Source organism: Vibrio sp. ED002 (genome assembly GCF_023277445.1).
Taxonomy (GTDB): Bacteria; Pseudomonadota; Gammaproteobacteria; order Enterobacterales; family Vibrionaceae; genus Vibrio; species Vibrio jasicida.
Genome location: NZ_CP080239.1, coordinates 864,461 through 922,131, shown reverse-complemented (window position 1 = coordinate 922,131; position 57,671 = coordinate 864,461). Strand labels below are relative to the sequence as shown.

Annotated in this window: 34 protein-coding genes (2 of these 34 running past the window's edge); 21 read left to right on the top strand and 13 right to left on the bottom strand. The window is 44.4% G+C overall.

Going from position 1 to position 57,671, the window contains the following annotated elements:
* A protein-coding gene (locus ITG12_RS20830) for an OFA family MFS transporter (RefSeq protein ID WP_042602439.1) crosses the window boundary here: on the bottom strand, nucleotides 1-29 show its 5' end (the start). 1,204 nt of this gene lie to the left of the window's left edge; only the first 29 of its 1,233 coding nucleotides appear in the window; it begins with the start codon at nucleotides 27-29; its stop codon lies beyond the left edge, outside the window.
* A 576-nt stretch (nucleotides 30-605) separates the two neighbouring features.
* Here ITG12_RS20830 and ITG12_RS20825 point away from each other — a divergent pair.
* Complete coding sequence (locus tag ITG12_RS20825; protein ID WP_038867876.1) at nucleotides 606-968, top strand: hypothetical protein; 363 nt, start codon at nucleotides 606-608, stop codon at nucleotides 966-968.
* 56 nt (nucleotides 969-1,024) lie between these two features.
* Here the strand turns inward: ITG12_RS20825 and ITG12_RS20820 are convergent, their stop codons facing one another.
* The 4 genes from ITG12_RS20820 to ITG12_RS20805 all read right to left on the bottom strand — a co-directional run bounded on the left by ITG12_RS20820 (nucleotide 1,025) and on the right by ITG12_RS20805 (nucleotide 6,574).
* On the bottom strand, nucleotides 1,025-2,890 hold the full coding sequence (locus ITG12_RS20820) for a M48 family metallopeptidase (RefSeq protein ID WP_248874961.1): 1,866 nt from the start codon (nucleotides 2,888-2,890) through the stop codon (nucleotides 1,025-1,027).
* Nucleotides 2,890-3,480, bottom strand: coding sequence for a LemA family protein (locus tag ITG12_RS20815; protein ID WP_038867873.1), 591 nt, complete (start codon nucleotides 3,478-3,480; stop codon nucleotides 2,890-2,892). Before ITG12_RS20815 ends, ITG12_RS20820 begins: the two co-directional genes overlap by 1 nt.
* A gap of 226 nt (nucleotides 3,481-3,706) precedes the next feature.
* On the bottom strand, nucleotides 3,707-5,074 hold the full coding sequence (gene dcuC / locus ITG12_RS20810; protein WP_038878824.1) for an anaerobic C4-dicarboxylate transporter DcuC: 1,368 nt from the start codon (nucleotides 5,072-5,074) through the stop codon (nucleotides 3,707-3,709).
* Between the two features lie 375 nt (nucleotides 5,075-5,449).
* A complete protein-coding gene (locus ITG12_RS20805; protein ID WP_038878823.1) occupies nucleotides 5,450-6,574 on the bottom strand; it encodes a fatty acid desaturase in 1,125 nt (374 codons plus the stop codon).
* A gap of 297 nt (nucleotides 6,575-6,871) precedes the next feature.
* On the opposite strand from ITG12_RS20805, the gene ITG12_RS20800 reads away from it, so the two are divergent.
* Nucleotides 6,872-7,420, top strand: a complete 549-nt coding sequence (locus ITG12_RS20800) for a GNAT family N-acetyltransferase (protein ID WP_038867865.1) — start codon at nucleotides 6,872-6,874, stop codon at nucleotides 7,418-7,420.
* 75 nt (nucleotides 7,421-7,495) lie between these two features.
* On the opposite strand, the gene ITG12_RS20795 is transcribed toward ITG12_RS20800, so the two are convergent.
* Complete coding sequence (locus tag ITG12_RS20795) at nucleotides 7,496-8,113, bottom strand: HAD family phosphatase (protein ID WP_038878822.1); 618 nt, start codon at nucleotides 8,111-8,113, stop codon at nucleotides 7,496-7,498.
* Between the two features lie 309 nt (nucleotides 8,114-8,422).
* Here ITG12_RS20795 and ITG12_RS20790 point away from each other — a divergent pair, with 309 nt between their 5' ends.
* Nucleotides 8,423-10,468 (top strand): hybrid sensor histidine kinase/response regulator, encoded by a 2,046-nt coding sequence (locus tag ITG12_RS20790; RefSeq protein ID WP_248874959.1) that lies wholly within the window; start codon nucleotides 8,423-8,425, stop codon nucleotides 10,466-10,468.
* A gap of 99 nt (nucleotides 10,469-10,567) precedes the next feature.
* Here ITG12_RS20790 and cqsA read toward each other — a convergent pair whose 3' ends face one another.
* From cqsA to ITG12_RS20775, 3 genes are all read right to left on the bottom strand, one after another.
* Nucleotides 10,568-11,869, bottom strand: coding sequence for an alpha-hydroxyketone-type quorum-sensing autoinducer synthase (cqsA, locus tag ITG12_RS20785; protein ID WP_081634981.1), 1,302 nt, complete (start codon nucleotides 11,867-11,869; stop codon nucleotides 10,568-10,570).
* 296 nt (nucleotides 11,870-12,165) lie between these two features.
* Nucleotides 12,166-13,110, bottom strand: coding sequence for a ribosome biogenesis GTPase YlqF (gene ylqF, locus ITG12_RS20780; RefSeq protein WP_038867858.1), 945 nt, complete (start codon nucleotides 13,108-13,110; stop codon nucleotides 12,166-12,168).
* Nucleotides 13,111-13,431: 321 nt separating this feature from the next.
* The gene (locus ITG12_RS20775) at nucleotides 13,432-14,397 is read right to left on the bottom strand and encodes a peptidoglycan DD-metalloendopeptidase family protein (RefSeq protein WP_038878817.1); all 966 of its coding nucleotides are present in this window, start codon (nucleotides 14,395-14,397) and stop codon (nucleotides 13,432-13,434) included.
* A gap of 291 nt (nucleotides 14,398-14,688) precedes the next feature.
* On the opposite strand from ITG12_RS20775, the gene ITG12_RS20770 reads away from it, so the two are divergent.
* The 5 genes from ITG12_RS20770 to ITG12_RS20750 all read left to right on the top strand — a co-directional run bounded on the left by ITG12_RS20770 (nucleotide 14,689) and on the right by ITG12_RS20750 (nucleotide 34,824).
* Nucleotides 14,689-23,517, top strand: a complete 8,829-nt coding sequence (locus ITG12_RS20770) for a tandem large repeat (protein WP_248874957.1) — start codon at nucleotides 14,689-14,691, stop codon at nucleotides 23,515-23,517.
* Nucleotides 23,514-26,426: a tandem large repeat gene (locus tag ITG12_RS20765; RefSeq protein WP_248874956.1), complete on the top strand. Its 2,913-nt coding sequence runs from the start codon at nucleotides 23,514-23,516 to the stop codon at nucleotides 26,424-26,426. Before ITG12_RS20770 ends, ITG12_RS20765 begins: the two co-directional genes overlap by 4 nt.
* Before the next feature lie 758 nt (nucleotides 26,427-27,184).
* Nucleotides 27,185-28,903, top strand: coding sequence for a hypothetical protein (locus ITG12_RS20760; RefSeq protein ID WP_038878588.1), 1,719 nt, complete (start codon nucleotides 27,185-27,187; stop codon nucleotides 28,901-28,903).
* Nucleotide 28,904: 1 nt separating this feature from the next.
* Nucleotides 28,905-30,140: a hypothetical protein gene (locus ITG12_RS20755; protein WP_038878586.1), complete on the top strand. Its 1,236-nt coding sequence runs from the start codon at nucleotides 28,905-28,907 to the stop codon at nucleotides 30,138-30,140.
* The gene (locus tag ITG12_RS20750) at nucleotides 30,133-34,824 is read left to right on the top strand and encodes an OmpA family protein (RefSeq protein ID WP_248874954.1); all 4,692 of its coding nucleotides are present in this window, start codon (nucleotides 30,133-30,135) and stop codon (nucleotides 34,822-34,824) included. Before ITG12_RS20755 ends, ITG12_RS20750 begins: the two co-directional genes overlap by 8 nt.
* 63 nt (nucleotides 34,825-34,887) lie before the next feature.
* Here the strand turns inward: ITG12_RS20750 and ITG12_RS20745 are convergent, their stop codons facing one another.
* Complete coding sequence (locus tag ITG12_RS20745; RefSeq protein ID WP_061036004.1) at nucleotides 34,888-36,516, bottom strand: sigma-54-dependent Fis family transcriptional regulator; 1,629 nt, start codon at nucleotides 36,514-36,516, stop codon at nucleotides 34,888-34,890.
* Entirely contained in the window at nucleotides 36,503-39,181 is a 2,679-nt protein-coding gene (gene tssH, locus ITG12_RS20740; protein ID WP_248874952.1) for a type VI secretion system ATPase TssH, read from the bottom strand. The genes ITG12_RS20745 and tssH overlap by 14 nt, the downstream gene beginning before the upstream one ends.
* A gap of 455 nt (nucleotides 39,182-39,636) precedes the next feature.
* On the opposite strand from tssH, the gene ITG12_RS20735 reads away from it, so the two are divergent.
* The 13 genes from ITG12_RS20735 to tssG all read left to right on the top strand — a co-directional run bounded on the left by ITG12_RS20735 (nucleotide 39,637) and on the right by tssG (nucleotide 55,195).
* Nucleotides 39,637-40,155, top strand: a complete 519-nt coding sequence (locus ITG12_RS20735) for an Hcp family type VI secretion system effector (protein ID WP_038867845.1) — start codon at nucleotides 39,637-39,639, stop codon at nucleotides 40,153-40,155.
* Nucleotides 40,156-40,227: 72 nt separating this feature from the next.
* Nucleotides 40,228-42,306: a type VI secretion system tip protein VgrG gene (gene tssI / locus ITG12_RS20730; protein WP_039978275.1), complete on the top strand. Its 2,079-nt coding sequence runs from the start codon at nucleotides 40,228-40,230 to the stop codon at nucleotides 42,304-42,306.
* A complete protein-coding gene (locus ITG12_RS20725; RefSeq protein ID WP_045419566.1) occupies nucleotides 42,306-42,791 on the top strand; it encodes a hypothetical protein in 486 nt (161 codons plus the stop codon). Before tssI ends, ITG12_RS20725 begins: the two co-directional genes overlap by 1 nt.
* A 111-nt stretch (nucleotides 42,792-42,902) precedes the next feature.
* Nucleotides 42,903-44,222, top strand: a complete 1,320-nt coding sequence (locus ITG12_RS20720) for a hypothetical protein (RefSeq protein ID WP_248874950.1) — start codon at nucleotides 42,903-42,905, stop codon at nucleotides 44,220-44,222.
* Nucleotides 44,203-45,195, top strand: coding sequence for a DUF2169 domain-containing protein (locus ITG12_RS20715; protein ID WP_248874948.1), 993 nt, complete (start codon nucleotides 44,203-44,205; stop codon nucleotides 45,193-45,195). The genes ITG12_RS20720 and ITG12_RS20715 overlap by 20 nt, the downstream gene beginning before the upstream one ends.
* Nucleotides 45,188-46,132 (top strand): hypothetical protein, encoded by a 945-nt coding sequence (locus tag ITG12_RS20710; protein ID WP_042604981.1) that lies wholly within the window; start codon nucleotides 45,188-45,190, stop codon nucleotides 46,130-46,132. Before ITG12_RS20715 ends, ITG12_RS20710 begins: the two co-directional genes overlap by 8 nt.
* Before the next feature lie 233 nt (nucleotides 46,133-46,365).
* The gene (locus ITG12_RS20705; RefSeq protein ID WP_248874946.1) at nucleotides 46,366-48,372 is read left to right on the top strand and encodes a protein kinase; all 2,007 of its coding nucleotides are present in this window, start codon (nucleotides 46,366-46,368) and stop codon (nucleotides 48,370-48,372) included.
* Between the two features lie 2 nt (nucleotides 48,373-48,374).
* Nucleotides 48,375-49,952 (top strand): type VI secretion system protein TssA, encoded by a 1,578-nt coding sequence (gene tssA, locus ITG12_RS20700; RefSeq protein ID WP_248874944.1) that lies wholly within the window; start codon nucleotides 48,375-48,377, stop codon nucleotides 49,950-49,952.
* A gap of 26 nt (nucleotides 49,953-49,978) precedes the next feature.
* Nucleotides 49,979-50,485 (top strand): type VI secretion system contractile sheath small subunit, encoded by a 507-nt coding sequence (gene tssB, locus ITG12_RS20695; RefSeq protein WP_038867828.1) that lies wholly within the window; start codon nucleotides 49,979-49,981, stop codon nucleotides 50,483-50,485.
* A gap of 8 nt (nucleotides 50,486-50,493) precedes the next feature.
* Nucleotides 50,494-51,969 (top strand): type VI secretion system contractile sheath large subunit, encoded by a 1,476-nt coding sequence (gene tssC, locus ITG12_RS20690; RefSeq protein WP_038878565.1) that lies wholly within the window; start codon nucleotides 50,494-50,496, stop codon nucleotides 51,967-51,969.
* Nucleotides 51,970-52,030: 61 nt separating this feature from the next.
* Nucleotides 52,031-52,441, top strand: a complete 411-nt coding sequence (tssE, locus tag ITG12_RS20685; protein ID WP_038867824.1) for a type VI secretion system baseplate subunit TssE — start codon at nucleotides 52,031-52,033, stop codon at nucleotides 52,439-52,441.
* Nucleotides 52,442-52,451: 10 nt separating this feature from the next.
* The gene (gene tssF / locus ITG12_RS20680; RefSeq protein ID WP_042601595.1) at nucleotides 52,452-54,200 is read left to right on the top strand and encodes a type VI secretion system baseplate subunit TssF; all 1,749 of its coding nucleotides are present in this window, start codon (nucleotides 52,452-52,454) and stop codon (nucleotides 54,198-54,200) included.
* A complete protein-coding gene (gene tssG, locus ITG12_RS20675; protein ID WP_038867820.1) occupies nucleotides 54,197-55,195 on the top strand; it encodes a type VI secretion system baseplate subunit TssG in 999 nt (332 codons plus the stop codon). The genes tssF and tssG overlap by 4 nt, the downstream gene beginning before the upstream one ends.
* 67 nt (nucleotides 55,196-55,262) lie before the next feature.
* On the opposite strand, the gene ITG12_RS20670 is transcribed toward tssG, so the two are convergent.
* Nucleotides 55,263-55,715 carry an Lrp/AsnC family transcriptional regulator gene (locus tag ITG12_RS20670; protein WP_009705245.1) on the bottom strand — a complete coding sequence of 151 codons (453 nt, stop codon included), beginning with the start codon at nucleotides 55,713-55,715 and terminating at the stop codon, nucleotides 55,263-55,265.
* 32 nt (nucleotides 55,716-55,747) lie between these two features.
* Nucleotides 55,748-57,671 carry the 3' portion of a type VI secretion system membrane subunit TssM gene (gene tssM / locus ITG12_RS20665; protein ID WP_248874942.1) on the bottom strand. It continues 1,466 nt past the right edge of the window, so the window shows 1,924 of its 3,390 coding nt (coding positions 1,467-3,390); the start codon falls outside the window, past its right edge — the gene reads right to left on this strand; it ends in the stop codon at nucleotides 55,748-55,750.

The following is a 57,671-nucleotide window of genomic DNA, read 5'->3' as shown; positions in this document are numbered from 1 at the left end:
ATGCGCATAGCTTTATCAATCTTGCTCATTTTTGTTCTCAGTAATACCCCTAGGCAAATAGCAAAGAGGGGTCGGTTTAAAGATAAGGTTTGCTCAAAATAAGTTTGCGTTTTTCAACACATAACGTAATGAGCGCGGATTATAACCAATAAATGTGTGATTGGAATCTCTTTTTACCCCTGTCACTAAAAATAATTTGAAGCATTAAAAATGTTTGTAATGGGATGGTTTTATATATGAAGAAAATGTTGATCTAACGTAAAGAATCGCTGGTTTGGTAGTGAGATCCTAAGTGAAACAAGGTGGATAGCGTGAAGCTGAGTGTTTGGTTCACAGTTTAAGCAAAAAGTTTCAAAATATTTTAGTGTTAATGTTCTGTAACAAAAGTGGGCAAAATAGAGACTGTTTTCTGTAAGTGCAGGAACTAAAGGGTTTATAAATTAGAGAATGTTAACTGCTTGTAATAACTTAATTCGGAAGGATGGAGTGAACATAAATTGAACAAAAATTGTGCTTGTAATTGCTAAATAGATAAGCAAAATAGGGCGCAAAATGAGTTTTCATTAATGAAAGGATGCTTTTCTCTACTTGTAGTGAGGTGACTTATGAAATTGTTCCTATTACTTATGGCTTCTGTTTCTGCAGGTGTTGCATCAGCAGATCACATCCATTCATTCATGCTAGGTTTGTCTATTGCAACACTTGCCGTTGGCAGTTGCTACTTCTTCGCATTCCGTAGCTCCCGCTTCCCACAGCTTGCTTTGTTCTTATTGATCTGTGGCATGTTGTCTAAGCTGACGATTACCGTAGTTGGTGTAATGTGGGGGATGTCAGCTGAGTTGATTACTTCTCCAATCGTGTTTGCTTTGTCTTACTTGTTCTTCTCGTTAGCGGTAACCTACTTGTGGTTCAGCTACCGTCAAAGCATTACTAAGATTCCAGAGCGCTTTAGAGTCGCGACAGCGTAAAACCGTTTACGAATATAAAACGCCAGCATTCATTGCTGGCGTTTTACTTTGTGCAGTTAAAGCGTCACAGTCAGTGGCGGTTCTGGCACTTCTAAGAAGCATGCTATCACTCGATACAATTCGCCTTCTGCGACGGTAATCTTGCCGTCAGACTCAATAGCCAAACGACACGCCTTAACAAACTGGCGTCGTTGAAGTGGCTTAAGTTGCAGCAACAACTCCAGTGCTGCGCGACTTAAGCGCCAGTCGTTATTTGGTTCTACTAGCGTGGTTTCTGCAAACCCTAGCGATTTGAGCGAAGCGTTGAATGCTCGCTGCGCGCCTTCGTGCTCTGAATGGGTGACCCATGCCAATTCACGTAGTAACCAGTGAACGCTTTCTTTGAGCTGCTTAAAGGTTTTGTTCTGGCGAGTAGAACCAAATGGCGCAATAAGCTGCTTTTCTAACAAGTTAATGACGCACCATTCACCTAGTGAGTATTGATTATCGGTTTGAGACAATTCACGCAACACTTGGCAAAGTCTACTTTTCTGACCTTCACTTATCGATTTAAGCGCAGGGAGAGCGAGCTCTAGTAGAGGAAGCCTCAAATGTAGGGGCAAATCGTAATCCAGCCACGGTAACAGCTTTGCGTGCGAGACCAGTGGAATATGACCTTTAATCATCTCACGTTGCACATCACTACCATCAAAGATCAGAAGCAATGCAATAAAGCGCGAACTGTAGGGTTCACGCGCAATGTCTACCAAGCCTTGGGGCAATTGGCTGATAAGCAGTTTACCCGTTTCACTTAGCTCTGAAGTTTTTGTTTCAACTTGAGTTTCAAGGTGCGTAGAACCAAAGTCGGCATCGGACGAAAACCCACTGACTTGTTCATTTCCAAACGCTGAAGCGTGGTTCTGACTTCTGTGTAAAAAGCTGCCGTCCCAGTTAGGTTCGATGCGACGGATTCGCTCTTCCAGAGGTGGGTGAGTAGCGAAGAAGCCGGTGAAGCCAGACAAACTGCTTTGCCCAAACATCATGTGGCTCATTTGGCTGCTCGCTTGTGCATTTAAGCTAGATCCAGATGCGTGACCGCCAATCTTCTTTAGAGCACCTGAAATGCCTTGGTCATTACGAGTAAATTGAACCGCACTCGCGTCCGCTAAGAACTCACGTTGTCGTGAGATAGCTGCTTTGATCATTGATCCAAATAAAGTACCAACCCAACCAAGCACTAAACATACAATCGCGACCAACATGATGACAGCAAAGCCTTTATCAGAATCGGAGGAGCTTCTTGATGAGCGGCTAGTGTGGTGTGTATTGTCGAGAACCAAGTGACCCAAATGCGCAATACAAGTAATGCCGAACAAGACGCCTATCAAGCGTGTATTCAATCGCATATCGCCATTTAACACATGGCTGAATTCGTGAGCAATAACGCCTTGCAGCTCATCTCGGGAAAAGCTGTCAAGCGCGCCTTGTGTAACACCAATGACGGCATCATCAATACTCATGCCTGCGGCAAATGCGTTGATACCTCGCTCTTCCTGCATTACATAAACAGGAGGGACGGGAATACCAGATGCAATTGCCATCTCCTCAACCACATTAAGTAATTGACGGTGTTTTGTGTCAGTTGTATTCGAGGAAATGAGCTTCCCCCCAATACTTTCGGCAACGCCGCGTCCGCCATTAGAAGAAAGCTCAGATAAGCGGAACATCGAACTGATTGCGACAATTAAGGCTACACCCCCAAAGCACAGCAAGGTGTAGGTGATAGCGGTTCGTTGATCAAACGGCTCACCAGTGACCCCGTAATAAATGGCAATCGACAGTACGCTGACCAAACCAGTGATGATTAATACTGCTAAGGAAAACAGAAACACCAAAAGCCCGGTACGTTGACGTGCGGTATCTTGATGGTCAAAGAAATCCATTAGAACTCAACCTTTGGCGCTTCTTGGATTGCTTCGCTGTCTGCAAACTCCAGCAGCTTACCGTCTTGGAAGCCAAACATATTGGCAAACAGAACGGGTGGAAAAGTTTGCTTGTAGGTGTTGTAGCTGGTCACTGCATCGTTAAAAGCTTGGCGAGCAAAAGCGACTTTATTCTCTGTGCTGGTCAGCTCTTCTTGCAGTTGGCTCATGGTTTCGTTGGCTTTCAGTTCTGGGTACGCTTCTACAACCACATTTAACTTGCCTAGTGCATTTTGTAACATGCCTTCTGCTTGTGCTAATTGGCTAATGGCTGCGTCGCTGTCTGGTGCGTTGCTGGCTGCTTTCAAACCGGATATTGCTTGGTTTCGAGCTTGAATCACTCGCTCAAACGTTTCTTTCTCATGCTCCATGTAGCCCTTTGCTGTACTAACAAGGTTTGGGATCAGGTCGTAGCGACGTTTTAACTGAACCTCAATTTGAGCAAAGCTGTTTTTAAAGCGGTTACGTAGCGTCACTAGCTTGTTGTAAATGCTGACCGCAAACACCGCGATAAGCAAAATGATGACGATAAAAACAATAAGTGAAGTCATAGTAAGTTCCATTTTTTGAATGTATTGGAACGTTATATAAGTAGCTGAGATATTAAGCAAATTAGTCTGGCTTATAATGTGCTGTGTTTTGTAAATAAGAGACACATTGCGTATTCAATACGGAGTATCAGAGGGAGGAAAAGTGTTGACGAGGTGTGTTGAATCGATGCAAAAAGGCTCGACATAGAAGCCGAGCCTTTGTTAATCGCTGTTATACAGTCGGTGCTTATGCCGTCATTGGTACAAGAACCATCGTACCGATGATAACCGTAAGCAGACCAGCTAGAACTGGTACTGATGTACGTTTCACAACTTCGAATGGGCTGATGTTTGCCATACCAGAAGTCGCAACGATTACACCAGATACTGGCGAGATAGTACGACCTAAGTTAGATGCTTGTAGCATTGGAATGATTAGGAACGCAGGGTTAAGACCCATCTTCGCAGCCAGTGAAGGAGCAAGCTCTACGAACGCGTAGAATGGAGCGTTACCAGAACCCGTCGCAATCGCAGCGGCAACAGTTAAACCCGTTAGGATAAGCATGAGCGCAATGCCGCCCGCACCCGCGTTGTCTGCAAGGTGTAGTAGGTTATCGATAGCGCCAATAGACATTAGACCTTGTGCGAATACGCCCGCCGCAACCAACAGCATGACTACACCTTTGAACGCGTCTGCCATACCGGCATAGCATGAATCGAGATCTTCAAGTGACTTCTCACCGTCGAACTTGTTCACCACATAGTGAATCACTGCACCTAAGAAGATAGAACCTACCACGATAGTGTAGATGTCTAGAGTCAGTCCAGGAATCGTACGACCGTTGAATAGGAATACACCGATGATTGGAAGGAAAGGAAGAACTGCGTAGAACGCTGGCGCATCAGCTTTGATTTCTGATACGTCAATCTTTTCCATTGGTGTGTTGTCTTTCTTATCTAGGTATTTATTCCAGAAGAAAGCTGCTGCAGCCATTACGATGATTGCACAAATAGACACAGGCAGTACGGTTTGAACCGCGAACACGTCAAGCGCTAGGCCTGATTTTTCCGCAGCGATGACCACGTCCCCAGATGTTGGTGAAAGAATGATTGCCGCAGGTGAAGCACATACTGCAACCGCTGCTGGGCGAGAGATACCCATAGCCGTCATCATCGGGAACAGAGTTGCCATCAACAAAACGCCTAGGCCAGTTGCTGAACTCACTGCAAGAGACATCAAACATGCCACGATGTAAGCCGCTACCAAAAGGACGTAAGGAGACTTGATAACAGAAAGCGGTTTAGAGAACTGTTTTACTACAACATTGTTTGCGCCGATGTGTGTCATGTAAGACGCAAAACCACAAAGTAGCATGATTTGCATACCAAGGCCGCCGCCACGGTATTGAAGCATGTATTTTACGTACTCTAGTGAGTCCGTCACCATATTACCCGTTGAGGTTATTTTTGATGGCAGAACGTCATGGCCAAGCAGACCTGTCATAAGAAGCAAACTGATACCTGCGGTTAATAACACGCCAGCGGCTTTGTAGCCTTTGACAATGAAATAACCCACAGCAATGGTCACTGCTAAGCCAATTAAGAGCTCTAACATAGGGTTGTCTCCAGATATTATGAAAAAAAGAAAGAAACTGTTTCAGTTTATGACAAGGAATTTACAGAATTCTTTCTTGTGGCACGAGACTAAATTAGAGCTAGCATGATCTAAAACAAATAATAGATTAATAAATAATTGCGCTGGATTATATTGTTTAAATTACGTTTTGTAGGTGTTATGCACTGGTTTTATTGATTTTAAAGAACGGAAAATATGAACGATTTGTCGAATAAAAATCGTACGAAATGATTAAAAAGTAGGAAAAGCGATAGTTCGAGCTAGATCACGTTAAAGGGGCTTGATTGAACAAAAAAGCTCCGAATGAACGGAGCTTTTGTTTTGACGTCTTTATATTGAAGCGCGAGTTACACGTTATGCGTAGCGTCGCACTAAGAGGTTCCAACTGCGTTGTTGACGTTCAAATTCTTCCTTAATTTGTTCGTATTTCAGCTTTGATACGGAACGTTCGTACTTTTTCACTACCGTTGCTGTTTTCTCACCAAGCACTTCTTTTCGCGCTTCATAATATTCTTGCATGTGGTGTACAAGTGCATCGAATTCCTGCTGAAGTTGGTCTCGAATCGATTGGCTATTCGGTTTCGTTTCTAACTTTTCTTTTGCCTTTTTCAGCAACTGAGTTGCGCGCGCTTTTTCGATTCGGAAAGTCGATGTCGTACGAAGTTTGGTTGTTAACCCCAGCCAAGAGCATGATTTTATCAACCATTTCGTTGGGTCGTAATGCCACCAGTACACACCATTTCGGTAATCGTTCTCAAAGATATGGTGGAAATTATGGTATCCCTCACCAAAGGTAAAGAAAGCCAAAATACCGTTATCACGAGCCGTGTTTTTGTCTGTGAAGGTTTGCTTACCCCAAACGTGCGCCAATGAGTTAATAAAGAAGGTAGTGTGATGGCTTAGGAAGAGGCGAGCTGCTCCAACGATTAAAAACATTCCCAATACATCGCCGTATATCAAACCCAATGCGAGAGGAAAGCCAATATTGGTCAGAATTGCGAGTGGAACATAATATTTATGCTGCCACACGACGACCTTATCGCGTTTCAAATCACGACAGTTGGTGTACTCGTTTTCTTTCGATTTATTATAGTCGCGTAACATCCAACCAATATGCGAATACCAAAATCCGCGTTTCGCTGAATACGGGTCTTTGTCATTGTCATCTACATGTTTGTGGTGAACACGATGATCAGAAGACCAATGCATTGCACTGTTTTGAAGAGAGAAAGCACCACCGATGGCAAAGATGAATCGTAAAACTGGGTGAGCTTCATAGGTTTTGTGGCTCCAGAGACGGTGATAACCCGCGGTAATGGAGAGATTGGTAAAACTAAAAGCGATGATACCCCAGATCAGATGTTCCCAACCTAATCCGTAGTGGTATGCATACCAAGGCAATACAACAAAAGTCAGAATAAAACTGGCAGAAAATATCAATAGATTCAACCAGATAATGGGCGGTTTATTATGCGTCACGATGTGTCCCTAACTTTGAGCTAACAACTGTTCGCTAGAATATCAGCGTACACGTGTAAGTCAAACTAAAGTTTGACGACTTTGTATCGAGTTGTGACTGCTCTATCGCTGCACAATGTTTATGATTTATCGCGCTTATTGGTGGGATATTTTGCTTTTAAACGAATAATGAGTAGTATTAATCAATGAGCTATGGCGTTAGATTTGTAAAATCTGCCAATAATAAGACCGGAATGAGGTGGAAAATGCCAAAGCTCGATAGAGAAGCAAAGAAATGTAAGAAAATAGGAATACGTAATGGAATTACGATTAGCGGAATATAAGGATTATGAACGCATCGCGCAGTTACACGTGGACAGTTGGAAGCGACATTACCGTGGCATTCTGAGTGACGGCTATTTGGATAGCGAAGCGAGTGACGACAAATTACTGATTTGGCAAACGCGTCTGACAAACCCTCCATTTAACCAACACATCGTATTAGCAGAAGAGGGTGGTCTTCTTCTTGGTTTTGTTTGTGTGTTCGGTAATCATGACTTTGAACGTGGCAGCTTCATTGAAGCGCTACATGTTGATGGTGGTTATCAAGGGCGTGGGATCGGCAAACAGCTTTTACTTGCGGTTGCGGAGTGGCACCAACAATATTTCAAAGACAGTGGTTTATATCTTGAGGTAGTTTCACAAAATGAACCCGCGGTAGAATTTTATCAGCATATCGGTGGGCAAGAGTGTCAAGAGCGCAGTTGGAAAGCGCCTAGTGGAAATGAGGTCATGGAAAAAGTATTCCGTTGGTCCAGTGCTCAATCCTTAGTGAGCGGGATTGAAGAAAACGTAATTTATTCTTAGACATTACTCACGTATCAAACATGAACGAGCAGCGAATTCGCTGCTCTTTTTTATGGCTCACAGGAAAGCAGAAGATTAGAATATTAATCCAAGCTGTTTCAAGGCAGTTTCGCATTGTTGAGCATTTTCAAATTGAATTGCAGCCATACCAACCGCTTTTGCCCCCTCTACGTTATAAGGCATATCATCAAGAAACACCGTTTCTGAAGCAACAAGTTGGTGAGCCTCAAGAAGGTTCTGATAGATTTCTGGTTGAGGTTTCAATAACCCCAATTCGGCAGAAACCGTCGTGCCATCGAACAGCGGCCAGAATTGATACGTTGATTTGAGATACTCAACAATTTCAACCACGTTGTCGGTTAACGCATAGACGCCATAACCCGCAGCTTTTAAACGTTTCAGTAAATCGACACTGCCGTAAATCAGCAATTGTGTCTGTTTTACATAATAAAAGAGTCGTTCACAATCTGCTGCTGAAAGTTGCTTCTCTTGTTGATAACGCTGTTTGGCTTGCGACTCGCTAATCAGGCCTTTATTTAAGTCCATCCAAATTGAGCTTGTGAACAGATCTTTGACGAACCATTCCACATCGGCATCATTGCCAAAAGTGAGTCTAACAATTTCGATTGGCGACCATCTAACGAGTACATTTCCAACATCGAATACGACATTTTTGATTGCTATTGGTTGCATAGGCTTCCTTGTTTGATAAGTTGAGCCGGTGAGAGCGTGTTCTTTCTAGAAATTGATGTTGCACGGCTTTCCTGCATGAGATATTGCGCGAGTTCGCGTTTTTGTTTATTTAATATTCGAATTTGCTTAATTATTAATTTTGTGAATATAACGAGCTGAATTTAAAGTAGAGCGTCGCGAAATATTTGATTGAAGTCTCACTGCTTATGCTCCTTAAGTAATATATAATTGAAGGGCAAATAGAATGAAAACAAAGCAAACCATAAAATTAGTCAACAACGTTAAGGCTTAGTTAATAAAGTATTCAATATGGACGCGATTCGCAAAGTTTATCAGTACGCAGAACCAAACCTAACGCTAGTAGGATGGATGGGCTTTGTTGGATTCCCAATCTATTACGTGGTGTGGGAGTTTATGTTCCCGCAACCCTATGAAAATCTACCGCTACGTTTACTGTGTTCCGTTTTGTTCTTCGGCATCATTGCTCGTAATCGTATGCCTTTTCAATGGCGCCGATATTTACCTGCTTACTACCAAGTTGCGGTCACACTTTGTTTACCTTGCTTCTTTTTCTACATGTTGTTGATGAATAATTGGTCCAACGTGTGGGTCATGTCCTTTATGTCGGCGATATTTCTGCATATTTTGTTGGTACATATTACGCGAGTAATGTTTGCTCAAACATTTGCCGGGATTGGACTAGCGACGTTTTTTGCTTGGGTTGCTCAAGGTTTCCATTTAGAACTCACGATGGATTGGACTCACGTGCCAATCTTTTTGTTTATTTACCTGTTTGGCAACTTGTTTTACTTCCGTAATCAGGTCGAGCACGAAGCAAAGGTTTCTTTGGCTAAGTCTTTTGGGGCTGGTATCGCCCATGAAATGCGCAATCCTCTTAGCGGCTTACTAACGTCGATTGATGTTATTCAATCCGTGCTGCCCAACCCTAAACAGGGGAGGAAAGAGCAATATGTTTTAAGTGATGAAGATGTGACACTGTTACGGGAAGTGAGCGATGACGCAATGAACATCATTCACTCTGGAAACGAGACGATTGATTTGTTGCTTACCTCCATTGATGAAAATCGTGTCTCTCGCTCAACATTCAAGAAACACTCGGCACAAACTGTCGTGGAGAGTGCTATCGAGAGCTTCAGCTATAAACGTTCGACAGACCGTTTTGCTATCTCTTTGGATGTAAGAAGTGAATTTGATTTCTTAGGTAGTGATACGTTGTTGAAGTATGTGATGTACAACCTATTCAAGAATGCCTTTCATCATCGCAGTTCCGAAGATTTTCATATTCACGTCACCATGTACAGTGATGAAGTCGTGAACCAAATTGTTGTCACGGATAACGGTTCAGGTATTCCGAGCGAGGTGATTCGCAGCATCTTCAGAGATTTTTACACGACCGGTAAATCAGGTAATTATGGATTAGGATTGCCATTTTGTAAGAAAGTGATGCGTTCATTCGGCGGCGACATCAAGTGCCAATCAGAAGTTGGTGAATGGTCTCAGTTCACCATGACGTTTCCACTGATTACCTCAAGCTCGGTTAAAGAAATTAAAAATGAGCTGACCAAACTGAAGACCATTTTAATGGTTACGGAGCAAAACATATTGGTTGCAAAAGTTACTGATATTGCGCGCTTTATGGGGTTTGAATTGACCGTTTTGGATATTGCATCAGCCCTCAAGAAGAAAGAATATGAGTTCGAGTTTGACCTTATTTTTGTTGATATGGAAAACTTGGATTCTAGAGGAAGTCATCTGGATAAAATTGAGTCTTTGCTATCGTTCACAGAAGCTCGTATCGTCTATTTGTTTGAGCACCATCCAATAGAACGAGTTCGTAATGTGAGTTTTGACGCGATTTGGGTCGAAACCCAAGCGTGGCTCTTGAACACCAAAGCCACTATTGACCGTTTGCTCTATGATGCGAGCTATGTTGTCACAGCACTGCCAGTGCGCCCTTTAGACGCGACAAATAAGCGCACGATAATGGTAGTTGATGACAATGAATCTTTACGAAAATTCACCGCAATGTTGTTAGAAAAGCAAGGTTTTGATGTTATTCAAAAAGAAGATGGACAACAGGCTTTAGATGCGTTGGATACCGATAGTATCGACCTTATCTTGATGGACATTGAGATGCCAGTAATGGATGGCGTAGAGGCGTCACGACGTATTCGTGGGGCAAATAAAGCGTATTCGGCTGTACCTATTATTGCACATACTGGTGATAGTTCTCCGGTAACATTAGATAAGATTGGTTCTTCCGGGATGTCTGATTTTATTGTTAAGCCCGCAGATAAGAACCGACTCTTCGATAAGATTGCAAACTGGATCTAACTGAAATCAATAACGAGTAGAGCTCAGCAACATGCTGAGCTCTTTTATTTTAGCGGCAATACACAAGCTTCCATTCAAAAGGGCCGTTGTCTTTTCTTATTATACGAACTCTAATTCTGGATGGTTAAACGCCTCCTGGCATACCGTAAGCACGTGGTCGATGTCTCGTGGTGTCATATCGGCGTTGATCGAGAAACGTATGATGTTTTTGTTCTTTCCTGTTGCAGGGCGACAGAATACTGCGCCAAAAACATCACGGTCTTCGAGAAAGTCACGCACACGTTCAGTATTTCGTTCGCTACCGCACTCTAAGGCAACAATTTGAGATTCGCTCCGAATATTAAACCCAATCTGTTTTAATCCAGTTCTGAGCTCTTTGGCGCGCTGAAAAAGGTCTTTACGTTTATGATCGGACCCTTTAATGACGTCCAACGTTTTCTCCAAGCGAATCACTTCTTGAGGCAATACCGTCGAGCTAAAAATCGCTGGATAAGCAACAAAAGGAAGTGTTTTCGCGAGTTTTTCTGGGCCGAGAATCGCTCCTGCTCGATAAGCAAAGGTTTTTGCCAGACTGACAGTAATGAAATCGACTTTATCAGTGAGTTCCAGCGCTTTTACCAAGCCAGAGCCGTTAGGCCCGTGTGTTCCTAATGAGTGGGATTCATCCACCACTAAAGCACAATCAAACTCACTCGCCATTTCGTAGATGTCGTGGAGTGGGGCGATCGTACCAATCGTGCTATAGACCGAATCTACCACGATGACGCCTGAGCCATGACGCTGGATCTGCTTACGCAAGTGGCTCATGTTGTTGTGCATGAATGGATGCGCTTGCGCTCCTGCTGCCCGAATACCTTCCCACAATGACATATGCGCAAAGAAGTCGATATAGACCGGTGTTTCAGGCGGACAAATGGTCTGCAGCAAACCAATGTTAGCAGCCCATCCCGATTGGGAAAGTAAACAACTGCCCATACCAACATAGTCGGCTAACAATGCTTCGAAAGCAGGCTTGGAGGAATCGTCTTGTAAGAAGATTGCTGACATCACCACGTTATCGTCGTGTTCAACGATCGCATCCCGATGTGCTTTCTGGATTTGTTCGTTATGAGACAACGCTAGGTAGTCATTACTTTGCATGATTACCGCGTTGCTTTTTGGACGTTTACCAAGAACCAAGTGCTTTTGGTTCTCGTTTTGTTCAATCAAATCTTGAAGGTAAAAATCCAGGCGTTCCTCAACAAAAGAAGGAAGTGGTTTCGTTTTCGATTTATCACTCATAATAAGTTCTCTTCGTAATACAGAAAAACGCCAGCGCTGACAGCTATATAGTTTGACGAATATGAATGAACTGTCATTAGTCAAGTTGCATAACTTTGCGTGTCCTTGCAAACTCGGCATTTAAGGGTTGGGTGAGGTTTGTAACTCCTTACCATTCGGGGGTCTAACTAAGATCGTGCTTGAAAAATAACCGTTAATTTACGTAATAAAAATTAATGATTTTGTTTGATATTTCCTACAAAACTTAACGACGAAAGCAAATTACAAAGAGAGAAAGGGGGGGCTTTTAGAGGTCTTAGTTCCACAAAATGTGAGAACGAATGTCTGACTTTTACGAAAAGAAGAATATATTTTTGATGCAAAAAAGGCGCGATAAATACGCGCCTTCAAAACGATGAGTATTGAACAAGTGTTGGTTAGCGTTTGTTACGAAGGTAACGCTTGCGACGCTCTTCTTTACGCTTGGCTTTTTCTTCTTCTTTACGCGCGGTTTCGATTTCTACTTCGATTAGCTCTTGAGTGATCATTTCTGGAAGCTCTAGAGTGATTTGACCTAGAGTGCCTTGACGCAGCTCGTGAAGAAGGATTTCAGATACTTTGTGAAGGTCTACACGTCCACCCGCACGTAAAGCACCGCGACGACGCCCGATCTCTTCCATTATTTCGATATCAGATTCAGGAAGCTCTTCAATTTGGTAGCGCTCTTTTAGTCGTTCAGGGTAATGAGCGGCTAAGTATTCAACGGTATAGAAGGCGACTTCATCATATTCCATTGCCGTGTCTTTTACTGCGCCAGTTGCTGCCAAACGGAAACCACTGTGTGGGTTTTCTACTTTTGGCCACAGGATCCCCGGAGTGTCAGAAAGAACGATACCATTTTGAAGGTTAATACGTTGCTGACGACGTGTAACCGCCGGTTGGTTGCCTGTTACTGCGATAGTTCGACCCGCCAAAGCATTGATAATGGTCGACTTCCCAACGTTGGGGATACCCATGATCATGGTGCGGATGTTTTTGCCGATTTCTTCGCGATGTGGAGCAAGCTTACGTACTAACTCCATAATTTTTTGGACTTCGGGCTGTTGAGAGGTAGTAATGGCAATCGCTTTTACGTTGTGTTCTTTCTCGAAATGGTCAATCCAAACTTGGGTTAACTCTGGATCCGCGAGATCACGTTTGTTCAGTACTTTTACTACTGGCTTATCTCCCTTGAGCTCCGCGATCATAGGGTTTTCACTACTAAAAGGGATACGAGCATCAAGCACTTCAATAATGACATCTATTTGAGGGATTGCTTCTGCAATCTCTTTTTGGGCTTTATGCATGTGGCCCGGAAACCACTGGATAGAGTTGTTAACCATCTGAAAAATCGCCTTATTGTTTCATGGTTATGCTGGTGGGTTATTCGTCTTATTTACATCACTTATGAGGATGTTAAGGGAGTGGGGCTAATGATCACCACTCGTTACCACTACAGCGAGCATGTGATGATCTTAACACTTTATTGGTGGAGCGGAAATGTTAGAGCAAGAGTGACAGGAAGATATTTAACGACTTAAGCACTGCTGGCGCTCCGATTTGGTCACTTTCGAATCGAAGCTCACAGACAGTGACGAGATTTTAGGTATTCACTAGCCAAGTTCTGTGTTCCGATGAACTGAAAAAAAGAAACCAAAACGATATTAAGAGGCGTATTTATGTAACTCTTTAATGAGCTCTACACGCTCTTTTCTTGCCGCCAACATCATTTGCATGTTTACGGGGGGAGCAGGGTTGGTTCTGATTCGACGTGCATAATCAACAGGAACACCATCAACGATCAGCTCTAAATGCAGGTGTGGACCGGTTGTTCTTCCCGTATTACCTGTTCGGCCAATGGTTTGTCCTTTAGTGACATTGTCACCCACACGAACGTCGCTTCTAGATAGATGTAGATAACGAGACATTGAGCCGTTGGTGTGACGAATATTAATGTAGTTGCCCGCAAAGCGGTTATACCGTGATTTAACAACAACACCGTCCGCAATACTCTGTATCGGTGTACCAATTGGGACTGCGTAATCGGTGCCCAAGTGTGGGGCAATCAATCCAGTGACTGGGTGTTTTCGTTTTAAATTGAAACCAGAGCTAACTTTGTGCTTTTTTGCTAGTGGAAATGAGTAATATGGCTTGCGAATTAGCTTATTGCCATATTCATCGTATGCGTTGTTGTTGCCATCACTAATAACGAAAAAGTTTCTTTTACTACCGGAATAGTAAAAAGAACTAATGTATTTTTCGTTATACCTATTAGTTCGGGTTTTTATTGAGAATTTATCGCCTTTTCGAACGGAGCCAATAATGTCAAATTCGTTTTCAATTAATTTCAGTAGTGATTTTATTTCTTTTTTAGATAATCCAGCGTTTATCAGAGATGTTACAAACGAGTAATCAATGCGGCCCGTTTTAATGGTCGTGCGACGAAAGTTAGTTTTGTATATTTGGCGAATGTTGCTGTGATTTACTACTTTAGGAACAATAGCTTGAATCTCATTCCTGGGGGAGAGTAATTGATGGGTAACTGACACACCCGTAACGATCGCGAGCGCAATGATAATAAGGGGTAGAGCAAAGTTTTGCGCATGTTGTCTTAATATTAAACTTGTCATTGAAATAAAACTGTGCTTAGAGCCGAAAAATTGAGGGGAGTATAATATTTAAAATAAAATCTTACACGCCGTTATAGCTAATTCCTGTGTTTTTACTAATTAAATAACGATAGATGTGAAGTAGCGCCGCTAAAGAGGCTTAAAACTACCTATTTTCTTAGCGTTTATGTTTGATTTTATGGTTATTTTGTCACGTTGAGAAAATTCCAGACAATAATATAATCTCGGCAAAATAGACTCTGCCAAATTACTATGTTCACTAAAAATACACTAAAACCAACGTTAGGTCTCATGGCTGCTTCACTTTTATTGAGTGCATGTGGTGGTGGGGATGGTGGTGATAACACCCCGCCAGCTAGGAATACAGGAAGCATCTCAGGTAACGTTTTTGACGCTCCAGTCAACGGTGCCAAGATCGAGGTGTTTGAATACAAGGATGGAAAAGTCGGCAGATTGCTTGCGGGTACGACTTCTGATGCCTTTGGTGATTACAAGCTTGAATTCGAATCCTCTTCGATGCCTTTGTATGTCGTCGCGCAGCAAGGTAGCTACACCGATCCTCTCACAAAAGAAATTGTGTCATCGAGCGCGGGTAAGACTTTGCGCTTAGAAGGGGTAGTGAATTTTAGTGAAGGTAGTGATCAGAAATTAATGCTCACACCACTGACTAATATCGTTTCTGGTTTAGCTAAGTATAAGATTTCTGGTGGGGAATCTGGCTCGGATGCAGTCTCTGAAGCCTTAGATAGTATCAATGGGATGTACGGGTTCAATGTCAATGAAACCACTCCGATTGATATAACGAAAGGAGGCCAAAGTAGCTTTGCTACACCTGGTCACCAGTACGGAGCTTTGTTAACAGCATACTCTTCATATTCTTATGACCTGATTCAAAGATACGGCCAGTCTGAGGACAACGTCTATACTTCAATGCATTTTGCTGATATTCAATTTCGTGATGTCATCGCTGATGGTCTTCTAGACGGCTTAGAAATCAGTGACTCGACAGGTGCAGTGACGCCGCTTACGTTTGGTCAGCAGAGAATTACTAGCGACGTTTACACTCAAGACCTTTCTCAACACGTTTTGATTGTAGTGAACGACCCAGAGCTTAATATCTCAGGGACGGATGCTGATGATTACGTTGCTTTTAGTCAAAAAATTAATGACTTGGGAAGTCATGGTACGACCGATGGTGTTATTCCACCACGCGATGAAACCGAAATCGATACAACACCACCAACCGTAACTCGCACCGATAGTGATGTATTAGCAAGAACAGATAGCGTAGATATCAGACTTAATGACGATATCGGTGTTCAATCTGTTTCTGCTTATGTGGAATATCAATTACATGGTGCTTGGTCAGGCGAATTCAAATGTAACGATCAACAGACTTCTGGCAGTGAGTTTTGTTCGGTTGATGCAAGCGGATTTGAAGTCGGGGTTCGAGAAACAAACATCAAAGTAAGTGTCGATACAAAAGCCATTGATGCAGTTGATGTCAACCCAGATACCGGCCTTTCTAATGTAACTGCAGCGCGTTTGGTGTTTTACACGGCGGACGTTTTAGGCAATGAACTTGTTTCTGGTAGCAATTCAGGTCATTACGTTAATTTTGAGTGGGATAATGATGCACCTGTCATTTCTGTTACTTCGGCAAGCGCTATTAACAACGTAGTTAAAGAGTACGTATTAAAAGGTATAGTAAAAGAAGCGTCTCAAGACATTAAATCTGTCAGCGTATCTTTTAAGAGTGGGCTACCGAAAGATGTGTCTTGTTCTCCTGTGACCGCAGAGTCGGGCAGCGCTTGTGAGTTTAACGAACCGTATTCGACAGACGATTTCTTATCTACGACTACGTTCGATATCAAGGCGACCGATACCAAAGAAAACGTCGGTGAGTACCAGCATGCAGTAAGCCGTGACGATCAAGCGCCTGCTCAGATCATTACATACCCTGAAGGGGCATCGATGAACTACGTCAATGTGACCGTCGATGGAGAAAGGTCTACGTACGAAGGGGTTTACACGCAAGATACTTATACATCAGACAATGTTCAGTCGAGTAGAGACTACTTGAAGATCGATTATGTCTATGCTGCTTCTGGCTTGAAATCAATTGATGGCGTTGATTTCGCCGATTTTCACGTCAACGTATTGAAAGAGAATAAGATCCCTTACGTACGAGTTCGAGTTTCTGATGTGAACTCCGATACGGTTTTAGGCTCAAGTGCTGACAAACTTAAACTAGTCGTGAAGTACTACCTAAGCCAAAACAATGACAACAACTACGCATTTCAAAACACAACACAAACCGTGGCCTCGACGGACACTATCACCGCGAGTATCCCTCACGAAACTATTTTAGATAGCGAAGGCAGAGTCGATGAGGTTATTTACTACGTTCCTTTCGTAAAAGAGGTACTTGGTGATGGTTTTAAAAACGTTTCAGAAAACGCTAGCCAAAAACTGGTAATTCAAACCATCGACGAGTCCGACAATGAAAGTGCGACGCAAGAAGTTTACTTCCGGAGCAGTTTTGACCTACCTACGATGACGGTTGTGACCCCTTTCATTGGGGCACGTGTGCAATTAGAAGGTTTGAACCCAAATGGTGAATTCACTTCTCTAGCAAGTTGTACCACTATTCAGCAGCCAGAAAGTGATCAAACTACCGCGCTTGATGTTGCTTCGTGTGAAGCCACGACGGACGTTGTCAATTATGAATTCATGCGAGTACGTTTAATTGGTGTAGAAGGGACGGACCCTCACTACTACCAATGGAAAGATGATGCAGGTGCCAAAGCGAGCGTTAATCTAAACAATGCCAATATCGGCGCATATTTTGAACTTGATGGTTCGAATACGTATTACGTGACCGAGCTTGCCACTTACCAGACAGGTTTGTTCGATTATCGTTGGAATCAGGTAGAAGCCGGTGACAAAACATCAGAACGCGCCTCGCAAATTCTCACGGATGTGAAATACGCGCTAGCTGGCGGTAACGAATCGTTCTTTGGATTCGATCCAACCATTACGGCGTACGCTACAAATGAGATGCTTGAAGAGACAATTCCTAGCGATCTCTCTAACGACTACCTGCATCGTTTCCTTGTTGAAGCAATTGATAAATTAGCGGAAAAGACGCCACGCAACAATTCTTCTGATTTAGCTTCCGCTATTTATGACGATCTTAGCTACGATGGTAAAGCAAACGGAATTGGTGCTGGTGGGAATCAAATCAAATTGGATGATTACGAATTCGACTCTGATACCTACCGCAAAGACCTTGCTCAGTCTTACTACGATATCATGACTGAAAAATACGGCATCCCAGATAATATTGCTCAGCTTTATGCCGATGATATTTCTACGGCTAATCCTAAACTTGGCGAAGACAATATCTTTGATAGTGGTGGCGGTAGTATTGATATTTATCCTCCGAAACAAACACTAACAATAGAGACTGGCCGCGAAACAATGGTTGGCGACAAGCTTTATGTCGCGGGTGAAGTGGTATCTAGAGTAGTGTTAGAAGATCCATCTGGGGTTGTAGAGGAAGGTGACCAAGCCCCGAAATTCCAAAGTATGTGGTATGCCATGGGTGACCCTAATACTGCTATTCCATTGGAACTTCAACCACAAGAATCTGGCGATAGCGATAAATTTAGAAAAGAGTACTTCTTTACCTTAAATACAGAGTCAGCAGATCTCACCGATATCATCGAGTTTGCGTTGGAGACAACGGCATTCGATACCAAAGGTAATGGATTTACTGAGGCCGACCCTCTTGTAGAGCGTTTGTATGTAGATAATGACTATCCGGAGGCGAGTTACATCCCTCCTATAGGTCCAGATAAAAACCCTATAGGGGAAGATGTTTATCTGAGTATTAAAAATAACATCCACGATCTAACTTTTGAGTTGAAAGATGTGGTTGATGACAAACTCGAGAAACGTAGCTTACTTTTCTATAAGACATCTGGCGAAAGATACCCAGTTTCATATGAGCAGTTTTATACTAACCAAAGCGATCGGTTTGTCGTACGCCTATGCGGTCAGGAAGATTGCTCGACTCAAGGAACAACAATTAACCCAGGAGATGGTGACTGGTTAGCGGTAGTTAGTGCCGAAGATAACTTGGGGAACGCGGTATCAGATGCCGACAATGGGGCCCCAAGGTTTCGTATTTATATCGACTCTGAGTCACCGGTTGTTAATGATGCGGAAATTACAGAGCGATTGGGTGGCAACGATGTTTGGACTCCGGTGATCGATTGGGGTGATCTTAGTCAAGGTAGCAATGTAAAAGTCGAACTAAGGAGAGGCTCAGGTCAATCCCAAACGTTAGAAGCTTGCGATCCTGAAACAAGCGTTTGTGATCAACCATACCTCATTGGCGAGCAGCCGGATGTTAAAGTTCAATTGGTTGCTGAAGCCTTTAATTACGATTCCAAAAATGAATTTTATGTAACGGCAACGGATAAAGCCTATCCAGCAAACGAGAGTAGGAAGGGGACGTTCAGCTTTCAAGTTGATAATAAGGGACCAGTAATTCTACTTTCTACCCCTTGGATTGAAGACGCTTTGAATAAAGAAAACACCGTAGTAGGACGTAAGTTCAATGTGCTTTTTGAATCAGTGACAGATGATTCTGGTATTGAAGAAGTATCCTTGTTCCAGGTAGATAACCCTACAGTGTTAAAAACGTTTAAGCCTGAGAACCCAAGTCAAAAGTTCGAAATGCCACTTTTGGAAGATGAGACTAAGAATATTGACCTGAATGAAGGAAATCGCATCCGTCTCTATGTTAAAGCAAAAGATGTTCATGGTTTTGAAAGTCAATCGAATACAAATAGCGTAGTTTTTGATAATCAAGGCCCAGAATTTAGCTTGATGGGGCACGATGTTAATAGTTATTACAATAGTGATTATGTCTTTGAGCTGAGAGCTACAGATTTAGGCCCGAATGGCAACGTTTCTACTGAGGGGGTAGATCGAGAAAACTTAGAGTACTGGATATTTGAAGATGTTGAACCAACTCCGGGTACTCCGGGAACCAAAATAGTTAATGCTGACGCTCTTAAAATCCCTTTAGGTGGGCAAAGTGATGGTGAGCATACAATTAGAGTTAAAGGTTCAGATACTCGTGGCAACTCATCGACAAGTGACTTTTTGGTTAACGTGAGCAGTAAGCTTCCCCAATTGGACCTTACGATTGCTTACGCAGATAGTGGTGAATCAATTGACCGAGTTGTATATAACGAAGGTGACATTAAGCTAACTTTAAAAGTAACCGATGTGAGTGGTGTTAAAGAAATTAAATCTACTTATAAATACTCGGGTGAAAGTAAAGCGACAGACTTTCAGTTTTATAAAGTCGACGGTTCAGAGGACACTTGGGAAGCGACGTTAACCCAGCTGCAACTAGGAACTGATGGGAACTATGAGCTGAGTATTAGTGTTGAAAATAATGTCCAACATAACGGTACTCCACTAGTTAGCAACATTAACCGTACGTTAAGCGTCCAGCGTAATGGTGTAGCTATTGATATTGATGAGCCTATAGATTTTCAGAACTATGTGTCTGACGGGGTGTTAGACGTCAAATTCGTAACTAAAAGTGAAGTAAAAGCAAAAAGCATAGAGTGTTGGGTTCGTCGGGAACACAATGGTGACGATGCCCCCCCTAGTGGAGAAAAGCCTACTTCTGGCGTGAAGAATATTTCTTTGGGGCAAGAGCCTAGTTGTAGCGTTGACTCGGAAAATGTTTCGTATTCACCTGCTGTTTTGATCGTCCAAACTACGGGCACGAATGGGGCCGTAGCAGTGCGGAAGTTTGACTTTAAAATGATGGATGCAGAGGCTCCAAAGACAGTTTCACCTGAAACGGATCAATACGTATTTCAGGGCTATGAGGTGACCTATGACTTAGATGATCCAACTAAGTACCTTGCATTTGACCTTATATTTAAAGATGAGTTGTCAGGAGTAAATATTACCGACAACGCGGATTTCCCTAAGTTAATTAGAATGGCTGGAGGTATTCCGTTTAGTGCTGAGAGTTGTGTTTTGAATGCCAATGGTGAAGCTGTTTGCCGTTACAAAGAAAAGTATGCCGATATTATTCAAAAGACGGCGGTTACGCATGCCTACAAAATTTCCAACATTACTGATAATGCAGGCAACTTAGCAGCAGAGCATGAGTTTGAATTCATATTACCAACTGAAAAGCCGGTAGTTGAAATTACAAGCCCTGAAGGTAGTGATGTATTAAATGGTAAAATCCTCAATGTAGACTTTAGAGTTAAGCTTGCCGAATACTCGGACATAGAAAATGTCAGTGTTACCTTTGGTGGTGAGTCTTACGACTTAAAAAATAACGCTGATAACTTCAGAAACTTCACCACTTGTAGTGATGATGACACGTATCGCTGTTCAAGCTTTCATAGTGATGAGTTGGATGCGGGATTAGAAAATAAAGCGTTAACAATCGAGGTTCTGGTCACTGACGTTTGGGAAAACCGTGGGTTAGATTTAGTTGAAGATATTCGATTTGATAATACTGCTCCTGTCATTGGAGATTTGATCACGGTTACTGAGCAACCAGGTGACAAAGTTAGGTTCACTTTTGTCGAGATGAAAGATGACGTCAGTGGTTTAGCTAAGGTTAAGTACACGGTGCGAGCGCTTGACTTTGAAGAAGAAAAAACGAACAAGGAAAACGATAAGGAATACATAACTTATTTCGAGCTATCCAAAGGTGAGCTTTCAGGTCTTGATAAAATTACGGTTGAGGTAATCGCGAAAGATGCGGTGGATAACCAGAGTAGTGAAGACAAGACTATCGATCTGACTGTGCCGACTATTACTCTCTCATTTAATGACATGACTAGCTTGCTGGGAGGCAAGCTAGCATTCACTAAAGAAAGTCAATCGTTCACGATTACGTCTACAGAGGGGGAGCATGTCAAGGCAACTCATTATTCCATTGATATGGTTCCAACTACCGGAGACCCGCTTAACTTCAACGGCAATATTGTGTCGTCAAGCGCGACTGGTACCATGGATTTTGCAATTGATGACCAAGCTGAATACATATACAAAGTGACAGTCACTGACTCAATGGGACGTGCTGTTACAGACTTTAAGCTTTTTAATAAGATCTATGATGCCAAAGGTATCGAATCAGTTGTTGATTTTGAAGTTCCTGAAGTGTCGATCAGCAATATCACGCAGGATGACAAAGCAACAGATGACGGCAAATATCAGTCGGATGTAACTGCTCAGGTAACAGATAAAAACTTAAGTTCAGTAACATCAACAGCTGACAACGGTTCAGGTCTAGCAGTAGGGCCACAGTCAATCACGGAACCTACTAACGATGGCGACCCTTATGTGTTCCACTACTTGTTATCGCCAGGAGATTACACGATAAAAGTAATCGCGACTGATGCAGTCAGCAATCAAACGGAAAAAACGACAACATACAAAGTGGAAGCAGCGACAGTCCCTGAGTTAACAATATCGACGAATGCAAGCACACCTTTGGCTGGTGGCGCCGAAGTCCCGCTTACATTTACTTTTACTGAAGAAGTCACAGATTTCGATATTTCAGACGTAAAGTTAGATGAGAATAATGGCGGTGAGTTGAAACCTTTATCTTGGAGTACCACTGACAACATAACTTGGACAGTCACATACATAACACCAGAAAGAGAAAATAAAGACATAACCATACGGGTCGATGATGGAAGCTATAAGAGCATCAACAATATCCCCGGAAAAGGGGATAGTTTGATTCTGGGGGTAGAAGGTGTATTGCCAACACTGACTAAAGTAACGTTTGATCCTCTGCATCAAGAAATCGGAAAGGCAGTAGACGTTAAGCTAGAGTTTGACAAAGAGTTGCAAGAGGCCACGGCAACATTGGGAACGAACAATGTTACTTCGCTAACGTCTGATCCTGCTGATAAGAAAGTTTGGACCGGTACCGTTAATGTCCCAGACGTACCAGAACTCGGTGTTGGCCTAGTGGTGAGTCAATATAAAGACCTAGTAGGTAATGTGGGTGAGGACAATACGTCGTATGAATTGCCAATCACGCCAACCTTAACCGTTGAAAATATCGGTGATGTTAACGAAACGGGTGCTGCAAGCGTTGCCGTCAGTGGCGATAGCACACGCTTTGAAACTTCTGACGAACTGACCATCAAAGCGGTCGATACGGACAATAAAGAAGTCACGCAAACCACGACAGCGGCTGCATTGGGTAAATGGAACACGACGCTAGACGTTTCGGGTCTTAAAGACGGCACCATTACGGTGACGGTGAACGGTACTAACGATTTGGGCGCACCAGCAAAAGAAGTGGGGACGACATTTACGTTGACGCAAACCAAGCCGACGGTGGACGACGGTCAAACGTCGATTAACCCAGAGCATGCAGCGGCGGGTGAGAGCGTGACCGTTACCGCCACGTTCGACAAAGGCGTCACCACGCCGACGGGTTCAACGCTGGGGACCGCGTCGATCAACTGGACAGCAAAATCGGGTACTCAGACCCAATGGGTGGGTACTGCAGAAGTCGCGTCGGTTGCGGATTCGGTGAAGAGTGTGGCGTTAACGCTGCAAGGCTTTGAGGATGCAACGGGCAATACCGGTGAGTCATTCACATCAGCTAAAGCGTTGGCGATGATCCCAACCTTAACCGTTGAAAATATCAATGATGTTAACGAAACGGGCGCTGCAAGCGTTGTCGTCAGTGGCGATAGCACACGCTTTGAAACTTCTGACGAACTGACCATCAAAGCGGTCGATACGGACAATAAAGAAGTCACGCAAACCACGACAGCGGCTGCATTGGGTAAATGGAACACGACGCTAGACGTTTCGGGTCTTAAAGACGGCACCATTACGGTGACGGTGAACGGTACTAACGATTTGGGCGCACCAGCAAAAGAAGTGGGGACGACATTTACGTTGACGCAAACCAAGCCGACGGTGGACGACGGTCAAACGTCGATTAACCCAGAGCATGCAGCGGCGGGTGAGAGCGTGACCGTTACCGCCACGTTCGACAAAGGCGTCACCACGCCGACGGGGTCAACGCTGTGATCGCGTCGATCAACTGGACAGCAAAATCGGGTACTCAGACCCAATGGGTGGGTACTGCAGAAGTCGCGTCGGTTGCGGATTCGGTGAAGAGTGTGGCGTTAACGCTGCAAGGCTTTGAGGATGCAACGGGCAATACCGGTGAGTCATTCACATCAGCTAAAGCGTTGGCGATGATCCCAACCTTAACCGTTGAAAATATCAATGATGTTAACGAAACGGGCGCTGCAAGCGTTGTCGTCAGTGGTAATAGCACACGCTTCGAAACCACCGATACATTGACCATCAAAGCGGTCGATACGGACAATAAAGAAGTCACGCAAACCACGACAGCGGCTGCATTGGGTAAATGGAATACGACGTTAGACGTTTCGGGTCTTAAAGACGGCACCATTACGGTGACGGTGAACGGTACTAACGATTTGGGCGCACCAGCAAAAGAAGTGGGGACGACATTTACGTTGACGCAAACCAAGCCGACGGTGGACGACGGTCAAACGTCGATTAACCCAACGTACGCAGCGGCGGGTGAGAGCGTGACCGTTACCGCCACGTTCGACAAAGGCGTCACCACGCCGACGGGTTCAACGCTGGGGACCGCGTCGATCAACTGGACAGCAAAATCGGGTACTCAGACCCAATGGGTGGGTACTGCAGAAGTCGCGTCGGTTGCGGATTCGGTGAAGAGTGTGGCGTTAACGCTGCAAGGCTTTGAGGATGCAACGGGCAATACCGGTGAGTCATTCACATCAGCTAAAGCGTTGGCGATGATCCCAACCTTAACCGTTGAAAATATCAATGATGTTAACGAAACGGGCGCTGCAAGCGTTGTCGTCAGTGGTAATAGCACACGCTTCGAAACCACAGATACATTGACCATCAAAGCGGTCGATACGGACAATAAAGAAGTCACGCAAACCACGACAGCGGCTGCATTGGGTAAATGGAATACGACGTTAGACGTCTCTGGTCTTAAAGACGGCACCATTACGGTGACGGTGAACGGTACTAACGATTTGGGCGCACCAGCAAAAGAAGTGGGGACGACATTTACGTTGACGCAAACCAAGCCGACGGTGGACGACGGTCAAACGTCGATTAACCCAGAGCATGCAGCGGCGGGTGAGAGCGTGACCGTTACCGCCACGTTCGACAAAGGCGTCACCACGCCGACGGGGTCAACGCTGGGGACCGCGTCGATCAACTGGACAGCAAAATCGGGTACTCAGACCCAATGGGTGGGTACTGCAGAAGTCGCGTCGGTTGCGGATTCGGTGAAGAGTGTGGCGTTAACGCTGCAAGGCTTTGAGGATGCAACGGGCAATACCGGTGAGTCATTCACATCAGCTAAAGCGTTGGCGATGATCCCAACCTTAACCGTTGAAAATATCAATGATGTTAACGAAACGGGCGCTGCAAGCGTTGGCGTCAGTGGTAATAGCACACGCTTCGAAACCACAGACACATTGACCATCAAAGCGGTCGATACGGACAATAAAGAAGTCACGCAAACCACGACAGCGGCTGCATTGGGTAAATGGAACACGACGCTCGATGTCTCGGGTCTTAAAGACGGCACCATTACGGTGACGGTGAACGGTACTAACGACTTGGAGGCGCCGGCAAAAGAAGCGACGACGACATTTACGTTGACGCAAACCAAGCCGACGGTGGACGACGGTCAAACGTCGATTAACCCAACGTACGCAGCGACGGGTGAGAGCGTGACCGTTACCGCCACGTTCGACAAAGGCGTTACCACACCGACGGGTTCGACGCTGGGTACCGCGGCGATCAACTGGACCGCGCAAGCAGGTACTCAGACCCAATGGGTGGGTACAGCAGAAGTCGCGTCGGTTGCGGATTCGGTGAAGAGTGTGGCGTTAACGTTGCAAGGCTTTAGTGATGCAACGGGCAATGCCGGTGAGGCATTCACTTCTAGCAAAGTGCTAGCGATGACCCCAACCTTAACCGTTGAAAATATCGGTGATGTTAACGAAGCGGGCGCTGCAAGCGTTGCCGTCAGTGGCGATAGCACACGCTTCGAAACCTCCGATACATTGACCATCAAAGCGGTCGATACGGACAATAAAGAAGTCACGAAAACCACGACAGTGGCTGCATTGGGTAAATGGAACACGACGCTTGATGTCTCGGGTCTTAAAGACGGCACCATTACGGTGACGGTGAACGGGACTAACGACTTGGGCGCACCAGCAAAAGAAGTGGGGACGACATTTACGTTGACGCAAACCAAGCCAACGGTGGACGACGGTCAAACGTCGATTAATCCAACGTACGCAGCGGCGGGTGAGAGCGTGACCGTTACCGCCACGTTCGACAAAGGCGTCACCACACCGACGGGGTCAACGCTGGGTACCGCGGCGATCAACTGGACAGCACAATCGGGTACTCAAACCCAATGGGTGGGTACAGCAGAAGTCGCGTCGGTTGCGGATTCGGTGAAGAGTGTGGCGTTAACGTTGCAAGGCTTTAGTGATGCAACGGGCAATGCCGGTGAGGCATTCACTTCTAGCAAAGTGCTAGCGATGACTCCTACTATCGCTTTTGAAACAGTAAACGATGTCACAGGCCTAACAACAGTAACCGTCAATGGTAGCAGTACTCGTTTCGAGACGGGGGACACAATAGCACTCAAAGCGGTTGATACTGATAGCTTGGAGGTTCTAGGCAGTGCAACAGTGCTAGCCGATGGTACATGGACCGTTGATCTTGATTTGTCTACTTTGAAAGAAGGAGAAATAACCGTTTATGCAAATGGTACCAATTCACTCTCTGCGACCGCTGATGAGGTGAATACGACATTCAATTACTCTAGTACTACAGCGCTTGTTGTTCCAGATTATTGGGAAAGATATTCCGCGGAGTTTCCCTCCCAGAAAGCAGCCTAAAAGAAAGCGAGCATTAAGCTCGCTTTCTTTTTACTTGGTATTAAGTGATCTAAGTCAAACGATTGGCTTTTTCTAATAATTGCGACAAATGACTTAGCGGGCTTTATACAAGGTGAAACATCTAGAATGCCTATGCCAATTTTGTTTTTGGGAGCGGTTAGTGTGATTGTGATGGTTATTTGAAAGATGCTGTGGTGAATATGCCACGTTGAGAATATGTCTTAATATTATATAGTTACACGCAATGCTATACCCCAAGTATAGAGTTCTGCATTAGGTAGTGTGAACTACCTGACGTTTTGTGACTGTGATGAAGCGACACCAGCCTAGCATTGCTTCAAAGTAGTTGCGCTTTTTTGTGAGTGTGACACGCGCTCACCTTTTTATTCATACTTCCTCAGTAGCAATTCATTATCAGTTGTTGCTGAGGAAGGTCATTCCTTCAGAGCCTCTCTCAGAGGTGTCATTTGCCCAATAGAAACTGTTAACTTCTGCCCAAAAATAAAAAAAATCCTTTTATTTGAATCCTTCTTTTTGATTTAAATATCTAGTTATTTTGTCTTTGTTTGTAGTTTAAATGACTTATTTTCTAGCGAATATGTCTTTTGGGTGGCTCTCAGCTTATTTGTTGATTTTTCTATGTGATTGAATGTTATAAATTAAATTAGTAGCATTAGCGCACCAAATCGTACTTGTAAGCCTTATCAGCTTAAATGTCACCGCAACCATATTTACGATGTTGGTTGTGGAGAATTCAAATGCATTTAGTTTGCAAATTTATACCTAGCTCGAAGCTTTCCTCCAGCGAGCTACCTTATGTTCTTACACCAGACGAGTGTATAGGACAGCTTTCGCGTTTGCGAAATTCAGATGACATCCTTAGAAACCTCCCTAAAGAGTTTGCGCAAAAGATTTCTCTTTCTTCTAAAAAAACGACCAGCGGATTGCTAGCAGCGATCAGAGCCGAACTTGGGAAAGGCAGTTGGGTCTCATTATCTTCCTTTGCTCGTAGGTCGCCATTAACGGACTCTCAGTTACAAAGCTTCCCTAGACTTAAATCGCTTGTTGACTCTGTATCAGCTTCGAATGAAAGCAAAGTTTTTAAAGCGGGTTACAAGCAGGTTACTGACGATGTTGCTCTAGTTCGTAGTTACACGCATGTACCTTCTGAGCCGAGCCCAGATCAAAAAATCGTTGTTGAGTTTGCAGGGCAGTGGTCCAGCAATGCAGCATGTTTGATGTTGGGTAAAACGGACGCTCAAAAAGAAAAAGTTACAGTGGGCAAGGCCGATACAGAAAATAAACACCGCAGCCTAGCGACCTTTAAAGATCTCGAATCTGAGGGCAAAACACTCTATATCAAAATCCCTTGTTCCGACCAGCCTCAGCCGATCTTGCTTAAACTCGCCGGTGACCTGCAACCCGTTGATAAAGAGACGCAGATGGATGAGTGGGATAACGTGTTGGTGCCGGTAGTTCCAGTTCATAAGAGTGATTCAGGGTATGTATCTATCGATCGCGGTTATATTTATGTCGTTTGGCAATCAGAAGTTTGGCGAGAAATCCAAGTTCAAAACGACGGACGCTTTTCTGATGTCGATCTATCACTCTACCAAAGCACTAAGTCCTCGCCTCAAAGATCGGTCGATATCAGCTTATATGATGAAGACTCCGAAGCATTTCTGTCAGGGGAAGCGTTTCAGCTGTACCAAGACGGTAAAAAAGTCTATGAGGGTGTGTTGGACGAATACGCTTGTGCCCGTGTTTTTGGTCTTACTGGAGAAGAAGTTGAGGTAGTGGTCGCTGATTGGCCTAACGAAGGCGAAACATACACAGAATTACTTCAAACCGAATTGAGTCCATTTAAGGCTGGAAGTAAAACAAAGAGAGAGCCACTTGGTGTTCCTTTGCCTCATATTTGGCTTCCATACAAAATAAACGGTAGCGTACAAAGTGATGTTGCTTTTTATTATTCTCGGACTCAACTCAATACTCAGCAACTCAATGAATTAAAGAGCGGGAATAATGAAAAAGCGGTTAAAGTAGATCTGAGTGATTATTCTTCTGCTCACAACTTTGATGCGAGCTCCGAACCTGTGATTTCGCTGCCGAATCTCGATACTCAAGTGCCAAGCAAATCAGATTACAATATTGTCAGTCAAAAAGAGCAGGGTGTTGCCGCCGCTGTTGTTAACTCCTCAAGCGAAGGCATCGTAATTACTTATAAAAGTAACCCCCAATGCGATCAACCGGATGATTATTTCCAACTGACGTGTGTTGATGAAACATGGAGCCAAAAGATTTTTTTGCGCGAGGCTGAGTTTGTGGATCAGTATTGCAAAGAAGTCGTGTTTAGTGGTTGGTTACCAGAAGTTAAAAGGGTCAATCTAACTCGTCATTGCCGATCTCATAACTCAGGTAAAACGGTCTTAATGTCAGTAATTTATCAAGACATTGAACTCACGGAACTATTATAAAATGAAACGAACAACGTTAAGTATCACGCTTCTTTCGACAGTTATGTTATTAACAGGCTGTGGTGAAGAAAGTAATCAAACTTCGAATACTGCAACAACACAATCCGTAGAAAAAGAACCCGCTCAAAAGGCTTGTTACAATGTTGGTGAAACAACGTCATTCGAACGCAAAGATGTGACAGGACCACGCTGCCAATGGCAAAGTGAGCACAACTTTATTGTCTACTCTGAAGATCTATCTAAGCCTGAATACCCAGGTACACTTCCTGTCAAACCAGGTTATGCCGTTCGCAGAGCAAAAGAGTGGCCCCGTGAAGATTTGTCTGACGTGAGCTCTTATGACAAACCTCGAATTCAGTTTTGGTGGAATAATGTCAGCTCTCGAGACCCTCTCGTAAACGATTATGAAAATGGCTATAAAATCTGGAGCATGAAAATTGATGGAACAGATTTACGCTTAGTCACGGATGATATGCCAAGCACCGCGTCACCACAGAATTTTACGATGAGTCGTTCACCTAACAATCGTTATGTGGCTTATGCATACAGTTATGGAGAGCCTCTGATTAAAGCCATTTTTGACTTAAAAACGCAACAGACTATTCAGCTAGGGAGCGCGCGGACTAAGCCATATTTGGTCTGGGCGGACGACTCTAGTTACATCTATTTCTCAGATGGTTTTAAGCGTTTTAAATACACATTAGCTACGGGAACCAAGGAGGAGGTAGATGTCGATATTTCAGAATCTACTGTCATTGTTGACGGTAAGCTCATTTACGTCGGCGATTTGGGTGTGGTTGTGTTTGATGCCAAGACTTTAAAAATGCTTTATAAAATCTTCCCCGAGGACGAATTTAAACCAGAAAAAACGATTAAGGAGCGTGTCTATGTTCAAACGGCTATCAGTCCTAATGGTAAGTACGTATGGGCGGTAAACTCATACCGTAAAGTTTTGATCAATGTTGAGGAAAAAACGTGGCTTGCGTTCTCTGACGAAGGAGAGGAAAAGAAAGCTTACGATAAGGTGGTTAACATTAGTAATGATGGCCGAGAAACCCAGGCAGGAGCAGCAATAATAACCATAAAACGCTATGGATCTGATTATCGCTATGAGTTGACTGGAAAAGGTCGACAGTCATGGAAGGTGATTCATTCTGGAAGAGTAGCTAAAACCCCAGTTCTTTATAATGCCGATGCTAACGGTGGGCGTTTTCTGGAGGTAGATAACGATGAATAATGATTTTAAATATTTACCGACAGACATCTATTTATTTGGCGTTGAGTATCCTACCGTTGATGGTAAAAAAGGTTCCGCCTATGCCGATGTGAATTCAGCTGATAACTTGGAAGTGATTGAGGCATTAAGCAATATTCGCCCTATGTCACGGCTTCCCATTGCCAAAAACTTAGGTGAGGAAAGCGCAGCCCTTTGGGCGACAGACGACTTAGGTCGTTTACATGTACTGGGCGATTCTATTCAGAAAAACCAAAAAACCAACATCAATCAGGTTTTGGCACTGCGCTCGCCAGTACATGAACTAGCACAGAAGACGTACAAGCTGTCTTTTCCTGAATGGTCAATGCTTACAGAGTTGGCGATTGGTGCACAGAGTGATGCTCGGCCAATGAAAAAGGCGTGTGCAGACCTTGTCTCTATCTTAGAAAAGCTAAAGGGGTATGACGGTGATCAAGCACTGAACTCGCTAGAAAAAAAAGTGGAATACGCTGTTACAGAAGTAAAGCGCTCACAACTCGCGCCTAAATATGAAGCAGGCACTCAAGCACTAACGGATGAGCAAGCTACATATAACAAATGGTATGACTCTGTTCCTGAAGATAAGCCCATTCGTGGCTTTATTGTACCCACGTTCTCATTTCTCGCCGTAGCATTTTCAACACAAGAGTATGCTGATGCAATTGTTAAAGTTACTCGTTTTGATGAGGAGAGCGGACAGCACCTAAACCTGCAGGGTAAAAATACCATAACGCAAGCACTGCTTGATCAAAACAGCGGTTCGCATCGCCCAATAGCTTTGTTTCCGTTGGCGTCGGAAGTTTTTATTGATGGTATGTACACCATTGAAGTGGCTTTTGACACCGAACTCATTGATGAGATCCCTGAGTTTGCATTAAATGCCACTAATGTAACTAAAGAATATGATGAGGTTGGACTTATCTCCAAAGTCAGCTACGAGCTACGAGAATACATCACGCTCAGCCAAACGACACCGTTTGGTAAGATTGCGGTTGTTGCTGGCGACATGATCTCACTTGAAGAGTCTTTGATATACCAATTTCCTACGCAGTTTAAAGCTCTACAAGCCTTCCGAATGGGGGAGCTTGAAAACCTAGAGAATAGTGGAACGACTGCCAGTATGAGTGCTGCGCTGTGGGAGGTTGGCACAAAAGTGACACCAAGTTTGGTTAATGCTGGCATTAATATTCATCAAAACCCGTCAAGTAAACACGATGTGATTGGAAGTTTAGCAAACACGTTTTGGGGGCAAGTAGACAAGGGCGCTTTACCCCCAGCCATGATTTCGGCATTGGAGTTTTCATTTGGGGTATCGGCGACTGCAGCAGCTTACCAAACTCTTCAAGATTTACGCCAAGCAGCATCGGAATCTGAGCGTGCAGCTCAAGTGGGCTTAAAAACGCTTCTCAAAGAGAAAGGGTTTGATAAAAGTAAGTTCTTTACCAAGGTTATTGAACCTGCGAGAAATGGTAATGCCCACGTTGTGGCGGGGAGTGCTGCTAGAACGTGGTTGACAGGTAACGGCAGTGTCAAAAGCTTTTTGTCGCCCTTTGCTGGTGCCGGGCTCAATGCAATTAACACCTTCTATGAGATAAAAGAGATCACTGACAAAAGCGAGCAATTACGCTTAGCAGAAGAGAAAGCTAAACTCAGGAAAAGTTATTTTGAGCAGGTATCACGTGATTATCTGAACTGGGTACCAGTCTGGAAAGAAAGTCTGAAGAGCGGGGAATTACTACTTAAGCAAATCATAGATAAGTTAGGCGACAATGTAACGTTTACTGACAGCATTCCGAATGACGTTGCTGAAGACAGTGCAATGTTTGTTAAAGACCATAAAGGTGCTGGTTTACGCTTGGTTTTTCCTTTTGATAACAATCAGGTTCAAGCCCCTCACTTGTCATATTTGGCTGCTGTTGATAAAGAGCTATCGAAGATTCCCAATGCCGTTGTTGAAATCGAAGGGCATGCCTGTCAAAACGGTGATTCAGAATATAACCAAAACCTTTCACAACAGCGAGCGCAGCATGTTGCTGAGTTCTTTTCTTCAGTCAGTGATATTCGATTTTTTGGCGAACGTCGACCAATAGTCGAGGTGCCAAACAACGAAATCAAACGCGAAAACGCGCAACTTAATATAAACCGACGCGTTGAAGTTCGAATCTACCTACAAGAGTTTGCGGCGAGAATTCCACCGAGTCGACTCGGCTTTAAGGCTATGGAGCAAGCGCGTCTAGCTCAGTTAAATGCGAACTTGGGAGAAGAAGCAATTGCAAAAGAGCTCAAGCTAGCTATCTTCGAGATGATCGTTGGTATGGCTTGCTATGTTCCGATAATAGGACAGGCAGCAAGAGGCTTTTTCGTTGTCAAAGAAGGCGGGAAAATGCTGATGAGTGGCGCCCAGTTGTTAGACTCTGCGCTTTTCGATTATTACTTGTCCTCCTACAACGAAGTTAGAAAAAGCATATCTGCAATTGAACAACTTAGCCATGAAACCACAGAAATTATTGATTCATTGGCTGAGATTGATACCCAATTGACTGAGATGTATTTTACGTCTTCAGATGCGTTAGTTGAGCACTTAGGAGAAGCTACGGGTGCAAAGGAGCTGATTAAGCGCTATCAACGCCGTGCACTTGCTATTAATGGTTTGGTGCTTTTGATTCAAAGAGCTTGTTCTGGGGGCGAACAAGAATTCACAGAACAGTGGCGAACACTAGCCATCGATGAATACATTCAGCGATATATCGAAACCGATGGCTGGGTATTAAACACAGAGTTAAAAGAAAATTTGTGTAACTTGTGGCTCCAAGAACTCATGCGTCGTGAGGGACGCAAGCAATTAATTGAAAGTTACGGTGAAGAAATCGCTGAACAAGTCATCACTCGTAACAAAGCCAACTATATTGCTCCAAAAAGGAAAGATGTTTCTGGGGCGTTTAATGTCGCGTTTCCAGTGCAAGACAAGCTCTATAATCGCGATCAACAACGAGGCTTAGTGGAGTTTGCGACACAGTTTAATGTTGAGTCTAAAAGATTATCAGAAGAGGACCTAGGATTCGTTCGGTTATTAGTTTCTGAGCCTCAAGGAAACGCTAAATGGGTCACGTTTGATGAGTGGGAGAAGGCGCGATTAAAAGCAAATAAAAAGGTGCGACTATCGCCTTTCCACCGTTTGAAGTGGCAAATGTTGTTAGGCAAACAAAGTCTGAAACAGATGACGTCAAATGTGTTTCAGTGTGAGATGTCCTATCAGCGTACTGATGGTTTACTTAATACCAGTGGGCCTAAGTTTAATTTGATGTTCAAACCGATGAAACACGAGGAGTTTAGTGTAGACCCCAAAGGTGAGTTGGCAGAATTTTTTGAGGCGGAAAAAGTAGACGGCAAAGTCCTTATTGGCTGTGAGTTTGAGCCGTATTTTTACTTTGGTGATGATGTCTTCTCAGGAGTGAAGCCTTTGATCGCCAAGCATGATTTAGTTGATTATAGTGGCTATTTATCTAAAGTTGCTCTCGGTCCGATTTTTGGGCAGGTGATAAAAATTGACTCCCAACAAGATGTACTCAAAGAATATGTAAACAGCGGTGGCTTTAAAAATATGACTTATGAGTTCACTCTATCTGGAAGCAACTATAAGTTACCAGTGCGAGTGGACAAGACAGTCGGACGATTTATCACGTCACCTAGGCAGATTCCTGTAGGGGTCGATACAAACCATAACTACACACTCTCTGCTAAATCGGGTTTTATAGCGAACGGAAATAGTGTGTCAGAGAAAGACTTGTTAACGTTAGATTTTGTCTTACATAATAAAGTTCATAAAGGCCCGACAAAGCCTGTTATCGATGACATTAAGCACAGTGCGATTGCGGTCAACTACGGAAATAAACGACAGTTTATGAACGAAGACAGTATGCTCACTACTGCTGATGAGCTCAAAGGCTTTGATTGGACTTCGAACAAGTCATTCGCTACGGAAGTTATGCTTATTGGTGGCAAGCACAGAAAAGAGTCGTATGAGGGACAAAACCTCGAATGGCAGAGTGTTCCAGTTTCACTAAAGCTATCTACCACTTTTGATAATGAAGCCGTATTCGGATCTGAAACTACCGCTGGTCCTGAGTATCTAAGTAACCTTACTTATATTGGAATACTAAAGAAAGACGGTTCTAAATGGACGCTAGATGACAGCGATGTGGTTAACAAAAATATAGATGCAGATTTTGTCTCTGAGGCTCTATCCAACATAGACATGGATGAAGATTTCGATGGTAAGGTGGTCTACGCGTCTCGTTTCGAGTTCGCATTTAAAGCGCTGAACGGGCAAGAAATCAAGGGGCTTCGACCATTTGGACCCGTTGTTTCGACATCTGGTCGATTCCAAGAAGCAGTTCTAAAGGTGTCCTCTCTAGTACAACGTAATACAGCGGAAAAAACGCCGTTTAAACTTGGAAGCTTTGAGATGTCGTTGGGCAGACAGTACAAAAATGTAGATGAGTTATCTTATTTTTCTGATTGTGAGGATCCAAGCTATAAAGTTGATAAAGATATGTACATCAACTGGGCAAAACTGAAACCAGAAGAGCGTAAAGAACGTTTAGTAACTTGGATTAGAGACCCATACTTAGCAACCATCATTGAAGCGTCGATTCTCAATAAATAAAAAAACCGCCTTCGGGCGGTTTTTCTTTTCTTATCAATGGAAGCTGAATTTCTCGCTTCTCGCTTAACCCGCAGCGGAAATATCGTATTTCTTCATCTTATGGTTGAGGGTACTCATTGGAAGTGCCAATTGCTCGGCGGCTTTCTTGGTGTGCCAATTACAGGCATTTAAGCAATCGATGATCACTGTGCGCTCGTATTGGCTGACAACGTCCTTAAGGCCTATTGAAGCGTCCTCTAAATCCGCTTGTGCTGGCTCGTAAGCGGGTTGTTCTGGGGTAGGTGGTGCTGCTTTTACTTCAACACTTGGCGTATCTTCTGGGATTTGTTCACCAAACTCAATGTGAGTGATGGTTTCAAAATCGGACAGTAGTACTGAGCGCTCGATGATGTTTTTCAGCTCACGTACGTTACCCGGATAAGAGTACGCAAGAAGCTGTTTACGCACGTTGGCACTTAACCCCGGCGCTTGCGGTAAGCCCAAGGTCTTGGTCGTGTGCTGCACGAAATGTTCTGCGAGAGGAATAATATCTGATTCACGTTCTCTCAAGGGAGGCAGCGTAATCGGGAATACATTCAAGCGATAGAACAAGTCAGCACGGAACCCGCCATCTTTGATCTGCTGCATAAGATTACAGTGGGTTGCGGCGATTACGCGCACGTCGACTTCAATCTCTTTACTGGCACCGACAGGGCGAACCTTACGTTCTTGCAGCACACGCAGCAATTTTGCCTGCAGTAGCATTGGCATATCACCAATCTCATCTAGGAAAAGCGTGCCGCCGTTGGCTGCTTCAAACAGGCCCACTTTATCTTTGTCTGCGCCCGTGAATGAGCCTTTCTTATGCCCAAAAAGTTCCGATTCCAATAATTGCTCTGGAATAGCTGCACAGTTTTGAACGATCAAAGGCTGGTCTGCTCGGTTGGAGTTCTCGTGAATGTATTTCGCGATCACTTCTTTACCTGCACCAGTTTCACCACGCAACAGAACGTCGACAGGAAGAGATAGCACCTTATCAAGACGATTCAAGACATTGAGCATTTCTTCGCTCTCTGCAATCGGACCTTGGTAGGTTTTCTTGGTTCGCTTTTTAAGCTGAGTGTTCTCGCGCACTAGAGCTTGATTGTCGGCACTCAGGCTTTTGATCACTTGCCCATATTGCTCTAACCATACCGCTTGGCGAATATTGCTCGCGGCCATGCGACAGAACTCAGTGAGTGCGGCTTCGTTGTCGATAACGCTTAAATCGAGCAATACTAATAGGCCGATGGTTTTACTTTCGTTGTCGATAAGTGGCCAAGCCAATAAGTTTTCACTCTTTAGTCCAAGTATTTGCTCACTTTGATAAATGCTGTCGCAGTCATAGCCGTTGTACTTATACAACTCGTTGATCAACACCACTTCACCATTGCGAATCGCAAAGTTAAATGGGTCGTTCTCACTGGCGGAATCGATCTGCAATGCTTCCCAAGGGTGAGAAACAATCGTTTTATCGTTATGGTGAGCGGTACTTGGAATCAACGCTTGACCAGTCTGGTCCAAAACATAAATGATGCCGTGTTTTGCGAGGGTCATTTGTCTCGCAGCGGTCAACACAGCATCCAAGGTTTGGGTAAGCTGGCTGCGATCAGCCAAAGACTGGCTGATCGCAAGTAGGGCGTTGCTAAGTTCGCTATGGTTAGCTGAACGCATAGGTTAGTGTTCCTTGCTCATCGACAGACACTTCGATTTGCGTATGTGAATCATCCTTGTCATGCACCAATAGCTGTGTCGATAGCTGAGGCAGTAACTGACGGTTGATAACTGCGTCGATGTTACGCGCGCCCGTTTCAGCAAGGCGACAGTTACCTAGTACGAACTCGACCAAGCTTTCTTCGTAGCTCAGAGATAACTTGTGATGGCTCTGTAGACGCTGAGAGACTTTGTTCAGCTTATGGTGAATAATTTCTGTCATTGCTTCATCAGACAGCGGAACAAACGGAAGCACAGACATACGCGCCAACAGCGCCGGTTTGAAGTGTTGGTTCAAAGTCGGGCGGATAGCTTCTGCGATGATGTTTGCATCGATGTCTTTGGATTGATGAACCAAAGATTCAATCTCGTGCGTCGCAAGGTTACTGGTCATGATGATCAGCGTGTTCTTGAAGTCGATGGTGCGACCTTCGCCGTCGTTCAGCGTACCTTTGTCGAACACTTGGTAGAACAGGTTCAACACTTCTGGATCGGCTTTTTCTACTTCATCAAGCAGGACAACAGAATATGGACGCTGACGTACCGCTTCTGTCAGCATGCCGCCTTCACCGTAACCTACGTAACCCGGAGGCGAACCGATTAGGCGAGATACCGTGTGCTTCTCTTGGAACTCAGACATGTTGATGGTCGTCATAAAGCGCTCACCACCAAACATTTGATCAGCGATCGCACGAGCAGTTTCGGTTTTACCCACACCACTTGGGCCAACCAGTAGGAATACGCCTGTCGGTGCGTCTGGGTTGCCTAGGCCTGCTTTTGCGGTTTGAATGCCTTCAGACAGTGCATCGATAGCGTATTCTTGGCCTTTGATGCTCTGTGTTAGGCTTTCTTTCAGTTTTAGCGTGGTTTCTGCTTCGTCTTGAAGCATCTTACCCATTGGAATACCAGTCCAGTCCGAGATCACGTGGCTAACTTCATCTGGACCCACTTCAAAGTGAACCAGTGGGTTGCCATTGCGGATTGCGTCTAGCTGTTCTTGGCAGGCTGAAATTGCAATGCGAACTGCTTCTTCATCCATTTCTGCATATGGAGAAACGTCTTGCTCTTGTTCTGAATCTTCGTCTGCAACAAGCTCTTCTTCATTTGTTTCGCCAAAGACCAGTTCATGCAAGCGAGAGCGTAGAGCAATCATCTCTTGGATCTGCTCTTTTTCTTTATGCCATTGGGCTTCTTGCTCTGCCAGCTCTTCTTTCGTTGTTTCCATTGCCAGTTTTAGGTCTGGAATATTAGCAAGGCTGTGCTTGTCGCCAGTTTGCTGCAGAGCATCACGCTCAAGTGCTTCAAGCTCGCGCTGTTGAGCTGCAAGCTCTTGCTGAAGGGTCTCAACAGAAGCAGGAATAGCATTCAGGCTGATGTTCACACGTGCACACGCCGTATCTAGCACATCAATCGCTTTGTCTGGCAGTTGACGGCCAGAGATATAACGCGCAGAAAGTGCTGCCGCAGCAGTGATGGCGTCATCACGCACGTAAACATTGTGTGACTTCTCGTATGCAGGGCGAAGACCACGAATGATCAATGCTGCTTGTTCAGGAGACGGTTCGTCGAGTTTTACCAATTGGAAACGACGCGCGAGGGCAGGATCTTTTTCGAAGTACTTCTTGTATTCCGACCAGGTTGTCGCTGCGATGGTTTTCACTTCACCACGTGCTAGGGCAGGTTTTAACAAGTTTGCAGCGTCGCTGCCGCCCGCTTGGTTACCACCACCAACAAGGGTGTGTGCTTCATCGATGAAAAGAATGATAGGGGTTGGCGAGTTTTTCACTTCATCCAATACCGCGTTTAGGCGTTTTTCGAATTCACCTTTTACGCTTGCACCAGCTTGTAGAAGACCCATGTCTAGGCCGTAAAGCTCAACACCTTTGAGGTTGTCAGGTACGTCACCTTGTACAATCTTAAGGGCCAAGCCTTCTACTACTGCGGTTTTACCAACGCCGGGCTCACCAACAGCAATAGGGTTGTTTTTACGTCGACGAGCAAGAATGTCTACGATTTGGCGGATTTCTTGGTCACGGCAGAAGACAGGATCGATTTCGCCTTTGCGTGCTTTACCCGTAAAGTCGGTCGTGAACTTGCTCAGCGCTGAACCATCTTCACGAGCTTGCGTTTTCTCGGAAGTCGCGACTTGCGCCTCAATAGAGTGGCTTGTTAGCTCTGCAAAATTACGCTTAAGGCTGTCAGGGTTTACGGCTTCAAGGATAGAGGCGTAACCGTGTTGGCCGTAACGTAGAGGATTGCTAACAAGAGTAAGGAGTAGGGCGCCAGAGCGGATTTGTGTTTCGGATAGATCTAAAGAAGAAACCAGCCAACTTTCTTGTAACCATTCGATTAATAAAGCAGAAAAAACAGGTTTGCTGCCATTTCCCTTGGCGTTGGTGTCGATGGTGGATCGAATCGATTGTCTTAGTAAGTTCTCAGAACAATCAAAATGACTTAATAAGACGTCAAAATCACTATTTGGCCTTTCTAATAGACTCAGTAAATAATGCTCGATTTGAACTTCGGTTGCTTTTTCAGAAACTGCAAGTGCAGCTGCGTCTTCTAACGCCACTTTTGCAATAGGGTGGAGACGCTGAATTAATGAAGAAAGGTTTATATTTATCATAGCCATTTTATTCTTTAGAGGAAAAGAGGTAGCGGCTATTATACTAAAAGTGATAACACTCTTTTTTTATCAAGATATTTTGCCTAGCGTTTGTTGGTGATTTTAATGACAAAATTAGTGGGAATATTTACGGTTGATTATCTTGGTTTGTCATACTGAATTAATTCTTAGTTAATATGACTAAATAGATAGTTTTATTAACTTTATTCTGTTCTTGATATATGGTTATTTTCACTTTTTATTATTGAAACAATTTATTATTATCGATTTCCAACTTTTTGGTTTTTTATCCAATAAATTGTACTTAATAAATTGATAAATAAAGCCCATTTTTAGCTAAGTGTTTGTATTGTAAGGTTTATAAAAGTTGGCATGGAGTTTGATTATACTAAGTAGTCGCGGTGATAAGCGATTTGGTGATTTAAACAAAACAGATTTTAGAAAAGGAAATAACGATGCCAACTCCAGCATATATGTCTATCAAAGGTGAAACTCAAGGTCACATCACTAAAGATACTTACTCTGCAGATTCTGTAGGTAACACATGGCAAGAAGCTCACGTTGATGAGTTCCTAGTACAAGAACTTGATCACGTACTAACAGTGCCACGTGACCCACAAAGCGGTCAGCCAACTGGTCAACGTGTACACCGCCCAGTTGTTGTAACTAAAGTTCAAGACCGTTCTTCTCCGCTACTATTCAACGCACTAGTTTCTGGCGAAAAACTTCCTGAGTGTGTGATTCGTTTCTACCGTACTTCAGTTCAAGGTAAGCAAGAGCACTACTACTCAATCAAACTGATTGATGCGCTACTTGTAGATATCCAAACTCGTATGAACCACTGTCAAGACGCTGCAACAGCAGACCGCGTGACAGAAGAAGTTCTTAAGCTGACTTACCGTGCAATCGAAGTAACTCACGAAAACTGTGGTACAGCTGGTAACGACGACTGGCGTGCTCCACGCGAAGCATAATTGCTTTTTGCGTAAAGATTCAGGGCCAACAATTGTTGGCCCTAATTCGATTATTTGTATCAGGTAAAAGATATGGTGAATGACGTAGAATTTAAATTTGAAGTGCCAGGGTGTGGGCACGACTTTCGAGTAGAAAGCTTTCAAGTGAATGAAGAGCTTTCGAAGCCTTTTCACATCAGTCTCTCATTACTTTCACTTGATCCAGATATTTCTTTTGATGCCTTGATTCGTAAAGCTGGCACGTTAACTCTTTATGGACAGGGTGTAGGTGCTGCACGCGTATTCAACGGGGTAGTAAACGAAGTTCGTTACCTAGGTACGGGTCGTCGCTTCTCTCGTTATCAATTGGTTCTGGTTCCTCAAGCTTGGTTCTTATCTCAGCGTCAAGACTGTCGCATCTTCCAGCAGAAATCTGCGAAAGACATCATCACGGAAGTGCTTGATGATGGCGCAGTTACCGACTATCGATTTGAAGTCTCGGGTACTTATCCTCCGAAAGAATACGTACTGCAATATCGTGAATCTGACCTTCAGTTCGTTCAACGAATGATGGCAGAACACGGTATGTGGTATTACTTTGATCACACTGATGCTAACCACACCATGGTGATTGTGGATAGCAACGATGCTATTGCGCCTTTGGTGAGCTCTCCTATCAACGCTTCTTATATTGGACCGATTGTTTATCACGCTGATGGCGGCGGTGTTGCTGACCGCGAGCACATCTCTGACCTAGAGCTTGTTAACCGCGTGCGAACGGGTCAGGTTACGTACACGGACTACAACTACGAGCAGCCAAAGATCCCGCAAGAGATGACGCATGCAGGTGATCTCGACCAAGATCTCAAGCAGTTTGATTATCCGGGTCGTTATGTTGATCCTGCAATGGGGCAGGTGAGAACGACTGAGTGGATGTCTGAGCACATTGTTGATAATCAACAAGTTGAAGCAAGCAGTGATGTGATGCGTTTGGCATCCGGCTACAGCTTCAACATCAGTGATCACCCTCGTTCGGCGATCAACCGGGATTACATCATGTTATCAGTGATGCACACAGGACAAGACCCACAAGTGCATGAGGACGAAACAAGTGGTATGCCAACTACGTACTACAACCAGTTCTCTTGCATCCCTCGCGACGTGGTATTCAAAGCTCCTAAACTGGCGGCTCCGCTTGTAGACGGCCCTCAAACGGCGGTAGTGGTTGGGCCAGCAGGCGAGGAGATCTACACCGATAAACTAGGACGAATAAAAGTTCAGTTCCACTGGGATCGTTACGGCGATAACGATGAGCACGCAAGCTGCTGGATTCGCGTAAGCCAATCTATGGCTGCTCCAACGTGGGGTGCGGTTTATTTGCCACGTATTGGCCATGAAGTTGTCGTTACCTTCCTTGAGGGAGACCCAGACCGACCGCTTGTAACAGGCGCGGTGTACAATGGCCTGCATTTCCCTCCGTACTCGTTGCCAGAAAACAAAACGCGTACTACGTTCCGTACTCAAACGCACAAAGGCACTGGTTACAACGAGCTGAGCTTTGAAGACGAAGCGAACCAAGAAGAAGTCTACATTCACGCTCAAAAAGACATGTCGACGAAGGTACTCAACAACCGTTACCGAGACATCGGTCAGGATGAGTTCTTAAAGGTCGCGCGTCACCAAACTAATGAAGTGCATGGTGACCATAAAGAAACTATTGATGGCCACAAGACAACACAAGTAAACAGCACGTTTACTGAGACGGTAGAACAAGACGTCACTGTGACTTACAACGCTAACGAAACTCAGTATGTGAAAAACAATTCTGATTTGGAAATTGGTGATAACCGTACAACCAAGATCGGCAAGAATGACGACTTGGATGTGGGTGAAAACAGCAACCTGACTGTCGGCGCTTCTAAGAGCTCTGATGTTGGTGCTGACGATAATCAAACGGTAGGTGGTAACTTAACCGTATCGGTGAAAGGTAACACGTCTTACAAAGCCGATGGTGCGACGCAAATCATCAGTGGTGACAAGATTGTATTGAAAACCGGTGGTTCTTCATTAGTGATGAACAGTGACGGTTCAATCAAGCTTTCTGGTTCTTCAATCACCATTGAAGGCAGCGATAAAGTCGTCGTGAAAGGTGGTAACGTAGCGATTAACTAATGATGGAAAAACAACCTCTTATTGCAGAAACCATCACGAAACAGCAAGCCGAATCACCGGCTTGCTTTTCGCGTTTTGGAACCATAGTCGCCATTAACGAGTCAACGGGCAATGTCCGTGTCGATTTTGATGGTAATCCATTCAATCAACCGCTCACTGCAAGGTTAGGGCGCGGCTTTCGTCGCAGTGAATTACAAATGGCAATAGATAATAAACTGAGTTGCCGTATCGAATTTATGAACGACGACTTAAGCTTGCCTCTCGTGACGGACATTTTTTTCTCTATTCTGAATGACTCTGACGAGTTCGTGTTGAGAGCGAAAAAGATGGTGATAGAAACCGAGCAAGAACTGATCGTCAAAAGTGGTGAGACAGAAACGCGCTACAGTGGGCGTGATGGCCGAATTACGACGAAAGCGAAATACGTCACCTCACAAGCAGAAAAAGCTCAAAAGATTCAAGGCGGAACGATCGCAATTAACTAGTTACCTCGAGTTAGCTACTTACTGTGAGTTAACTAATTGTTTCGAGTTAACTAACTGTTTCGTGTTAACTAATTGTAATCGCGTTATCGCACGCTAATAACGGATAAGTAGATGCGACAAAGAATCGGTGTTGAACACCTAAATGCCCCCATAACTAACCAGCTCGTTGAAAGCGCTTTAGCAAAAGCAGAGAAGGCGACCAACGAGCTTTCCCAATTGCCGGCATCTTGGCTGGGTTTCTGTAATGAAAAGTTATCGATAGCATCCGAGAGTCTCGGTTTTTTACTCAAACAACGTGTCCAAATCCACAAACGTGGTTACCCAAGCCGAGAGATTGAGTATCTCAAATTGATAGAACGTCAGATTGAAGAGCTCAAACAGGTTTATCTCTCGTTCTATCGACTTACCCCAGGGCTGTTCCATCAACTAAAAAACCAAGAACCAGAAATTTATGTTTGGCTCGCGCTGCAGAATGAACTTGGTTCAGATATTGATAATCTATTAGTTGGCTTATCGGTACTTGAAGAGTTAGATAGCAACACTGCGATGGTGTTTGTGACTCAATCGCCCGTTGAACACCTCGACAGTGTGATGTCAGAACTGATTGAAGGTAACTCGAAAACAAGCGCGTTTTATTTTGAATGCTTACGTGTAAGGCAAGCATTAAGCGTTGCTCTGATCAAGCGCTGGCATAAAGCGGAAATCATTCGTTCCAATGTCGCATTACCCCTGTTGGCATTACAAGATGTAGAAGAGGGCATTGAGTGGATTAATGAGCATGCGAATGGTGAGCAGTATCTGTTCGAACGCTTGATCACCAAACGTGATAGAAGCACTTGGTTCCGCCAGTGTTTTGGTATTGAACCGAGTGGATTGCCTTCGGCACAAGTGCTGACTTTCGCCAAACTTTTGGAGCTCAAAGAGTTTGAATCCTTTGATATATCTTCATCGCTGGCGCCTGTTGATTTTGCACTAACGGGTGATTGGAAATTGGTGCCTGAGATCATCGAGCAGTTAGAACGACTAGAAGAAGATGAAGGCGAGGTTTGGATTCAAGCCCTGTATGTCGTCTACGGAAAGCTCCTTCCTCTTACTCCTCAAGAAGTGGGTGTTGATTATGAGTGGGAAGAGATTGTCGATTTACTCAATGAGTGGCTTGAAGACGACAAGTACGTTCAAAACTTACCAAGTCGTTTGGGGTATTCACTGAGTTTCGAATCTACTTTGGCAGCAATGCAAGATGCCAATATAGACGTGATGTTTCGTGATTGGCTATGGCGACAACTCTGTATTCAATCTAGGGCTTATGTGCCTTGGGATATGGCGATGCCAATTCACCAACAAGATTGGAACTTCAACAACTTAAAAGCAGCACCTTCTGCGAGCGAACGATTCAACTTAAGGAATAGCAATGCAGTTATGGGACATTGAAGCGCACCCCGAGCTATCGCTTAAAGGGCGCTTTCAGCGTGATGAAAACGGCGATGAAGTGTGGGTTGTTGTCGCGAAGCGTACTTGGCAGTTTGATGGTGCAGTATGGCATGAGTTGGGCGAAAGCGAGATTTTTGATGATCCTCAATATTTAGGAGAAGAAGGCTTCTCGGCAATGAAAATGGACCATGAATTCGCCTATACCAAAACTAATACTGACGTGCTGGTCTACGGAAAGGCGCGCAGCTATGCGAAGAAACCGGTGACTTACCAAGAGTGCCGCGTGTTGATTGATGGCCATATCGACAAGACACTTGCTATTCACGGTGAACGTGTATGGGTAGAGCATGGTGGCAGTATTACGCTCAGCAAACCGATTCCTTTCATCGAAAAAGACATTGACTATACCTGTGCCATTGGCGGTGACTTACGGAACCGTATTGGCGGCGGTGTTGCTGATTCCAGTAAAGAATTAGTTGAGCAAAAGGTGCCTTCGGTGTTTTATCCAAAAGAAGATTGGAGTGCGACAGGGAAAAAACTGCGTGTGGCCGGTTTTGGGCCGATGCCTCCGTTCTTTGAATCTCGTCAAAAGTTGGCGGGTACGTTTGATGACGATTGGATTGAAAACCGCAAACCAATGTTACCGGTCGACTTCGATAGACGCTTTTTCCAAAGCGCACCTGTTGACCAACAATGTAAAGGTTTCCTTCACGGTGGTGAACGTTTGATGATGAGTGGTTTTTGTCATGACGATACGATTTCATTTCGTATCCCTAAAGAAAAATACCGTGCGCTTGCTACGTTCAAACAAGATACTTATCAAGCCGATATGTCGATGTATACTCTATTTGTCGATGCTGAAAAGAAAACGATTTCAATCAGTTATACCTCCGCATTCCCTTGTCAGGGGAAAGAACACCTGTTGGTATCAACGTCCATCACGAAACTGGCAGAGGTGAGTGAGCATGCATAATTCGACAGGCCGCTATGTCTTAGGAATGGAAGTGATGACGCCGATGGGCATGAACCTCGATATCTCAAGCAGTGTCGCTCATGCTGATTTAGCCAGATTTGAACAAATCGTTGGAGAAGACGGGATTGAGCGTTTTACCTACGCGAAAATCGAATACACCAAAGACACTGAGTTGTTTGAAAAAACTTGTGAGATAACGAGTTATCTACTCGATTCTTTATTGATGCAGTTACCGCGTTCTTTGAAACCGATTCCATTATTGATCGCCGTGCCAAGCTCTGTCTCTCTAGTAAAGGTGCAGGAATGGCTTGGTGAAAGTGACTATTCTGACTTTCTTTCTGTGGTCCAAGCAGTGCATGCAAGCGGGCCTAGCTTTGTGCTACAAGCCATGAAATCACTCGATAAATACGACGCCATGATGTGTGTGAGTGTCGATTCGTTAGTGAGCTCTCTTGACTCGTTAATAAATGAAGCAATGGTTATGAGCACCAATAATCCATGGGGCGTTATTCCAAGTGAAGGTGGTGCGGGGTTGATTCTGTGTCGAAGAAATACAGTAGAAACATTAAAACTCAACCCCCAAGCGCAATTAGGCTATATCGATACGGAATTAAATTCGTCAGATAGAAGAGGGATGTTTCGGTTGGTTCAACGTTCAAGTAAAAAACTGGCATCCTTTGGTGAGGTTTTTTCGGATATGTCAAACTTACGTGCTCACACTGAAGATTATGGTTTCGCTTTGGGTGCAAAGGCGGAACGCTTTACTTATCCAGAACAACCTCAACTTATCAATGAGTTATGGGGAACGATGGGAAGCTCATCTTCGCTTGCTTTGGTCGCTTATGCTGTTAAAAACCACCACTTTAACCAACCTACATCATTGCTGATGTTTGACTTTAATGGTGATAAAGGGCTACTCCAATTATTAGCCTGTTAATTGGATCACACACTTATAAATAGTGAAATAGGCAAAGTTTTTATGATCGGTATTTAAGATGCCAAAACAAGGGAACTAATGTAGTGAAAGCGTAAGTCAAAGCGACTTATAAATTAGTAATTATCACTAAAGTAATAGACTTACTGTTCGTTTTAAATACCAGCCTTGAAACAAGGATGTTTCAGCAAATATTATTTCTCTCTAATAATATTTGTTCGATGAAAGAGTGCAGAGTGTCTGATAAGCAGGGAGCAGCCAAAGGATATATTGATCAATTGGTTGTTAAAGCCATTGAGAAAAAGAAACAGAACGAGCAAAGATTGGCGCAAAAAAATAAGCCAAAGCTTGAGTACGTTCTTTTTTCGCAATTTGATGTACTAGACACGCTGCCTTCAAAAAATGGTAGAACTACGGTTTACCATCTCGCCAAGAAAGGCCAGCCAGAAAAACAAATCTGCTGCAAAGTCGTCAATGAAGAGGCGCCAGAAGTTGCCAGCAAAATGTTGGTTAATGAAGCCAGTCGACTAGAGATTTCCCAGCATCCAAGTGTTGCTGAGTTTATTAAAGTCGGCAACGAGTTCGAACGTCCGTATTTGATGTATGAGTGGATTCAAGGCGAATCTCTCGCAGAAAAAATGGAACGTCACTCGACTAAGGGCTTTCGTCACGATCACATTGCTTGGCTCGTGTATCAACTGGCTGGTGCGCTTGAGTTTATGCACACCAGAGGCATCTGCCATCTCGATATCAAACCATCCAATGTGCTTGTCAGTGAGGGCGATTACGTCAAGCTGATTGATTTTGGTGCGGCTCGTTATATTGGTGAGACTGAGACACATGCCGAAGCCAGTCTGAGTTACGCCTCGCCGCTTTATCTAGAGACAGGCACAACCGAGCCACAAGACGACGTATATTCTCTAGCTTTACTAACCGGACATCTATTTATCGGTGCTATTTTTGGTGATGCTTGGCATAAACAGTTAAAAGATCGCAAGCGACCTGCACTCATTCCCAACCACATTTGGAAGCTACTGAAGCAAGTCATCAATAATCCGAGAGGGCATGGCTATACAGCCATCTCATTTGCCCAACAGCTCGCACGTATTGATACGCAGTCGATTGATTCACAATCAAACGCGCCAATTTTCAGCAGCTTACGCAATGCAGATTTATTGCTGACGCATTGCAAACCGCAAGATAAGTCTGGCTATGGACGTTTCAAAATTTTAGAGGCGAGTTTGGTGCTCAGCGTGATTGCGATTACTGGCAGCTACTTGTACCAACAAAACCAGCCAGAATGGAAAACCATTGTTAAGTCTGAGCCATCGATTTCACAGACTGAAACACCTTTGGTTAGTACGATCAAGCCAGCACAGACGGCCTCTTTCTTAGCGCAGCCACCCTGGGATATTGAATTCGCTCTTAATGATATGGAAAAGAACGTGGTGACTACTGCGCCATATCGTGAAGCTTTCCAAGTGCAACAGATGAAACTGTCCAAGTTGTACAAGAAGAACCAAAGCCAGTTGACCGCTTATCAAGACTTAGCGGATGACTTACCAAAAACCTTAGTCGATATTCGCAAAGAGTTGGTTACGTTGCGTGAGAAGCTTGTCGATGATGGAGCGCTGTTTCCTTATGCTGATAAAACCCTGACCAAAGTGATGGCAGGTTTGAACGTTGCTGCGGTTGATTCAATGAAATTGTCTGCCGTTGCGGGCAGCAAAGATGAGCAAATCGCTAATTTGATTTTATCGGGTGAAGCGAAGCAAGCAGATGATGAAATGAAAGCGGCTTGGTTACTCAATCAGTCAGAAGCTTATTTCTACAGCCAGATACTGCCGAAACGAGTCTTAGAAAGCATTAATGAATCCATTGAGCAACATGCGAAGGACCATTACTACACTAAAGCGATTGACGAAGCAAAAGCCGCAAAAGCTTACTTTGGTAATACGCCAGAACTCAGTAAAAAAGTGAAAGATCTGATTGTCGCAAGAAGTGAATTCATCTTGTTTAGCACAGTGACAGAACAGTCCATTTTTGATCAGCAAAAACTGCATGACTCACTGGCGGATCTAGAGCGTAACGCACCCAAAAAATTCAGCGAGATTACCGAGCTCCTTAACGGTATGGCATCAGATTCCATCGACAAAAGTCATCAACTGTCTAAACCAGCACGTGGTGCGATCGCTGTGGAAAGAGCTATTAAAGATTATCTTTTATCTGAAGGGCGAGGTTAGTGATGTCAGTGATTGATATTGAACGCTTGCTTACGCCAATTTCAGACGCAAATCCAGTCGGTGAAGACGCGCGTTACGAGTTTTGCTACGAAATGATGGAAGCCGAAGTGAAGAAGTTTGGCTCTTTGTTTGGGGAAACTGTGGAATGGGGTGTCGTCAAAACGCACGCTACCGAGGTTCTTGAACATCACAGCAAAGATCTTAAGGCGATTTGTTATCTCATTCGTGCACTTACAGAAGAGTCAGACTTGCAAGGTTTTGAACAGGGCTTGCAGCTGCTTAATGGGGCGTTAACGAAGTTTGGTGTGAATCTTTACCCGACCAGAAAGCGAGGTAGAGATGGCGCCGTTGAGTGGTTAAACCATCAGTTTAAGCTGGTAAGTGGTAAGTTAGCGGAAAGTACACAACCTTGGGAGCTTGTCTCTCGTTGTATCAGTACGATTGAAGACGTACAGCGCCAATTTGATGATGTTTTCCAAGATTCAGAGGCGGATTTCTTTGAGATTCGTACCCAGCTGAATATCTTATCGCAACAAGCTGGAGCGGACTCTCACGAGGCGGGTACGACATCTGCAGCGGAACAAAGTGCGCCCGCTCAATCTGTGCAAGCGGAAAACGCAGAAGAAGCCCCTAGGCCAGTAGCGGAGCAACCATCAAGCAGTCAAAGCGTATCGGCTGTAGCTAAACCGAAAGTGGCCAAAAAAGCCGCGGCGCCGGAGGTTGATGTTGATACGGATTTCTCCTCACCAACTGCTTCTAAACGCACCTTGAAGAAGGTTGCGGAGGTCATGCTTTATTCCAACGCGAGCGATCCACTTGCCTATCGAATTTATCGTCATCTGACTTGGGATGACATTGATGACTTACCCGATCATCAAAACAACGAAACACCGCTCAGTTTAGCGGTCTCTTCCGATCAACAAGCGGAGTATCGTGACAAGGCCAACCAAGAAAGTGATATCGATACGATTAAGCGTTTAGAGCGCACACTAACCGATGCGCCTTTTTGGCTGACGGGCCACTTCTATGTCTATTCAATGCTCACCAATCTGGGCTTTGACGATTCCGCAACGGCGGTGAAGCAAGAGGTGAGACGTTTCGTTGAATCACTGGAAGGCATTGAACACCTTTCATTTAAGAATTCTATACCATTTGCGGACGAAGCAACTTTGGCTTGGTTATCGACTCAAGTTGCAGGTTCATCGGGCTCGCCAGCGGTCATTCAGACCGTGGTGATTACCGAGGACGATTCGTCGCTAATGGAGGATATCACCCTAGAAAACCTAGGGGAGCGTGCTGCAGAACTTGCTCGCAAACTCGAACTGGATAGCTCGGGACGTGGGCAATTTTTGCTGTATTTACAATTGATAACAGCTTACCAGTCTGTTGGATTATACCCGTTGTGCTTGCCGTATCTTGAGAAGGGTTGGGATGTACATCAGGAATTTAATCTTGAGAGCTGGGAACCACACTTATCTTTGCAACTAAAAGACCTAATTCGAAAAACACTCCATCCGTTATTCCGAACCAAGGATCTTTTACCTGCCAAGTATGAACAGTGGAAAGCAATTTATGACTGATTACAGAGTTAGATAAGGAACTAATTATGTCACGTGACGGCTCGGTGGCTCCTAAAGAGCGAATTAATATCCGTTATGTTCCAGCAACTGGTGATACGCAAGACGACGTTGAACTGCCGCTGAGCATGATGGTGGTTGGTGACTTTACTGCACGTGCAGATGAGACGCCAATCGAAGAACGTACGCCAATCAATATCGACAAAGACAACTTTAACGAAGTGCTAGAAGGCATGTCTCCAAACGTTAGAGTAAACGTTGAAAACCGCCTTTCTGATGAAGAAGGTGCGCAAATCGGTGTTGATCTAACGTTTGAAAACATGAAGGACTTCTCTCCTGAAGCGATCGCGAAAAGCGTACCAGAGCTAAATAGTCTGCTCGAGCTTCGCGAAGCCTTGGTTGCATTGAAAGGTCCTCTAGGTAACGTTCCTGCGTTCCGTAAGAAGATCGCATCGGTTCTTCAAGATGAAGAAGCGAGAAAGAAACTGTTGGATGAACTAAGCATTGGCAACGACCAAGAAGCGAAAGAAGAGTAAGGGATATCATGTCTGCAGAAGCACAAGCGCCAGAACAAGAAGCAGCCTTAGTTGAATCAGGGTCACTTCTGGATAGCATTCTTAACGAAACTCGTTTAAAGCCAAGTGATGAAGGTTTTGATGTTGCAAAACGCGGCGTAGAAGCATTCATCAGTGAGCTACTAAGCAGTTCGACCACAGAGAAAGTCGATCAATCTTTGGTTGACCTGATGATCTCTGAAATCGACCAAAAATTGTCAAAGCAAGTTGATGCCATTCTTCACAACGAAGAAGTGCAAGCCATCGAATCGACGTGGCGTGGTCTTAAGTACCTAGTTGACCATACTGACTTCCGTGAGAACATTCAGATTGAACTGATCTCTGCGAAGAAAGATGAAGTACTAGACGATTTCGAAGACGCACCGGAAGTGGTGAAGTCTGGTCTATACAAACAGATCTACACTCGTGAATACGGTCAATTTGGTGGTAAACCTGTTGGCGCGGTAATCTGTGACTACGACCTGTCTGCATCATCTCCAGACATCAAACTGATGGAATACATGGCGAACGTGGGTGCGATGTCTCACGCACCGTTCATCACGTCTGCATCTTCTAAGTTCTTCGGCCTAGACAGCTACGAAGAGCTACCAAACCTAAAAGACCTTAAGTCTGTATTTGAAGGCCCACAATACACGAAATGGCGTGGCCTGCGCGAGCACGAAGACGCACGTTACCTAGGTCTGTGTACGTCTCGCTTCATGCTTCGTACGCCTTACTCGGTAGAAGATAACCCAATCAAAGCGTTTGATTACGACGAGCAAGTAACAGACAGCCACGACAACTACCTATGGGGTAACTCAGCGTACGCTATGGCGTCTAAGATCAGCGAATCTTTCGCTAAATACCGCTGGTGTCCAAACATCATTGGTCCTCAAAGTGGTGGTGCGGTTCAAGATCTACCGGTTTACAACTTTGAAGCGATGGGTCAAATCGAAACGAAGATCCCAACTGAGATTCTTGTTTCTGACCGTCGTGAATATGAACTGGCAGAAGAGGGCTTTATTGCGCTAACGATGCGTAAAGGTTCTGACAACGCGGCATTCTTCTCGGCGAACTCTATTCAAAAACCAAAAGTGTTTGCGAATACGCCAGAAGGTAAGCAAGCAGAGATGAACTACAAGTTGGGTACACAGTTGCCTTACATGTTCATCATCAACCGTCTAGCACACTACATCAAAGTGCTACAGCGTGAGCAAATCGGTTCTTGGAAAGAGCGTTCTGATCTAGAAATCGAATTGAACAAGTGGATTCGTCAGTACGTATCTGATCAGGAAAACCCGCCAGCAGAAGTACGTGGTCGTCGTCCACTACGTGCTGCGAAGGTTGAGGTATCAGACGTAGAAGGCGATCCAGGTTGGTACAAAGTATCAATGTCTGTACGTCCTCACTTTAAGTACATGGGCGCAAGCTTTGACTTGTCACTAGTTGGCAAGCTAGACCAATAACCCATTGCTGATAATATCAAGCAGCCAGTGAAGACTGGCTGCTTTTTTCGTAGGACCGGATATGGAAAAAGGTTATCGTCTTTTAGAGCGCATCGAGCTTGGTGAGCCCAAAAACTGCTACGAGAAAGTCGTTTCTCATCGTCATTTAATTGAATCCATTCACTCGCATTTGGCGGATTTGCTCAACACGCATTCGGGCAATGCGATGATAGATAGTGAATACGGCTTACCTGACTTTAACGACGTACTCTCCAACAATACGAACCTCGTTCGCCACATTCAAAACAACATCACTTCAACCATAGAACGCTTTGAACCGCGATTGCTGAATGTCGAGGTTCATTACCGAGAAGACCACCACAATCCTTTACAGCTTGGGTTTGGTATTCGAGGTGAGGTTTCCCATAACGGCGGTAAAGTCCCAATGTCTATTGACGTCTACATGGGAACTGACGGCCAATTTAACGTTTAGTAGGTGCCACTTGAGTAACAGTAAATACTTCCAAGATGAACTCACGTATTTGCGCGAATCGGGTAGTGAGTTTGCCAAATATCACCCCAAGTTAACGCACTTCCTCTCAGAAGGCACTTTCGATCCAGACGTTGAGCGGCTACTGGAAGGTTTTGCTTTTTTAACGGGGCGAATTCGCGAAAAGATTGATGATGAGTTGCCAGAGCTGACGCAATCTCTTATGACGTTGCTGTGGCCGCACTATATGCGTTCTATTCCTTCTCTGTGCATCAGTGAACTCAAACCTCACACTGGTAGTGTCACTGAGAAAACCGTGGTAAAACGTGGCGCAGAAATGGCGAGCGAGCAGGTAGAAGGAACGCAGTGTTTATTCCGTACATGTTATGACGTCAACCTTTACCCGATTACGCTGACCAATATTGAACAAACCAACAGCCGCACGAGCTCTTCGATTGATGTAACGTTATCAACAGAGCATGGTTTGGAACTATCGCGCATTGGTTTAGATACGTTACGTCTTCACCTTCATGGTGAAATTCATATTACGCGCACCGTTTTTCTTTGGTTATTCCGCTATTTAGATTACGTTGAGCTGGATGTTGGTGGTGGCTACAAACATCGCCTTGGCCCTGAATATGTCGTGCCAGTTGGACATGAAGAAGATGAAGCGCTGTTGCCTTACAGCAAAAACTCGTTTGCCGGTTATCGCTTACTGCAAGAATTCTTCTCTCTTCCAGACAAGTTCATGTTTTTTGACATCAAAGGTCTAGAATGGCTAAAAGGAATTCCACAGCGCAGTACAGTCAAGGTGAAGTTCCATTTTAAGCGTGCTTTACCTTCTGAAGTGGTTTTGAAAGATAAGCACTTAAGATTGCATTGTACGCCAGCCGTTAACTTGTTCGAGAAAGATGGTGATCCGATTCGTTTAGAGCATCGCCGAAATGAATACAAAGTTCGTCCTCAAAGCAACAGCCAAGAACACTACGAGGTGTATGCTATTGAACAGGTAGAAAGCTGGAGCAAGGATGAACGTCGTCGTAAACCATTAATTGAATTCGAATCGTTTGAGCACCAAATCAACCAGCGAGACAAGCGTGAGTTCTACAAATCTAAAGTAGGCGAACGAGTGAGCGGTCGTGGCCTCGAGCGTTATATCTCATTCCATACTCACAATGGCGACATTGCCGATTTGGGAACCGAAACGGTCCTGATGAAGCTGCAATGCAGCAATGCAGACTTAGCTGAGCGCCTGTCTGTTGGGGACATTACCTATGCCACCCATAAATCGCCGACGTATGCGACGTTTAAAAATATTACTAAACCAACACAGTCAGTCAGTCCGCAAGTGAACGGTGAGCTTCAATGGCAACTTATCGCTAATATGTCACTGAACTATTTGTCGTTGGCAAATATCGATGTACTTAAAGTGCTTTTGTCTACGTATGATTTCCACTCTCGTGTTGACCGACAAGCACACCGAGCGTCGATTCACCGACTCGACGGCATTATCTCCTCTGAAATGAAACCGATTGATCGTGTGTTCCGCGGCGTATCAGTAAGAGGCAATCAGTTTAAGCTCGTAACGAATTCGAAGTTCTTTGTGAACGAAGGGGATATGTTCTTAATGGCGAACGTATTGAACGAATTCATCCGACTGTATTCCAGTGTGAACTCGTTTACAGAGCTGGAAGTTTTTGATGAAGCCAGCGGTGAAGTCTATAACTGGACGAGCCTAATTGGACAGCAGACGATTCTATGATTAATACACTCTCTGATAAGTCGAATGAGTTTAGCTTCTACCAAGCGGTTTTGTTGTTGGAGAAGCATTACCAACTGCAACCAGAAACTGACTTTGTCGCCGTGGGTGAAAACAAGTATTTTCATCAAGAGCGCATTGAGTTTAGTGTTTCACCAAACTTGTCATTCCCCAAGAGCGATATGGACTTTATCGCTCATATGGAAAGAAATGGACAGCAATACTCGCGCGTAGAGACGAATTTTCTCGGTTTACATGGTTCAAGTTCGCCACTGCCTGCGTCTTATACTGAAAAACTTGCAGGCCGCGACCCAGAAGACAACCCAGTTAAAGACTTTTTCGACTTCTTCCACAACCGCTACACGAGCTTGCTGTACCGCGTCTGGAAGAAATACCGGTATCACGTCCAGTACCAGAGCGGTGCAAGTGATGCGTTCTCAGGACGTATTCTACATTTAGCTGGTTTGTCTGGTGTCATGCAAGATTGCGATGTTGCGGAGTTGGATAGAGCGAAAATTCTCTCTTACGTCAACCAACTCTCAACACGTACGCGCTCGCCTAAGCTTATCTCCGGTATTGTTGCCCACTACTTTTCTTTACCTAATGTCCGTATCGAGGAGTGGGTTCATCGCCGAGTAGAGATTGCAGAATGCCAACGTAATAAACTAAACCGAGCAAACTGTGTACTAGGTCATAGTTTACACTTAGGGCAAAGCATTTCGGATTTGAATGGTAAGTTTAACCTTTGTATCGATAACATTGATTTTGAGACGTTTAGAAAGTTCTCTTATGATGGCGAGTTGCACAATACACTGGTAGGACTGATGCGGTTTATTTTGCGAGATCCAATGTCTTGGGACCTCAAGCTAACGGTTAACTTAGACTCAATACCAGAAAACAATCTCGGTCAAGGTGAAGGGAACAGCCTGGGACAAACCTTTTGGCTTGGTAACCCTAGTGATAAAGACGCCAAGATTCGCGTGATTGGAAGCATATAAGAAAGCCGCTCAATTGAGCGGCTTTTTCGTTTGAGAGCTATTTTACTTATTAAGCAAATAACTCAGCCTAGCGACTGATTGGCTGGTGCAGAACCACCGTTGTATCAAGTTTTTGAATCCCACTGAATGATTCAATCTCGTTACACAAGTGGTGGATTGATTGAAGGTCTGGCGCTTCGATAAGAGCAATAATGTCGAAGCTACCACCAACAACACTGGTTAAACGAACTTCAGGAATCTCTTTTAAGGCACTTGTTACTTCATTTTTTTTGCCTTTTTCGCAAGAGATGAGCAGGTAACTTGCCGCCTTTCGACCTTCGTTCTCTACTCGGATCTGAGCGGTATAGCCCTTGATGATCCCCGTCTTTTCTAACCTGTTAATTCTTTCTGCAACAGCAGTACGTGACAAACCGATGTTTCTAGATAGGTTCGCAATTGATTCGCGTCCGTTTGATAACAGACTGGAAAGGATTTTGCGATCCAACTTATCTAAGCCTTGTAAAGTCATGTTAGAAATCATGTGTTCTGCCTATTCTGGTTTTTATATTGTTATTAAATCGACTCTGGAAGTGTAAAGTTATACAGCTCAGCCAGAGTGAATGGGTTTTTCTGTGTCAATGGGGTGATACGTAGGCTCAAATCCCTTCCTGACACTTTTATGTCACTGACGAAGCTACCGTTATGAGTGTTTGTCAGGGTCGAATCACCTAGCAATCTGTATATCGCCCACTGACCACTCTTATTTAGAACGTGCTGCTTACCCTCGTCGGTTACATCTTGTATCGTGATACTTATATTGAAGTCACCATTCTGCGGTGGCCACTCCATCTCACGAATTCGGCTCGGACCGTGATAGTAGTTAATGTCAGTGTCAGCGATTTTCAAGCTGGCTCTGATCGCACTAGAATCAAGGTCTAATACTTTGGCGCTAAACGGAATATAAACTCGGTTTGTGCTCTTATTAATCAATGTATCTCGGATCACATTGTAATTACGCAATTGCACCAGCAGGGCAGGTGACAGTGGCATGGTTTCGCCATCTACCTGCTTTGGTGTCCATAAGTTTGTGTCGTAAAACGGCGCAAAGTTTTTCTGAATAAAGGTGTCTAACAAACCACCTGATGCAAACAGCAATTCGAAATCTTCGATTGAAATTTCTTCTGTTGCGGTAAGATCAAATGGATATTTACCAAGCCCTAGCTCCTTAAACTTGGTGTAAATCTCGCTATACCATTGGGTTTGAATGCCTTTTGAAGATTCTGCAATCATCACTGACCAACTTTGTTGGACAACATCCAACAACCAACTGCGTACAGGCTCTGGTGATTTTTGAGCAATCTGCTTAAGTTTGATAAGCGGATCGGCTTCTGTGCTGTTCATGCGGTGTTGAGCCGCTGCTAGTGCGGCCATTTGTGGGTCTGGCGCGTCAGCAATGTCTTTCATGTAAGTACGAACGCGGCTCAATGCGGCAATGGTCTCATCCCATGGAGTAGGGGAGTTCGGTGTTTCACTGACTTGCAATTGGTTGAGTAAGTGGAACGCTTGTTCTACACGCTTCATAAGCAAGTAATCTGGTTTCACTGCTTCTTCAACCGCTTCCGAAGCAGAATCAGCAACTTCTAACAACTTAGGGTTAACTTGTGCAATCAGTGCGTTTTTCTCTCCAACTGGTGAGAACTGTGTGTTGGCATACACTTGTTTCAACACGGTTGTCATCGGTGATGAAGGGCCTGAAATAAGGTCAATCGCGTTTGTCAGCTCCCCAACGTTGTTGTAATGCTGAACCTTGAGCTCACTCAGTGCATTTCGCCAGTAGTTGATGTAATCGTCTGTGTATTTCTTACGTACTTGCGTCTTGAAATCATCTTGCTCTGTCTTCGTTGGGATAACATGGTTTGAAAGGCCAAGTACCCAGTTGTCAGTGATGACTTGCTGCGACATTAGATCTACACGAGGACGGTAGAAGGTGCTAAAACCAGTAGACGTGTAGATTTTGTCGATGATAAGACGGTTGTCGGCTAATGGCTCGTTGAACACATTGTTAAACTCAAAGCCTACCGCTCGTTGAAGATCAAGCGTACCGAGGTCGATAGCATCCGCTTGATTCAAAATGCCAGCGTAAACCAAGTCTACGTTTGAGTTTGCAAGTAAAGAGCGTCGAGTTGCGCGAACGATGTCCATGCTGATGTCGACAGGAGCAAACTGAGTACGGAAGTAGGCATCTAGATAGCGCATCGCCTGGTTTACTACATCAGGTTGACTGCTTAGCTCATTCATCATGGCCAATGTTTGATGACGCAAGAATTGAATGTCGCGTTTAGACGGGTCATTTAGCATCAAGTAGCCTTTTAGCAAAGGCAGTGAGCGGCTAAAGTCATCTTGGTTATGAGTCAGTTGTAGGCGGTAACCTTTTTCTACAACGGGCATCAGTTGTTGAGCCACTTCTTTTAGTAGTGCCTCGTAAGCAATCTTGGTG

What these genes read in the sequence shown, in the direction of transcription:
- ITG12_RS20825 (WP_038867876.1), top strand. Translation starts at nt 606, where the DNA reads ATGAAATTGTTCCTATTACTTATGGCTTCTGTTTCTGCAGGTGTTGCA.
- ITG12_RS20820 (WP_248874961.1), bottom strand. Translation starts at nt 2,890, where the DNA reads ATGGATTTCTTTGACCATCAAGATACCGCACGTCAACGTACCGGGCTT.
- ITG12_RS20815 (WP_038867873.1), bottom strand. Translation starts at nt 3,480, where the DNA reads ATGACTTCACTTATTGTTTTTATCGTCATCATTTTGCTTATCGCGGTG.
- dcuC (WP_038878824.1), bottom strand. Translation starts at nt 5,074, where the DNA reads ATGTTAGAGCTCTTAATTGGCTTAGCAGTGACCATTGCTGTGGGTTAT.
- ITG12_RS20800 (WP_038867865.1), top strand. Translation starts at nt 6,872, where the DNA reads ATGGAATTACGATTAGCGGAATATAAGGATTATGAACGCATCGCGCAG.
- ITG12_RS20795 (WP_038878822.1), bottom strand. Translation starts at nt 8,113, where the DNA reads ATGCAACCAATAGCAATCAAAAATGTCGTATTCGATGTTGGAAATGTA.
- ITG12_RS20790 (WP_248874959.1), top strand. Translation starts at nt 8,423, where the DNA reads ATGGACGCGATTCGCAAAGTTTATCAGTACGCAGAACCAAACCTAACG.
- cqsA (WP_081634981.1), bottom strand. Translation starts at nt 11,869, where the DNA reads ATGCCGAGTTTGCAAGGACACGCAAAGTTATGCAACTTGACTAATGAC.
- ylqF (WP_038867858.1), bottom strand. Translation starts at nt 13,110, where the DNA reads ATGGTTAACAACTCTATCCAGTGGTTTCCGGGCCACATGCATAAAGCC.
- ITG12_RS20775 (WP_038878817.1), bottom strand. Translation starts at nt 14,397, where the DNA reads ATGACAAGTTTAATATTAAGACAACATGCGCAAAACTTTGCTCTACCC.
- ITG12_RS20770 (WP_248874957.1), top strand. Translation starts at nt 14,689, where the DNA reads ATGGCTGCTTCACTTTTATTGAGTGCATGTGGTGGTGGGGATGGTGGT.
- ITG12_RS20760 (WP_038878588.1), top strand. Translation starts at nt 27,185, where the DNA reads ATGCATTTAGTTTGCAAATTTATACCTAGCTCGAAGCTTTCCTCCAGC.
- ITG12_RS20755 (WP_038878586.1), top strand. Translation starts at nt 28,905, where the DNA reads ATGAAACGAACAACGTTAAGTATCACGCTTCTTTCGACAGTTATGTTA.
- ITG12_RS20750 (WP_248874954.1), top strand. Translation starts at nt 30,133, where the DNA reads ATGAATAATGATTTTAAATATTTACCGACAGACATCTATTTATTTGGC.
- ITG12_RS20745 (WP_061036004.1), bottom strand. Translation starts at nt 36,516, where the DNA reads ATGCGTTCAGCTAACCATAGCGAACTTAGCAACGCCCTACTTGCGATC.
- tssH (WP_248874952.1), bottom strand. Translation starts at nt 39,181, where the DNA reads ATGATAAATATAAACCTTTCTTCATTAATTCAGCGTCTCCACCCTATT.
- ITG12_RS20735 (WP_038867845.1), top strand. Translation starts at nt 39,637, where the DNA reads ATGCCAACTCCAGCATATATGTCTATCAAAGGTGAAACTCAAGGTCAC.
- tssI (WP_039978275.1), top strand. Translation starts at nt 40,228, where the DNA reads ATGGTGAATGACGTAGAATTTAAATTTGAAGTGCCAGGGTGTGGGCAC.
- ITG12_RS20725 (WP_045419566.1), top strand. Translation starts at nt 42,306, where the DNA reads ATGATGGAAAAACAACCTCTTATTGCAGAAACCATCACGAAACAGCAA.
- ITG12_RS20720 (WP_248874950.1), top strand. Translation starts at nt 42,903, where the DNA reads ATGCGACAAAGAATCGGTGTTGAACACCTAAATGCCCCCATAACTAAC.
- ITG12_RS20715 (WP_248874948.1), top strand. Translation starts at nt 44,203, where the DNA reads ATGCAGTTATGGGACATTGAAGCGCACCCCGAGCTATCGCTTAAAGGG.
- ITG12_RS20710 (WP_042604981.1), top strand. Translation starts at nt 45,188, where the DNA reads ATGCATAATTCGACAGGCCGCTATGTCTTAGGAATGGAAGTGATGACG.
- tssA (WP_248874944.1), top strand. Translation starts at nt 48,375, where the DNA reads ATGTCAGTGATTGATATTGAACGCTTGCTTACGCCAATTTCAGACGCA.
- tssB (WP_038867828.1), top strand. Translation starts at nt 49,979, where the DNA reads ATGTCACGTGACGGCTCGGTGGCTCCTAAAGAGCGAATTAATATCCGT.
- tssC (WP_038878565.1), top strand. Translation starts at nt 50,494, where the DNA reads ATGTCTGCAGAAGCACAAGCGCCAGAACAAGAAGCAGCCTTAGTTGAA.
- tssE (WP_038867824.1), top strand. Translation starts at nt 52,031, where the DNA reads ATGGAAAAAGGTTATCGTCTTTTAGAGCGCATCGAGCTTGGTGAGCCC.
- tssG (WP_038867820.1), top strand. Translation starts at nt 54,197, where the DNA reads ATGATTAATACACTCTCTGATAAGTCGAATGAGTTTAGCTTCTACCAA.
- ITG12_RS20670 (WP_009705245.1), bottom strand. Translation starts at nt 55,715, where the DNA reads ATGATTTCTAACATGACTTTACAAGGCTTAGATAAGTTGGATCGCAAA.